Genomic DNA, 57,671 nt, shown 5'->3' with positions numbered 1-57,671 from the left:
CCCTGACAACATCGCAATCGTTAACACACTCATCGTTTGTTTGCGGTAATCTTCTGAGACCTGGTAGACGTTATCGGCGTATTTGCGACTCATCCCCAGTAACTGTAGGGTTTTCAACCCGCGCAGCGAATCAATGAAATGATTGCTCATCGCTTGAAAGCCGGCATATTGTTCGTCGGACTTCTTCTGAGCAGCTAAACCCAGAATCACCATGAACAGAATAATCACAGGAAACATCAGCAATAATGTAATGCCAGCCGTTAGATTTTCAAAGAAGACATAAATCAATAGCACCCATGGCACAATGCTGAGATTCAGGATCTTGTTCAGAATCAATTGTAAGTAGTTTTGGACCTCAGGCATCCCATCCAGCGCCATCGTAACCAAATTCCCCGTCCCCTGCTGAGCCACCAAGCTGGGGCCGAGCAAGAACGTATGTTGTAACAGTTGTTGCTGCAAATCCTGGCTGTTGCGTGAAGCGAAGCGATCAGCAACACGGCTTTTGAGCCAATTAAATCCTTGCCGTGCCAAGAAACACAGAGCAAAACCAATAATGGCACCAGTCAGATGTGACAGTGGTTGACGCTGCCAGGATAATACAATGGCCTGAGCCAGGAAATATCCCTGCCCTAAAATAACAAATGCTTGCCCAAGCGTGAGCCCGGCAAGCACTGTTAAGGTCTGACGTATTCCTGACAAAGCAAAAAGCTGCTTATCAAGCATATTAACCTTCCTTTGATGGAACCCGTTTATGAAAGACCGTGTAACTCCAGATGAAGTACGCTAACGCTATTGGCAACAGAATGGCCGTGACAATAGTCATAATCGTCAACGTCAGCGGACTTGAACTGGCATTTTGAATCAAAATTGAATTCGCGGCATTTGTGGCAATCATCACCCGTGGGAATAGCCCATTGAAAATGAGGACGACAACCAGTGCTAAATCCACGCCACTGCCGATTAATGACAGCAATTCGTTATCTTTCGCGATGCTGTAATGCGTCAAGACGGCGAAAATCACTAACAAGACCACGATGAGTCCGGTTGACAGTGGACGGGCGGTGAAGAAGTCGGTTGAGATGAACAACAATCCGGCAAACACCACAAGACCAGCGTACAAGACCCAAATCAATTTGGCGTTCAGCGCCCGGGCCCGAGTCCGGACTGAACCCGTTGTCTTCAAGCGAATGAAGTTGAGTCCATGAATCAGCATTAACAGGGTCACCGCAACCCCACCGACAATCGTCAATAAGTTGACCTGGTTACCAAGCGTCGCAAAGACATTGCCGGCCTTATCGATTGGCAAGGGCTGAATGATGGCGGTAAAAATCATTCCAAGAATGAAAGGCGCCATCAGACTCCCAATGAAAAGGGTCCAACGCCAAACTGAACGGCCCCAGGCTGTTTCCGCATGACCAGCGAATTCAAACGAGACACCTCGCAAGATTAAACCCACTAGGACTAAGAAGAACAAAATATAGAATCCAGAGAACAGGCTGGCATACCACATTGGGAACGAAGCAAACATTGCCCCACCGGCTGTGACTAGCCAGACTTCATTACCGTCCCAGTGCGGGCCAATCGTCGCAATCAGTTGATCGCGTTCGTCTTCATTCTTAGCCAGCAACCGAGTGGCCATGCCAACCCCGAAATCAAAACCTTCTAAGAAGAAGAAACCGATGAACAAGACCGCAATCAGGATAAACCAAAGTAATTGTAAACCGCTCATGCTTGGAACGCCTCCTTTGAGAATGGATCGGTGGACGTCCCATAGTTTTCGTCTAAGTCAGCATCTGGCCCATGACGTAATGTCCGCTTGACGTAGTAAATCATCACGCCACCCAGAACACTAAAGAGCAAGAAGTACACGATGTTAGTAAAGAGCAATTGGCCCGCGGTTGTGGTTGGGGAAATCGAATCGGCAATCGTAAACAAGCCGTAGACCGTCCAAGGATAACGCCCTAATTCAGTCACAAACCAACCGGCCGAATTAATAATGAATGGCAGGAAAGTTGTGACACCCATGACGTAAAGCAGCCACCGTTGTTTGAGTAAGGTATCCTTCTTCTTCCGTGAGAACCACAGACCCAAGACAGCAACTAATGCTAGGAACATCCCACCGCCAGCCATGACCCGGAAGCTCCAGAACAAGGTCTTCACTGGCACATAGTAATTCATATCTTTGCCAAATTGCTTATCGTATTTAGCATGGAGTTCTTTATTTGCGGTGTCCATCCCTTTCACGGCCCCATTGAGCTTGTGATAGGACAATAGACTCAGCAGGTAAGGAATTTCGATATTACCAGTGACTTTGTGGTCTTTGGTATCAATTAATTCCACTAAAGCCCACGGTGCAGGATCTTCAGTATCTTTATAAATCCCTTCAGTTGCCGCAAACTTCATTGGTTGATCCTTAATAATGAACTGGGTTTGTAAGTCCCCCATGCCCATTGCGGCAACCACTGAAATTAAGCCAACAATTAAGCCAATCCGCACAGACTTGTGATAGAACTCAACATTGTCCTTCTTCAACAAGCGCCATGCTGCCATTCCGGCAACGGCAAACCCTGCTGTGGTGAAGGCTCCAAAAATCACGTGCGGAAATTCAACCCACAACTGCGGATTCATAATGACCGCACCAAAATCGACTAACTTCACGCGCCCAGTGACTTCGTTAATTGCAAAGCCGGTTGGGTGTTGCATGAACGCATTGGCCGACAAAATCCAGATAGCAGACAAAGTCGTCCCTAACCAAACGAACCAAATCATCGCCGCATGTAATGCCGGCTTGAAGCGATCCCAGGTAAACATCCATAAGCCGATAAAGGTCGACTCCATGAAGAACGCTAATAAGGCTTCAATCGCCAATGGCGCCCCGAAAATGTCACCCATAAATCGAGAATAATCTGACCAGTTCATCCCGAATTGGAATTCTTGGATGAGTCCAGTCACAACCCCAACAGCAAAACTCAAGAGGAAAATTTTACCCCAGAACTTTGCCATCTTTTGATATTGCTCATTTTTCTTGACCACATACATGGTCTCCATAATAGCTGTTACCAACGCCATCCCAATTGAGAATGGCACGAAGAAAAAGTGAAACACTGTGGTCATCGCGAATTGAAACCGTGCAAGCGATAACACATCTAGTGCCATGAGCATATCGACACCTCCTTATACATTTCAAGTACTAGTATACTGGTATTTGGAGGGTTTACCAGATAAAACGCTTAATTTAATGCTGTCTGCCGCGATTTTTTCTTCTTTCGTTCGTGTTTATTTTCACATAATCATGGCTTGGCATCATAAAAGCGTTGTCGGCCTAATCAGTGATAATTTGGTGAATCAATGGCAACCGTTCCGGCCGCTCGGCGCCAATCCTGTACGCCGCCTGCACTGCCTCAACCACAGCGTCAACGTTTTCGGTATTCGCATGGATTGTAGCTAAGGTATCGCCAACTGAGACAGGCGTGCCGATTTTCTTGTGCAAGACTAAGCCAACCGCTAAGTCGAGTTGATCGTCCTTCTTAGCTCGGCCGCCACCTAATTGCATCACGGCCACACCCAAAGCATTCGTGTCCATGGCTGTCACATAGCCCGCCGCAGTGGCTTTAACAGCGATCTGATACTGCGCTTGAGGCAATAATTTCGGATTATCGACAACGGTTGGGTCACCGCCTTGATCTTTAATGAGCTGCTTGAACTTCGCCAGGGCTCGGCCATCACGAATCACGTCTTCAGCCAAGCCAATGGCGACTTCTAGACTCGGGGTCACCCCACCCAGCACTAACATGTGGCCCGCTAACCGGACCGTTAGATCATGCACGTCTTTGGGACCGCGCCCTTTCAGAATCGCAATTGATTCAGCAATTTCGAGGCTGTTCCCGATGGTAATCCCCAGCGGTTGATTCATATCAGTCAGTAATGCCACGCTTTGGACATTAGCTTGCTTCCCAATATCAACTAAGGCATGGGCTAGCTTGGTCGCGTCGGCTTCGGTCTTCATAAAGGCCCCATTGCCGACCTTGACATCAAAGACCAGCGCATTGGTGCCCGAGGCAATCTTCTTACTCATAATTGAACTGGCAATCAAAGGAATCGCCTCAACCGTCGCCGTCACGTCCCGCAGCGCATAGATGCGACGATCAGCTGGCGCCATCTTCGTGTCAGCTGAAACAATTGCCTCGCCGTGCGCTTTTACCTGAGCAATAAATTCGGCTTCACTCAAATTCACGTTAAAGCCCGGGATACTTTCGAGCTTATCTAAAGTGCCACCAGTGTGACCCAAACCGCGACCACTAATCATGGGAATCGGCACGCCCAGGCTGGCCACAATTGGGGCCAATGGAATACTGATTTTATCGCCGACGCCGCCCGTACTGTGTTTATCGACTTTGATACCAGGAATGCCCGAGAGGTCCAGCACATCGCCTGAATGCAGCATCGCAAAGGCTAACTGGGCCTGTTCTTCATCCGTCATCCCGTTAAAATAAATCGCCATCAACAAGGCACTCATTTGGTAGTCGGGAATATTCTCAGCCACATACTCCGTGATAATCCACTGAATTTCTGCTTGAGACAGTACTTCGTGATTACGCTTCTTCGTAATCAAATCAACCATGCGCATGGCGATTCCTCCTTGTCTTGAATAGCTTTATTGTAACAGGATTTTTTTGCAAAGCCTGCATTTGTCGATGTTTTCTTGTGGTACACTCTTAAGAAATGTTGTCCGCTGCTCGTGCTTGCCATAGGAGGCCCACTGATGCTCACAGACACCCAGTTACATGCGCTTGGAAAAGTTGAACTCCATTGTCATCTTGATGGTTCACTCTCACTACCAGCGATTCGCCAGCTGGCGACGATGGCCGACATCGCCATTCCCGCGGCTGACGCTGATCTCATTTCCCTTGTGCGCGCGCCGGACACCGTCACAACTTTGGAAGAATATCTCAAGACTTTCGACTTTATTGCCCCACTCTTGCAAACTAAGGCCGCGTTGACCTTAGCGGCTCACGATGTTTTGGCCCAGGCCGCGGCGGAAAACGTCCGCTATATCGAAGTCCGTTTTGCCCCCGAGCTGTCAACGTTTGGCGAACTATCCTATGCTGAGACCATTGACGCCGTGCTGCTGGGTCTGCGCCAAGGGATGGATGAATTTGACATCCAGGCACAAGCGCTCATTTGTGGGATGCGCCAATCAAGCGATGCCATCAATGCAGCCGTTTTTGCGGCCACCGCTCCTTTCTTGTCTCGTGGTGTCGCTGGCGGCGACTTCGCCGGTAACGAAGCTGATTTCCCTACTCACGTCGTCACGCAGGCGATTGCCTCAGCTCAAGCCTTACATATCCCGCTTACTTTTCATGCGGGAGAAGACCATTGCCCCCAAAACATTGCCGAAGCGATTGGCTTAGGCATTCGTCGCATCGGTCACGGCACAGCTTGTTACGACCAGCCTGACTTGATTCAACAAATTGTTCAGACCGACACCACCGTGGAGTTGTGTCTAACCAGCAATCTGCAGACCAAAGCAGCAGCCAATCTCGCGGCCTTTCCATATTGGGCGTTACGCGAGGCCGGCGCCAAAATCACCATTAATACCGATAATCGGACGGTTTCCAACACCAGTCTTACCCGTGAATATGGCCTCTTCCAAGAGGTGTTTGGGGTCACCAAGTCTGATTTCTTAGAATTTAACTTAAACGCCGTTAATGCGGCCTTTATCGATAAACCTACTCAACAACAATTAACCACGCGCCTGATGAATGACTATCGCTAAAATAGGGGTTGTGACAAAACGTAGTTTTGTCACAACCCCTATTTAAATTTCCAAACAAACTAGACTACTCGCGTTCCAAAGGCGGCTTTTGTCACAGCTTCCTTTTGCTTGTTTAGAAATAATCGTACAGTTGGCTGGGTTTCTGGGTAAAGAGCTCACTGACGGTGGCGACTGTGAACGGATCACCATCAATTTGGCCTAGTGCATACGCACTGCGGAGCGACCGCACGCCAAAGGCAGCCTTGACCAGTTCACGAATGTCGAGCGTAACACTCGGTTCGCCACTGACCACTTTCTGAAACGTCACCTGGCCATCATCAATTTGGAGTTGCCACAGGCCGTCATTCTCGCTGATAAAATCATCGTTAATTTGCAGTAAAACCGGTGCCAAGTCGCTAACCTGGTAGGGATAACGCGCTAAGAAGTCGGCCACATCCACTATCCGTGCCATCATATACGGCTTAACCGTGGTGGTGAGTGCCGTAGATTCTGGTACGAGATCATAGAGTGGTCGCACATTGCCCGTCACATACGTAACGTCTGCAAACATATTTTGATGGCCATCGACAAAATGTCCTAGTGCTTGCAAGCTTGGCAGGTCATCGAAAAACAGCTCATGAATGACAAAGTGGGACTCCAAGCGCTCATAAATCATATAGCCAGTCACATGGTCACCCATTCGGGCCACAGCTAGTTCACGACTCGGGTAATGGGTCACAAGGTTCTCCCACCACCATTGTTCCCGCCGAACTGCGCCGTGCGTAACCGCTGAGTTGCGCAAGTACACGGGACTAATTGCCGTAATACTTTCAAGTAATGGTTCGCGGGTGACTAAGACGTCATGCGGGGCATCAAACTGTGGTAACGCCGCAGCTGGCAGTGTATGGGTCGCTTGCCCAAATGCATGCTCAAAGCCAAAGCGCCGGTAGAACTGACTAGAGAATGGCGCCAGATAGGCTAAGGTCATGCCAGCCATGCGCATATCACTGAAGGCTTGATGCATGAGTGCGGTGATCTCGCCTTGGCCACTGGCTTCTGGGTAACTAGCCACATAGCCAACACCGGCCATTTGATAGGCGGTACCTGCCAAATCAACGGTGAACTTTGTGGCTAGAAATCCACTATGTAATGGCTGCCCACTGCCCCAACCGAGTGAATGTGCAAACAATGAGGCAAAGGTCGCATCCCGTGTTGGGGTCTGCGGTTTATTGAAGGCATATTGCACTAAGTCATAGAACGGACGCTCGTCTTTACTGGTGAATTGATACGGTGCTACCATGATTCATCCTCCTCGCTTCACAACAATGTCTGATTTCATCACCGGGCGTCACAATTTTCACACCCTTAATGGTTTCCTAAACAAAAGACAACATACAAGTCACATTTTCTTCCGAGACATCCCAATTCCGGCCGCTATAGTGAATCTATCAACTAACGAAAGGATTGATTCATATGTTACGACCCTCTAATGAAGTGCTCACCGCGCGGCTTGTCGCAGTGACTGCCAATGCTATCATGGCAGAAACTGAAAGTGGCGCCTATCTCAAAATTATGCCTAGTCAAAAACAGCGAACCGATCCACTATTTTGGGAATCGATTCGCGCAATTGTAAAAGCTAAACTTTGGGTTCCTGTCTCAAAGATGAAACACCAACTCCTTGAAACAGATTGGTTAGAAACCGTTCCCGTCGGTTAAGCCTGCCAGGTCACCAATTGGTTGCCGGCTAAGATGAGCGACAATACAGCGTCCTTAGACAGTGCATGTTGCACCGCATCAAAGTGCCCTGTTGAAGCAGCAGCACCGATGACTTCAAGCCCATACTTCAAAAGATTTAAGTCTTTCTTGGCGTGATAGCCCTCATCAAAAACGGGTTCATGATTATAGGTAAATTTAATTTCATCATCTTCGACCGCACCATCCACATGGTTCACCATGATGCGATCTTGCGTGTTCGTCAACAAGGCTTGGTCATCAATTAAATTCAGTTTGTGATCAGACTCATCGCGATAATAGCTTGCTTGACGTTGATTCAGATAGGTTTTAGCTGGACGGTCTAAAACACCGAGGTAGTCCACTGCGGCTAGAATTTCAGCCAGGTCTAATTTCACTTTTTTATCGAGAATTGCTTGCGTGTTGTCTTCGAGCCAGTCGGCGAGCCGACTAATACCAAATTGATCCATATTTGTCTTCCTCCGTTACTGATATGCCTTATATTGTAGCATTTTTTCACGGCTGGCGCTGAAGTATTCAGCACATCTAGGCCAAATGGTCATCGACTAATCCCGCGCCTTGAAGATAACTATAAATTGTAACAGGCCCGACAAACTTGAAGCCGCGCTTCTTCATATCCTTTGAAACCAGTTGCGAGAGTTCAGTTTGTGCCGGCACCTCATCAGGCGACTTGGGCGCATTCACAATTGGTTCACCCGCAACAAAATCCCATAAATACTGGTCAAAGCTGCCAAATTCGGCTTGCACGCGCTGAATTGCCTGCGCATTGGTGACAGTGGCTTCCAACTTGCGGCGATTGCGAATGATATCAGGATTGGTCATCAACGCATCAATCTCTTCACTGGTCATTTTGGCCACGCGATTAATCTGGAAATGATGAAATGCTTTGTTAAAGGCGGCACGCTTCTTGAGCACAATTTGCCAGCTCAATCCTGCCTGGTACGTTTCTAGGCTCAACAATTCAAACAAGTTGTCATCCCCATGCTGGGGAATGCCCCATTCTTGGTCATGGTACGCGCGCAATTCAGGCGTCGCGTTCGCCCAATAAAAATCTTCATCCGCCATTATTTCTCAACCGGACGTGGTGGCATGACGCCAACCCCCTGCAGATAATTAAATGCCGTCGAAGGCCCAACAAATTTAAAGCCCCGCTTCTTCATATCATCTGCGACTTCAGTGGCTAACTTGGCTTTCCCGTCCATGTCTTCTGGCGTGAGTGCTGGTTGACCGTCTGTGAAGTGCCGCAAATACTTGTCAAAGCTCCCGAACGCCTTTTGCACCTTTTGGATGGCAATAGCATTCGCCAAAGTTGCTTCCAACTTGTGCTGATTACGGATAATGTCAGGATCTTGCATCAGAGCATCAATGTCATTCAAAGTCATTTTGGCGACAGTGGCGACATCGTAATTGTGAAAGGCATGGTTGAAGGCTTGGCGTTTCTCGAGCGCAGTCCGCCAGTTCAACCCAGCTGCGTAGGTTTGTAAGCTCAGCATCTCAAATAACTTGTTGTCATCGTGCTGAGGCACACCCCACTCCTTATCGTGAAATTCTTGTAAATCAGGCGGTAATTCGGCCCAGAATTCTTGATTCTTAGGGTGGTGTGCCCGCATTGTTTGCTCGAGTTTCTCTTCTTCAGTTGCCATAATATTCCTCCTCACCAATTCTTTACGACCAGCTTACCGCAATTAGTCCAAAAAGGCCGGTTTCAAGTATCAGAACGTGAACAATACGCTCGCAGTATTTGTCCACGCGTTTTGGTCAGCTGCCCCGAGCACTGTTTTTTTACAACTTAATCCCACACAAAAAGCCAACCCAGAATAATCTGAGTTGGCTTTTTTAGAAGTCAGCACTAATCGATAACGATTAGTCCTTAGCGGTTGAACCGCCATTCTTCTTGATGATTTCTTCTTGGATAGACTTAGGCACAGCTTCATAGTGATCAAATGTCATTGTGAAGGTACCACGGCCTTGGGTAGCACTCCGTAATGTGGTTGCGTAACCAAACATTTCAGAAAGTGGGACCATCGCGTTAACGATTTGGGCATTCCCACGTGCTTCCATCCCTTCAACACGACCACGACGTGCAGTCACTTGACCCATGATATCACCAAGATATTCTTCAGGGGCAACGACTTCAACGTGCATGATTGGTTCAAGGATAACAGCGCCAGCTTGCTTAGCCGCATTCTTCAATGCGATTGATGCAGCAACCTTAAACGCAGCTTCAGATGAATCGACTTCATGGTAAGAACCATCATAGAGCTTAGCCTTAACGTCAATCAATGGGTAACCGGCAAGCACACCGTTAGCCATGGATTCCTTAAGACCTTGTTCTACTGAAGGGATATATTCACGAGGAACAACCCCACCGACAATGGCGTTTTCGAATTCAAAGCCCTTACCTTCTTCGTTAGGGGTGAATTCAATCCAAACGTCACCATATTGACCTTTACCACCAGATTGGCGAACAAACTTACCTTGAGCGGAAGCTTGCTTGGTAAATGATTCACGGTACGCAACTTGAGGTTCGCCGACTTTAGCCGCAACCTTAAATTCACGCTTCATCCGGTCAACCATGATATCCAAGTGCAATTCACCCATCCCAGAAATCAGGGTTTCACCAGTTTCAGGGTTGGTTTCAGCACGGAAGGTAGGATCTTCTTCAGCGAGCTTTTGAAGGGCAACATCCAACTTGTCCCGGTCTTCCTTTGAATCAGGTTCAATGGAGACTTGGATAACTGGATCTGGCACTTCAAGAGATTCGAGAATTAATGGGTGGTCAACGGCGGTCAAAGAGTCACCAGTTGTGGTGTTCTTCAAACCAATCGCAGCAGCGATATCACCGGAGAACACTTCAGGGATTTCTTCACGGTGATTACTGTGCATTTGCAGCAGTCGACCAACACGTTCACGGTTATCCTTAGATGCGTTAAGCACATAAGAACCCGCTTCAAGTGTCCCAGAATAAACCCGGATAAAGGTTAACCGACCAACGAATGGGTCAGTAGCAACCTTAAATGCCAAAGCAGCGAAAGGCTTGTCGTCACCGGCAGTCAATTCAACAGCTTCGCCACTTGCAGGATCGGTCGCGTTATAAGGGCGAACGTCCAGTGGTGATGGCAAGTAGTCAACAACAGCATCCAAGAGCATTTGCACACCCTTGTTCTTGAAGGCAGAACCTGCTAAGACAGGGTAGAATTCCAAGTTGATGGTTGCCTTACGAATAGCAGCCTTCAATTCGTCCTTAGAAATTTCTTCACCGTCGAGGTACTTGTCCATGATGCCATCATCAACGTCAGCAACAGCTTCAATCAGTTCGTTATGAGCCTTTTCAGCTGCTTCTTTGTAATCGTCAGGAATATCAACGATATCCCACTTAGTCCCTAAATCGTCTTCGTCGTAAAGGTCGGCTTTCATTTCAATCAAGTCGATCACACCGTCGAATTCGTCTTCGGCACCAATTGGCAATTGGATTGGGTGAGCATTAGCAAGAAGACGTTCGTGCAAGGTATCAACAGAGTAAGCGAAGTTAGCGCCCATCTTATCCATCTTGTTAACGAAAACTAACCGAGGCACACCATAAGTGGTCGCTTGACGCCAAACATTTTCAGTTTGAGGTTCAACACCAGATTGGGCATCCAACACGGTTACGGCACCATCTAAGACACGCAGGGAACGTTCAACTTCGATTGTGAAGTCCACGTGTCCTGGGGTATCGATGATGTTAACCCGGTTGTCCTTCCAGAAAGCGGTAGTAGCCGCACTGGTAATGGTAATCCCACGTTCTTGCTCTTGCTCCATCCAGTCCATTTGTGAAGCCCCTTCATGGGTTTCACCAATCTTATGAATCTTACCGGTATAGTACAAGATACGTTCGGTCGTCGTCGTCTTACCAGCATCAATATGTGCCATGATCCCGATATTACGGGTCCGATCTAACGGAAATTCACGCTTATTGGCCATGTGAAATAATAACTCCTCTCAAGTTAATCAATAAGTTAATTTGTCTATTTAGAAAAAGAAAGGCTACTATATGCCAACAACTGGATATAATAGCCAATCCCATCTTACCAACGATAGTGAGCGAATGCCCGGTTAGCGTCAGCCATTTTGTGTGTATCTTCACGCTTCTTCACAGCTGCACCAGTGTTATTGGCAGCATCCATGATTTCACGTGCTAAACGATCATCCATTGTATGTTCGCCGCGTGCACGGGAATATTGAACGATCCAACGTAAGCCTAAGGTAGTCCGACGGTCTGGACGAACTTCGATTGGCACTTGATAGTTAGAACCACCGATACGGCGAGCCTTAACTTCAAGTACGGGCATAACGTTCTTCATGGCTTGTTCGAACACTTCTAAAGGTTCGTTGCCAGTTTGGTCTTTGATGATGTCAAATGCATCGTATAAAATTGTTGAAGCCTTACCGCGCTTACCATCAATCATCAAGTGGTTGATTAAACGAGTAACCAGTTTTGAGTTGTACACTGGATCTGGTAAGACATCGCGTTTTGAAACATTGCCTTTACGTGGCATGCAGATTGCCTCCTTATTACCGCACAAAGCGGATCTAAAAATTTTTTAAATTACTTCTTAGGGCGCTTTGCACCGTACTTAGAACGACTTTGCATACGGTCGGAAACACCGGCTGTATCGAGCGCACCACGGATAATGTGGTAACGAACCCCAGGCAAGTCCTTAACACGGCCCCCACGGATTAAAACAACACTATGTTCTTGCAAGTTGTGACCGATACCTGGAATGTAAGCTGTCACTTCAATAAGGTTAGACAAACGAACACGGGCATACTTCCGCAAAGCTGAGTTAGGCTTCTTAGGTGTCATTGTACCGACACGAGTTGCCACCCCACGCTTTTGAGGAGCTGGTGTGTTTGTTAACGACTTCTTCTTGCTGTTATAACCAAAGTTCAGCGCTGGTGAGTCTGACTTGGTTGTCTTAGATTTACGACCTTGACGTACCAATTGATTGATGGTAGGCATTAAGGTTCCTCCTTCCCGATTACGGTTAGTATTTTCAAGTCCACACATCCAGGCGGTTCATTTTTTGAGATAAAAAATTGGCCGGCCAGGCGGCAGAGTAGGCTTAGCCCAGTCAGCACGTCCGGGTGACCCGAAGAACTGGAAAAAAGCACCTTTGATAGTGTACTTGATTTTCGCCTCTAATGTCAAGCGACTCTAGGATTTTCTTTTTGCGAAATCTTTCAATGAGGTGATTAAAATGCCACTATTGGGCCTCTTTAGCTACTACTGGGGCGTCAGGCCCCACCAAGGTAGTCAATACTGGGTGCAATTTACGCTGTGGTTGAGTTCCTTGTTCTTCTTCACCACTTGGCAAGGTAGTTTACTCCAAGTCGGATTAATTGTTTGGGCCAGCCAAGACTGGCGTGAGCGTCGGATTGCCGCGGTCCCTTTAGAATTTTGGAGTGTCTTAGTGGCTTGGCCCCACTGGCAACCAGCCGTGATTGGCCTCGTGTTGGGATTGTCGCTGGGCTGGATTAGTGGCGGGTTTGGCAGTGGCGATGCCATTATTGTCGCCGCATTGGCGGGTTATTTCCCCCTAACGGCAGTATTGTGGGTTCTCTTGTTGGCCTGTTTGAGTACGCTTGCCCATCACTATCACCACAACGAAGCCACCTATCCCTTTGCCTTTCATCTGGCCGTAGGGGTGCAAGTTTGGCTCTGGTTATCGCCATTGAACTTGATTTAGTTTTGTTTGACACCGTTCAACAAACGCAGTATTTTAGGCGCACAACAATAATCTGTCGCCACAACCATCCAGGAGGTAGGCCTATGCGTCGCGACAAACCAACCGCTCAAAAACTTGTCATCCTCATTGCCCTAGTCATCAGTATCGTTTGTATCCTGATTGGCCAACCCAAAGCCGCCTTACCATTCCTACTGATTGGCGGGTATTTGGTGATCACGGCCCTTTAGAGTCGTCATGCCGATGTGGTATAGTATGGGCACTAAGTAAAGGAAGATTGCCCATGAAACCTGAATTTTCAAGCGTCTTTGATATTATGGGCCGACTCGCCATCACCCCTAATCAAGAACATATCGATATGGCCTTTCGACTCGGACAGGCGCTGCAAAAATGGTTGGGTACACCCCAGTCTGTTTCTTGGCAGCTTGATGGCCCTATGGCTGAAGCTAGTTTTAACCAAACGATGACCCTCGCGGTGACCGCTGGTTTAATTGGCGTCAGTACATTAGTCGGGGAGCCAAACATTCTTGAATTTGCCTTCAAGCATCAAATTCATGTGGATTATGTCCCTAATGCTGGCGTTCAACCGACAACAGCAGCACTCGTCATTGATCGCCAACAGACCCTCGTCTTTGCTACCCAGGCAACCGCTGACACATTTGCAATTACGCAAATCAATCGCATCCCCGTGCAGCTCGTTCCTGGTCAAGTCAGCCTGTTATTAGTCGTCAAGCAGCCACCATCACTTGATCAATCTGCCTATCAGCAAGTGTCGCCGCTCATTGATTTGGGCGCAGGCAAAGGCATGATTGTGACCCCCAAATTGCCAACACCAGCACTCATCAAGCAATTAAGCGCGCTGCCCGATGTGCTTAAGCTCACGGTATTTCGCTAGGCGCAATTCCAAAAGACACGACAATGTCCAGCGTTGTCGTGCCTTTTTATTTACTCTGGATTGTCTTCAGTGACGAAAGCATCGCCAAAAATCCGTTGCTTCATAGCTTGGCCGGTTGGCGTGCCGGCGAGGCCACCAATCCCGGTTTCTCTCAGGGAACGTGGCATCTCTTCGCCAATCGACTTCATGGCACCAATCACGTCATCCGCCGGAATTTTATTCGAGCAACCTGCCAATGCCATGTCCGCCGCAATCAGCGCATCAGTGGCGCCAATAGCATTGCGCTTGACACAGGGCAGTTCTACCAACCCCGCCACAGGGTCACAGACCAAGCCCAACAAGTTACTCATGGCGATGGCAAAAGCCTCTGCACTCTGTTCTGGCGTCCCGCCAGCCACTTCAACTGCGGCGGCAGCGCCCATCGCGGCGGCACTGCCGACTTCAGCTTGGCAGCCACCAACGGCCCCGGCAATCATCGCATTGTTAGCAACAATCATGCCAAAAGCACTGGCCGTAAACAAAAAGCGCACCATTTGGTCTTCAGTCAGGTGCAGCCGTTTTTCCAAGATGAACAAGACCCCTGGCAACGTGCCCGTGGAACCGGCAGTCGGGGTGGCACAAACCACGCCCATGGCTGCGTTCACTTCATTGGTCGCAATCGCATTCTGAATTGCTTCAACCATGGCATCGCCAGACAAGGTATGCCCAGCAGCGCGATACTTTCGCAACTTCACGGCTTCACCACCGGTTAACCCAGTTGTGGAGTGCACGCCTTCGCCTTCTGCGCCCCGCTTGACCGCTGCGCGCATCACTTCAAGGTTCTTAGCCATCATGGCCCAGATGACCTCGCGACTCATTTGAGAGCTTTCAATTTCTTGTTGGATGATTAATTCAGAAATCGGTTGGTGCTGCGTTTCGGCAGTGGCCACCAATTCGGCAATACTTTTGTACATCACATTTCTCCTAGATATAAATCAACTGTGCCGTTGCCGCCCGAAGTTGTTCCAATTGGCGGCGTTGAAGTCGCCGATCCAAATCGAATTCAAACAGCGGCAGCGCTTCTGAATTCGTGTACGTTTCTTGATGATTGATGGTTGTCATGGCTTCAAGCTGGGTCACAATGCTTGCGGCCGTTTGATTAGGCTTAGGAATCGCCAACACAATCGGCAATGGCCCTTGGGGTTTGACCAGGTAACCGTTGAATTTCAACGCGCGAATCTCAATCGTCCCACCACCAATTGAGACACCCGTCACTTCAATCGTCTTCTTGGCATTGCTAACGCGAACCACCGCGGTGTTCGGGTGGTTCACCGGACTTGGACCTTGATTCTCAACAAAGTGAATCGTCATCCCTTGCTTTTGGGCGATTTCTACCGCATCTGGTACCCGCGGGTCATCTGGTGCAAAACCCAAGACCCCACTGACAATCGCATAGTCAGTTCCGTGACCTAAATGAGTTTCTGCAAACGACTCATAATAATCAACGCGAATTTCTGTCGGTTGGTCCGCAAAGAGATCGTGGGCGGCTTGCCCAATGGCGACCGCGCCAGCTGTGTGAGAACTTGATGGGCCAATCATAATCGGGCCAATGATTTCAAAAACACTTTTGTAATTATTCGCCAAGTCGGTCGCCTCTTTTCTGAAAATTTCTACCGCCCTATTATATATGAAATTCATCACAAAGTGCCTAAGAGTTTTCTCATAGAACGGGACACAAAAAAGGTTGGGCCAAAACGATGTTTTGGCCCAACCTTTTTTCAATACTCGAACAATATGGATTAATCACGTTCCAAAAGACAGAGAATTCCTGTTAACAAGAAGTGTGAAAACTCGCGCTCAACCCGCCTTTTGTCACAGTTTCTCTTTTAGTTACTTAAACAAATTCAATAATTCTTCTGGCGTTTGAGCGGCATTCAAGCGCTTGACGAAATCCTCATGTGTTAACAATTTGGCCGTATTAGACAAGTACTTCAGGTGATCGCCACTATCTTTCTCAGGAATTAAGAATGAAATCATTGTGTCGACTGGTGCACCATCAAAGGTCTGCCATTCAATTGGTGTCGCCAACTTCACAATCAGCATCGAAGACTTATCAATCGTGGCATCTTGAGCGTGTGGGATGGCAATACCTTTCTCCATCCCCGTTGACCCTTCAGCCTCGCGGGCCACGTACTTATCAAAGACCGCATCGGCGTCACCAGCTAAATGCCGCTTTACCGCAAGGTCAGCTAAATACTTCAAGGCTTCATCGCGATTGGCGACCTGGACGCCAGTTACAATGTTATCAACGGTTAAAATGTCACCAGGATCGTAAGTTTTTTCTTGTTCCTCTAATTGGCTTTCGTCATTCTTTGGGAATGCCGGCGTTGAATCATAGATATCTTGTTCATCGGCGGCGCCTTCTGTCGCCAACATTGTTTCGACAACACCAGCTTGGACGCCATGTTTAGATGCTGACCGACCGGCAATCATGGCCAGCAGCACACCTGAAACAACCGCCCCAATCAGAATCCAAAGAACCCAGAGTAATGGGTGATTAACCAGTGGTAAGATGATGAACCCACCATGCGGTGCTGGGACCTGAATCCGAGTAACATAGGTCAAAACAGCGGCAATGGCTGAACCAATCATGAAAGCAGGAATGTTCCATAATGGATTCTTCGCTGCAAATGGGATGGCCCCTTCGGTAATATGGGTGGAACCCAGAATAATGTTGACATAACCTGCGCTGCGTTCGTCACGACTGTAAGCTTTCTTGTTTAAGAAGACAGCAACAGCCGTTGCCAATGGCGGTGCAATGCAGGCTGCGGAGACCCCAGCCATAAAGAAGAAATTGCCTTGAGCCAGCAATGCCGTCCCGGTCAGATAAGCCGCTTTGTTGATTGGACCGCCAAAATCAGCCGCACACATTGCGCCCACAACAATCCCCAAGATAATTGGGTTCGTATTTTCAAGGCCTTTCAAGAAGTCCATCAAACCCGTGTTCAGAATTTTCATTGGTGTATTCAGAAGCCACATCGCTGTCCCGACAGTGAAAACCCCCAGTACTGGGTACAGGAAGATGGCTTTCAAGCCCCGAAATTCGCGATCGGGTAACCAAACAAATAATTTCTGCATGCCCAAGACAACCAACCCTGATAAGTAACCAGCTAAAATGGCGCCTAAGAAGCCAGACCCATTCCCACCGTTATAGGCAATCATCCCAGCAACAAACCCTAAGACCAATCCAGAGCGTTTGGCAATCGCTTCAGCAATGTAGGCGGATAAAACTGGCACCATCAACCCCATTGACGCGCCACCAATTGAATTCAACATGGCCGCAAAGGCATTATATTGTTCATTCTTTGGATCGGCTGAATAAATCCCCCAGAGGAAGGAAATTGCTACGAGTACCCCACCGGCAACCACGAAAGGTAGCATGTGAGAAACACCGTTCATCAACGAGGTATAAATTTTGTTCCCCAGACCGGCACCACTCGTTTCGGCTTCGCTATCAGCTGTCGCACCACTGCCACTGGGGCGCAGTTTTGGGGTCGCCGGATCAAGGGCTTCTTTAATCAAATGATCTGGTTCCCGAATCCCGGCAGCGACAGGTACATTGACCACAGGCAAGCCAGCAAAACGGTCAGCATCGACATCAATATCAGACGCAATGACAACCGCCTGCGCACCAGCAATCTCTTCAGGTGTCAACGGATCATCGACACCCGTTTGGCCGTGCGTTTCGACTTTAATCGTTAATCCCATTTTCTTAGCCGCTTGTTCCAGTGCTTCCTGAGCCATATAGGTGTGGGCAATCCCAGTCGCACAGCCAGTGGCCGCAATAATATCATATTTTGCCATTAGACTTTTTCCTCCAATGTGGTTAGTTTGATTTGCTTCAGTAATGAATCGAAAGCTTCAAAGTCGGTTAAACCAGCTCGCGTCGCCGTGTCACTTCCTGCGGCAATGGCTCGGCGCAGATTGTCAGATTCAGATAAGTGCTGGGCCCAGCCCGCAAGGAAGGTCCCAAGCATCGTGTCACCAGCACCCGCCGTGTTCAGCACCGCAATCTTGGGCGCTGTACCATATAGGGTGCCATCGGCGTTCGCCAAAATAGCGCCCTGGCCACCAAGTGATAAGAGAACATTTTGTGCCCCTAACTTGACCAGGCGTTGGGCTAATTCACCCAGTTCACTGACCGATAAATCAGTGTCGATGCCAAACCATGCCTTGACCTCTTCGTCGTTCGGTTTAATCAGCAGCGGATGGAAAGCCAGCGCGTCTTTCACCCGTGAGCCAGCTGTATCAATCACGAGCTTGAAGCCTTTTGTTTGGCTCAACTGGCCCACCTGATTCAAGAAATCATCCGGAATGCCGGGGCTAAAACTGCCTGAGATACAAAGCGTATCCGCTGGCTTTAAGCTGCTCAGATGTTGCATGAGCGCATCGACTGTCGACTGAGGAACAATCGGCCCAGGATTCACTAATTTGAATTCCTCATTGGTCGCCTGGACATGGGTAAATGTATTAATCCGGGTGACCCCAGGCACGTGATAGAAGTGATTGGGAATCCCAATCTCATCTAAGACCGAAACAATATAATCAAGGGTGAAGCCGCCGCCAACACCAAGCGCGGTATTAGGGACATTTTGCTTCTGCAGGATAAACGACACGTTCACGCCTTTCCCGTTTGCTTGCGCATCAAAGCGATTGGTACGATTCACCGCACCTGCCTCTAAGGTAGGCGTATCAATAAACAAATCAATGGCTGGGTTCAAGGTTAAAGTATAAATCATCCGCCCGCCTCCTTTTTAAACCGTTTTCATTTCTTACACTTTCTAGTATAGTGGTCTAGAATGTAAAGTGTTGACAGAAAATGCGCCATTTTTCGGTTTCACTGAAAAAATTTTTCAGGAGGTTATTATGGAGCTCAGTCCATCTGAAGCATATTTCTGGGATTTCGTTCTCAATCACCAACACCAAATTATGAATTTATCCATTACACAGCTGAGCGCGACGGCCAATGTCTCAACCGCAACCATCGTCCGCACTGTGAAGAAAAAGGGCTTTTCGGGCTACACCGATTTTCGGCACAGTCTATTTCGCGATGAAGGTGGCGCAGCCCAATTTGGCAGTCTCAAAAACGTTGATCAACAAATTCAACAGGTCATCCTTCAGAACGAAGAGGAAGTCACTAACACCATCAAACTCATGGATATCAACGTCATTGAAGACTCGATTCAACTCCTGAAGCATGCCAAAACGATTTACATTTTTGCACGCGGCTTGTCAGAAATGATTGCCTCAGAAATGACCTTGAAATTCCAACTCCTCGGTAAAAATGCGCAAACCCAAAATGATCCTAATATCATCAAAACCATCGCCAATCGTGTTACCGCTGATGATGTCGTGATTTTTATCACGCTCAATGGCGGCACACCAGAGCTCGTGCATGCTGCCCAAGTACTCGCCAAAAAGGATGTCTCAAAAATCACGTTGACCACTAATCGCCAAGGCGCCATCATCCCTTTCTCCGATGAGATTTTCTTAGGTTACAAGAGTGACCTCTCTTACTTTCAAGAATTCGAAGTCCGGTCGCGCCTGCCATTACAAGTCATGGCGCGAGTATTACTCGACAGCTACGTCGTCCGGACGCAAAATTAAGCCACAAAAAAAGCCAGAACAAAACGTAACGTTTTGTCCTGGCTTTTTTGATTTGGCTAAAGATTATTGGTCTTCAGTTGGTTGGTCATCATTTTGCATTTGGGCTTCGATATCAGAAATCGAATATACGTTTTGCGAAACGGTGCCGACACTCTTAGGTTCCATGTGACGGTATGTTGCCATACCAGTACCAGCAGGAATGATCTTCCCGATGATAACATTTTCCTTGAGCCCAAGTAATGGATCGTTCTTACCACGAATAGAAGCATCGGTAAGCACACGAGTTGTTTCTTGGAAGGATGCGGCAGACAAGAAACTATTCGTTTCAAGAGAAGCCTTTGTAATCCCAAGCAAGACTGGACGGCCAGTTGCAGGAATACCACCCTTAATCAAGGTATCCTTGTTCCGATCAGAGAATTCGCTGATATCCAGCAAGGTCCCTGGCAGAATTTCGGTGTCACCTGGATCCATCACCCGAATCTTCCGTAACATCTGACGAACCATTACTTCAACATGCTTATCGCCAATTTCAACCCCTTGCATCCGATAGACCTTTTGGACTTCGTGAAGCAAGTAGTTTTCAGTGGTGATCACATCACGGATTTGGATTAATTGCTTAGGATCAATTGACCCACCAGTTAATCGTTCACCCTGTTGAATGTGGTCGCCTTCTGCGACAGCAACAGATGAAGCATAAGGGACAGAGTACTTACGGGTATCATTTGAACCTTGAACCGTAATTTCACGGGTATGTTCAGCCGCATTCTCTTCGATGGCGGTGATTTCACCGGTCACTTCAGTAATGACAGCTTGCCCCTTAGGATTACGGGCTTCAAAGATTTCCTGAACACGAGGCAACCCTTGAGTAATATCTTCACCACCAGCAACACCACCGGTATGGAAGTTACGCATGGTTAATTGCGTACCTGGTTCACCGATAGATTGGGCAGCAACGGTACCAACAGCTTCACCGACTTCAACTTGTTGACCAGTAGCCAAGTTACGGCCGTAGCACATTTGGCAAACACCGTGCTTGGTGTCACAAGTGAAGACGGAACGGATGGTCACTTCTTCAACCCCAGCATCAACAACAGCTTGGGCTAAGTCTTCATCCATCATCGAATTCTTCGCAACAATGACTTCACCTGTTGCTGGATCCACCACGCTCTTCATTGCGTAACGGCCAACCAAACGATCGTACAATGGTTCGATCATTTCGTTACCTTCACGAATTGCCCGGACAACAAGACCACGGTCAGTGCCACAGTCTTCTTCACGAACAATTACATCTTGCGCAACGTCAACCAGACGGCGAGTCAAGTAACCTGAGTCAGCAGTCTTTAAGGCCGTATCGGTCATCCCTTTACGGGCCCCGTGGGTTGACATGAACATTTCCATAACAGATAAGCCTTCACGGAAGTTTGAGATAACTGGAACTTCCATCATCCCACCGTTAGGCGCAGCCATCAAACCACGCATCCCGGCAAGCTGAGTAAAGTTAGAAATGTTACCCCGGGCACCGGAGTCACTCATCATAGAAATAGGATTGGTTGGGTCGAAACTATCAACCAAGGCCTGTTGGATTTGATCTTTAGCTTCGTTCCAGATGGAGATAACGCGATCATGCCGTTCTTCATCGGTAATGAGCCCACGACGGAATTGCTTGGAGACAGTCGCAACCTTCTTGTGCGCGTCATTCACGATATCAGCCTTTTCAGGGAGATCCGTAATATCTGACACACCCACGGTTAAACCAGAATTAGTCGCCTGAGTGTAACCCAAGGTCTTCATATCATCCAATAAATCACTGGTCCGTTGAACCTTATAGGTCTTGAAGACTTCAGCGATAATATCACTCAAGAAGCCTTTCTTGAATGGTGGGATCAACGGTGCATCAGTTAAGAAGGCGTTGATATCAGTCCCAGCATCAATAAAGTACTTGTCAGGTGTCCCATTTACAATATTCGTTGTAGATGGTTCGTTCAAGAATGGTAATTCTTCAGGCATGATTTCGTTGAAAATCACTTTACCCACACTGGTGACCATCACTTTATGCTTTTGGTCTTCAGTAAATGGCTTCTTTGGCATGGAAGCAGCAGCCAAACCAATCCGGGAGTGCAAGTGCACGTAACCATTTTGGAGGGCCATCAAGACTTCGTTGGTGTTGGCAAAAATCATGCCTTCGCCTTCGCGGCCTTTTTGTTCCATAGTCAAGTAGTAGTTCCCTAAAACGATATCCTGAGAAGGGGTAACGATAGGCTTACCATCTTTAGGTGCCAGGATGTGATGAGCAGCAAGCATCAGCAAACGTGCTTCAGCCTGAGCTTCATCAGATAATGGCACGTGGATTGCCATTTGGTCCCCATCAAAGTCAGCGTTGTAGGCTTCACACACGATTGGGTGTAAACGAATGGCCTTACCGTCAACCAAGATTGGTTCAAAGGCTTGAATCCCTAAACGGTGAAGTGTAGGTGCCCGGTTGAGCAGCACTGGCCGTTCCTTGATGACTTCTTCAAGAACATCCCAAATATCGTCATCTTGGCGGTCAATCTTACGGCGAGCATTCTTGATGTTGCTTGCCATTTCGCGCTTCACCAATTCCCGCATCACAAAAGGCTTGAATAATTCAAGGGCCATTTCACGAGGTAACCCACATTGATAGAACTTCAATGTAGGGCCAACGTCGATAACCGAACGACCTGAGTAGTCAACACGCTTACCCAGCAAGTTCTGACGGAAACGACCTTGCTTACCCTTCAACATATGTGAAAGGGACTTCAATGGTCGGTTACCAGGACCAGTCACAGGCCGGCCACGACGCCCATTATCGATCAAGGCGTCAACGGCTTCTTGTAACATCCGCTTTTCGTTTTGAACAATAATACTTGGGGCATTCAAATCTAATAACCGCTTCAACCGGTTATTTCGGTTGATCACCCGCCGGTACAAGTCGTTCAAGTCGCTGGTCGCAAACCGGCCACCTTCGAGTTGAACCATTGGCCGCAAATCAGGTGGGATGACGGGGATGGTGTCCATAATCATCCAAGCTGGGTTGTTACCAGATTGACGGAAGGCATCAAGGATATCGAGTCGACGAATGGCACGGGTCCGCTTTTGGCCTTGGGCAGACTTTAAGTCTTCCTTCAAGCCAGCAACTTCGCCTTCAAGGTCAACATCAGCAAGTAATTCCTTGATTGCTTCAGCACCCATCTTCGCGTTAAAGGCGTCACCATATTGGTCGCGCTTTTCACGATATTCACGTTCAGTGAGTAATTGTTTCTTTTCAAGTGCAGTATCGCCGCCATCAATCACAACATAAGATGCGAAGTAGATGACTTCTTCAAGTGCACGAGGGGACATGTCCAAGACAAGACCCATACGGCTAGGAATACCCTTGAAGTACCAGATATGTGATACAGGTGCAGCCAATTCAATATGGCCCATCCGTTCGCGACGTACCTTAGCGCGAGTTACTTCAACCCCGCATCGGTCACAAACGATACCCTTATAACGAATCCGCTTGTACTTACCACAGGCACATTCCCAGTCTTTGGTTGGTCCGAAAATCCGTTCATCAAACAGACCGTCTCGCTCTGGTTTTAAAGTCCGATAGTTGATGGTTTCTGGCTTTTTAACTTCACCATAAGACCAACTACGGATTTTGTCAGGCGAGGCTAAGCCAATTTGCATACTTTCAAACTTATTGACATCAATCAAAAGGCTGACCTCCTATTAGTTTTCGTCATTGTTTTCAGCAGTGGCAGCTGCTTCTTGGGCCTTCTTCTCTTCTTGTTCGGCCGCAAACTTCGCTAATGCATCAACGGAAACGATATCGTCGTCTTCATCATCCATGTCCCGGAGTTCAATTTCTTGTTTCTCTTGATCAAGCACCTTCATATCCAGACCCAAGGATTGCAGTTCCTTCACGAGCACACGGAAGGATTCTGGCACACCTGGCTTAGGAATTGGTTCGCCCTTAACGATGGCTTCATAGGTCTTAACCCGACCAACCACGTCATCAGACTTGTAAGTCAAGATTTCTTGTAAGGTGTAGGCAGCACCGTAAGCTTCCAGGGCCCAAACTTCCATTTCCCCGAAACGCTGGCCACCAAACTGAGCTTTACCACCAAGAGGTTGTTGGGTAACAAGTGAGTAAGGTCCGATTGAACGGGCATGCAACTTGTCATCAACCATGTGGGCGAGCTTCATGTAGTACATGACACCGACAGAAACACGGTTTTCAAATGGTTCACCAGTACGACCATCATAAAGGACAGACTTACCGTCAGAAGCCATGCCAGCTTCCTTAACAGTTGCCCAGAGGTCTTTTTCGTTGGCACCATCAAAGACAGGTGTTGCAACGTGGATGCCAAGATTACGTGCGGCCATCCCCAAGTGCAATTCGAGCACTTGACCGATGTTCATACGACTTGGCACACCCATTGGTGACAAGCAAATATCAACCGGTGTTCCATCAGGTAAGAATGGCATGTCTTCTTCAGGCACAACGACGGAAACCGTCCCCTTGTTACCATGACGACCAGCCATCTTATCGCCGACTTGAATCTTCCGCTTCTGAGTAATGTATACCCGGACCATCATGTTCACGCCAGGTGATAATTCATCGCCGGCTTCACGAGTGAAGATCCGGACGTCTTGAATAATCCCGCCGCCACCATGAGGTACCCGCAAGGAGGTATCGCGGACTTCGCGCGCCTTTTCACCGAAAATAGCGTGCAACAAGCGTTCTTCAGCTGATAATTCAGTCACACCCTTAGGCGTTACCTTACCAACCAAAATGTCGCCATCCTTAACTTCGGCACCGACACGAACAATCCCGAATTCATCAAGATCCTTCAATGCGTCTTCACCGACGTTAGGCAATTCACGTGTCACTTCTTCAGGTCCAAGCTTGGTATCACGTGCTTCTGATTCGTATTCTTCAATATGAATTGAAGTGTACTTATCTTCGCGGACCAACTTTTCAGACATGACAATCGCATCTTCATAGTTGTACATGTTCCAGGTCATGAACGCGATGACAGGGTTTTGGCCTAAAGCTAATTCCCCATTTTCCATCGCTGGCCCGTCAGCAATGATTTCATTGGCATCAACCTTGTCGCCAAGGCGAACAATTGGGCGTTGGTTGTAGTTCTTACCCGCATTACTACGGCGGAACTTCATCAAGCTATACTTGTCCAAGGCACCGTCTTCACGACGCACACGGATTTGCTTAGCATCAACGTATTCAACGGTCCCAGGGTGAGCAGCTAAAATCGCCGTCCCTGAGTCATGAGCAGCCTTATATTCCATCCCGGTCCCAACAAGTGGGGCCTTAGGATCAACTAAAGGCACAGCCTGACGTTGCATGTTCGCACCCATCAGGGCCCGGTTGGAGTCATCGTTTTCCAAGAAAGGAATGCAGGCAGTCGCAACAGCGACAACTTGCTTAGGTGAAACGTCCATGTAGTCAACTTTATCTGGGGTCGTTTCGATGTTGTCATCTTTCTTACGAGCCAGAACAGTCTCTTCAACGAAAGAACCATCATCATTTAATGGTGAGTTCGCCTGAGCGACAACATAGTTATCTTCTTCATCGGCTGTTAAGTAGTCGATCTTGTCGGTAACTTTGTTGGTATCCCAGTCAACCCGGCGATATGGGGTTTCGATGAAGCCATAAGGGTTCACAACAGCGTAAGAAGCCAAGCTGTTAATCAACCCAATGTTAGGGCCTTCTGGGGTTTCAATTGGACACATCCGGCCATAATGAGTATAGTGCACGTCCCGGACTTCATAACCGGCACGGTCACGCGTCAAACCACCAGGTCCTAAGGCAGATAAACGCCGCTTATGGGTTAATTCCCCAAGTGGGTTGGTCTGATCCATGAACTGTGACAATTGAGATGAACCAAAGAATTCTTTAATTGAAGCCACAACTGGACGAATATTGATCAATTGTTGTGGGGTCACGGTGCTGGTGTCTTGGATCGACATCCGTTCGCGAACCACCCGTTCCATCCGGGATAAACCGATACGGAATTGGTTTTGCAACAATTCACCCACGGAACGAATCCGCCGGTTACCCAAGTGATCAATATCATCAGTGTTTCCAAGACCTTCTTGTAAGTTCAAGAAGTAGTTCATGGAAGCCACGATATCAGCTGGGGTTAAATGCTTCACTTTCTTATCAATGTGACCATTACCAATTAAGTTGATTTCCTTGTCAGGGGTGACTTGGGAATAAACCTTAATCACTTGTAAGGTCATTGGGTCAGTTAAGACACCTTGGTCGCTTGGTTGATAAGTGACCGTCTTAAAGTCTTCACGATCAAGGTAGGCACCTAAGGTATCCATCACTTGGCGATCGATCTTATCACCCTTTTGGGCAATGACTTCACCGGTATCAGGGTCAGCCAAAGTTTCAGCTAAGACTTGGTTCAATAACCGAGTCTTTAAGCTGAGCTTCTTGTTGACCTTGTAACGACCAACATTAGCTAAGTCGTAACGCTTTGGATCGAAGAAACGCGCATACAAAAGTGACCGAGATGAGTCAGCCGTCTTAGGTTCGCCTGGGCGTAGCCGCTCGTAAATATCCTTCAAGGCTTCATCCGTACGAGAATCGTCCGTGTTCTTGTGGACGTCCTTTTCAAGGGTGAGCATTAAGGAATCGTTATCGCCTAACATGTTGATAATGTCTTGGTCGGAACCGAAGCCCAAGGCCCGAACTAATTCCGTCATTGGAATCTTACGGGTCCGGTCGATCCGGACATAGGCAATATCCTTGGCATCAGTTTCATATTCTAACCAGGCACCCCGGTTAGGAATCGCAGTGGCACCATAGGTCACACGAGAATTCTTATCGGTTGCACTGTTAAAGTAGACACCTGGGGAACGAACTAATTGTGAAACAATAACCCGTTCTGCCCCGTTAATAATGAAGGTCCCTTGTTCGGTCATCAATGGGAAGTCACCAAAGAACACGTCTTGAGACTTAATTTCGCCAGTTTCGTGGTTGGTTAAGCGCAAAGTAACGTGGAGTGGTGCAGAGTAGTTCGCATCGTGCTGGCGAGCTTCCTCGACGGTGTATTTAGGTTCAAGTAATTGATAATCAACAAACTCAAGTGACAGGTTCCCCTGGAAATCATCGATTGGCATAATGTCATCAAACATTTCGCGCAATCCTTCGTCCAAGAACCATTGATAAGAATTGGATTGAATTTCAATTAAGTTAGGTAAATCCAAAACTTCTTTGATTCGGGCGTAAGAACGACGTGTACGATGTTTACCATAATTCACTAAGTGTCCTGGCAAGTTGTTCACCCCTCATTAGATTTTTCGGTCCCGTTTGCTTTGTAAATTTAACGTAAAGAATATTAAGTTGCGATTACAAAGTCGCCGCGGGGGACTTTTTGAGCAAAAAAAAACCAAAAGTTGCTTGTGGAAAATTCACCTGCGACTTTTGTTTTTTTCATGGACCTTGACGGACAATAGATCGTCAAGGCAGTTGTCCAAACCGAAATGCAATTGATACTATGGTACTTTTTTCTGAAGCGAATGTCAACCCTACTTCATAGTGACGAATTCTTCGGCACTAGTTGGGTGAATGGCAACGGTGTGATCAAAGTCTGACTTTGTTGCCCCCATCTTTACTGCCACGGCAAATCCTTGAAGCATCTCAGCAATGTCGATACCAAAACCGTGCAAACCGACAATCTTCTCGTCTGGTCCATAGCAGACCATTTTAATCTGTGACTTCACTGGCTGATCACTCAACCCGTAAAACATTGGTGTGAACTTGGCATAATACACCTTCACGGCATCGCCATATAATTCAATTGCGTCCTGTTCGCTCAAACCGACGGTGCCAATCGTTGGTAATGAGAAAACGACCGTTGGGATATTGGTGTAATCTAAGTATTCATCTGGCATATTGTTAAACAGCCGATTCGACAAGCGCCGGCCAGCGGCAATTGCGACTGGGGTCAACAAGTGATTACCTGTTACATCCCCGACTGCATAGATACCAGGTTCCGTCGTGTTCTGGAATTGATCGACTTTGATGAAGCCTTGGTCATCCAAGGCTACCTTAGTGTTCTCCAAGCCAAACCCGGTGACATTTGGTTGGCGGCCAGTCGCATAGACAGCGGCGTCAACTGTGATGGCTTCACCTTCCAGTGTTGTCACCGTCAAGCCAGCGTCTGTTTGCACAATCGCTTGTTCCTGGGCGTAAGGATGGAAAATGACGCCTTCCTCGGTGTAGCGCGTGGTGACTGCTTGGGCCAGCATCTGGTCGAACTTTGGTAAGAGACTGCCATACTTCAAGAGCACGTGGACTTCAGAACCAAATTGATTCATCATCCCAGCTAATTCCGTCGCAATATAGCCACTCCCAATAATGGCAACGCGTTGTGGCTGTTCTGGCATTTCAAAAAAGCTCGTCGAGTCGCGTGCTAACTCAATACCGGGAATATCAGGCACTTTAGGCTTAGCGCCTGTCGCAATCAGAATATGGGGTGCGGTGAATTCTCGATCACCCACCGCAACAACATGCGCTGACTTCAAGGTCGCGTAGCCGTAAACTCGAGTCACGTGATTGCTATCCAGGCCCCGATTATAATAACCGTGCATTTCTTCGATATAGCCATCACGCTTTTCAGCTAAGTGCTGCCAATCCAGGCCCTGATAATCAAACTTGAGCCCGTAATCAGCAGAATAATCAAACTCGTGGAGCATCTGTGCGGCTTGCCACATGATTTTCTTAGGCACACACCCGCGATTCACACAGGTGCCGCCAATCGCGTCAGCTTCAATGACTAACACTTTCGCGCCATGCATCCCAGCCCGATTGGCAGAAGCAATTCCACCAGAGCCGCCACCAATCACGATGTAGTCGTATGTTTCCATGTGTCTCCTCCTATTAAATAAAGACAGTTGATAACAAGTTAGCTAAGCGCGCCTGATTGCCCGCAAAATCACCGTTAACTTCAGGATCAACGCCGGCAGCCATGGGATCATCGGCCACGATTTGGGCCACAGTCTCAGGCGAAAACTCCAAATGGAACTGAATCCCTAAGGTTTGGTGATACCGAAAGCCTTGGTTATGGGCGACCTCATTGGTGAACAACAATTCGCTCCCGGGCAGATCCGCCATGGCATCGCCGTGCCAGTTAAAGGGACTGAACTCGCTTTGAGTGGCGACATCTGTCACCGGGCCAAAGCCAAGTTCAGGGGTCTCTAGCGGATAAACAGCTGCCCCAAAGGCACGCACAATTTGTTGGGCTCCCAAACAAATCCCAAAAACCGGCCGGCCGAGCTTGTCTAAGCTACGAATCAAAATTCGCTCAGCAGCCAGAAAGTCTAAGTCATCATCCACGTTCATTGGTCCGCCCAACAGTAACAGGCCATCCATTTCAGCTGGATTCAATGTGGCAATCTGGTCATCTAAATCGAGCCGATGCACGATGAAATCAATGTCGTGATCCGCGCCCCACTGCGCGATACTGCCTAAGTCTTCAAGTGGTGCATGCTGCATAACGTGAATTTGCATTTTACTCTCCTAGTTGATTAAGTTATTTGCGTAAAGTCTAGCACATCCAGTGTCTTTTGCGATAGATAATGCTAGAATGATGTCATACTGTTTCGAAATGAGGAATGAATTTATGGATAGTGGCCAGGTCGCCTCGAATATATTGGTGATGGTTGTCACCTTTTTCTTCGCGGCGTTCTTCGTGGCAAGTGAGTTTGCGCTTGTCCAAAGTCGCCCCAGTGCCCTTGAAGAGTTATTAAACAATGGGACTGGTAACAAAACTAAAATTACACGTGCCCTGAAAATGGTGCACAATTTAAATGAATACCTCTCAACCACACAGGTTGGGGTGTCCATTGCCGGGATTGTTCTTGGGTGGATTGGTGAAGCAACCGTAGAATTCTTACTGGTTGACTTGCTCAAATTAACCCATCTGTCATTACCAAGTGGCGGCTTGCATCTCATTGGCGCCATTTTTGGGGTGATTATCCTGACTTACTTAGAAGTGGTGTTGACCGAAATCGTGCCCAAGAATGTGGCCATCGACTTCCCAGTCAAAACGCTGTTACTGATTGTCACACCATTGCACTACTTCCACGTGGTTTTCTACCCCTTTGTCTGGTTACTCAATAGTAGTGCTACTGGGATTATCCGCTTGATTGGGATTAAGCCTGCCGATGAAGGCAATGAAGTGTTCACACAAGCTGAAATTCTCAGCCTGAGTAAGAACGCCGTCACAACCGGGGAACTGGATCAAAACGATCTCGTCTATATGCAACGGGCCTTTGATCTCAATGACAAGACCGCCCACGATATTATGGTCGATCGAACCTCCTTAGTGGTGGTTGATATTACCGCCACCGTCAAAGAAGTCTTACGGGACTACTTGCAAGAAGGATACAGTCGTTTCCCAGTTGTTGCTGATGGCGATAAAGATAAAATTCTCGGTTACGTCTACATCTACGACTTAGTCAAACAAGCGCAGGTCAACGATCAAGTGCGCGTCTCCAAGTTATTGCGGGCTATGATTACGGTCCCAGAAGTGACGCCAATCCATTCAATCCTGACCCAGATGATTCAAAAGCAAACGCCAATTGTGGTGGTCGTCGATGAATACGGTGGGACCAGTGGAATTGTTACCGATAAAGATATCTATGAAGAACTCTTTGGGACCGTCAAAGATGAAATCGATGACGTCTCAGATGAATACATTGTCACCACAGATGACCCCAAGACGTTCCGAGTTAGTGGGAAGACCACCTTGTATGACTTTGAACGCTTCTTCCACACCAAGGTCGCTGGGTTCGACGACTCTGATATCATCACAGTCGCCGGCTACATTATGGAAGATTATCCTGATATTAAACTTCATGACACCGTCAAAATCGACCGCTTCAACTTCACGGTTGCCGATTATCAACGCGGTTACGTCAATTGGTTTGATGTTACTGAAGATCCTGAACCGGAACCAACCGAAGAAGAACCTGAAGAATAATATAACGGCGCTAAAAGGTGATAACAAAATCCAATTTGTTATCACCTTTTTTATACAGGAAGCGTCTAGCCGTGAGTGTCTTACGTTGACTTGTTTCTATGGAAAAGACTATCGTAGATGTACATTTTTAGATTAACGAAAGTTGAGGAACAACAATGAAGATTTCATTTATTGGCGTGGGCGACATGGGTTCAGAAATGGTGCCCCATTTAGCCGCCGGCGGTCACGAGGTCACCATTTGGGACACGAATCCGGACCGCCTGACCGCTTTTCACGATGATCACATCAAGGCGGCGACATCACTTGAAGACGCCGTAACCGCATCGCCGGTCATCATTACCTCAGTCATGTCGGCCGATGTGATGGATCTCCACCTGGGGCATGACGGTAATCCGGGAATCGTTCATTACCTAAAACCTGACTCGATTCTGATTGTCACGTCTACACTTGATCCCAACAAGATTTTCACCATCAATAAGGCGATGCCGGAAAATACCACCCTTCTAGATATTTCCATGATTGGTGGGGTGCGCTATGCCCGGGAAGCCAATTTGGCTTTGCTCGCTGGCGGTGAATCCAAGAGCTTTGATCGGGTGCTGCCCGTCTTAAACCTCCTGGGTCTAGTAAAGTATGTCGGCCCGGTCGGCAGTGGTGCCCAAGCAAAATTGGTCACTAATGTCGGCATTATGGCCGCTGAATCAGGGATTCGCGAAACCCTTGATTTGGCCGATGCTTACCATATGGATTACAGTCTAATTCTAGAATTATTGCAGCTCGGACCGCTGAAACCTGTTATTCTGCGCGCCCTCGACGTGACCAATCCGCGGCCACTCAAGGACTCAGTGGCCGATGTAGAAGAATTGCTCAATGCCACTAAAGAGCTAATTGAACTGCCCATTACAGCTGCTGGGGCTAAGCGACTCCGAGAGGCCGTTGATGAAGCCGATGGCGAAACCGCCTTTATTGATATCACTGACAAGAAGACGGCTCTGCCACAATACAAAGACCAGTAGCGTTGACATTCATTTCTTTCGCCGACTACAATGACTGTAGCTTATAGACGGGAGATTATTAATATGAAAATAGGAATTCTCGGCGCTGGCGCCATGGGCAGTGCCATCATCAAGGGCCTGTTACGCGATTTTGCGCCCACTGATTTATATGTCAAGGGTGGCCGCCTGGCCCCGATGCAAGCACTCCAGCAGCAATTAGGCTTCAACCTCATGACCAGCAACGAAGAACTCACCGCAGCCCCCATTGACTTACTGTTCGTTGTAACCCCGGCCAAAGTCACCTTGGCAGCGTTAAAAGACTTACAGGCTTTGCCAAGTCATGTGGCAATTGTGTCGGCGGTTTCGGGAATTTCTTTAGCTGAACTGGCTGAATTATTCCCCCAAGCCCCAATTGCTCGGATTATTCCAAACACCCCCGTTTCAGTCAACGCCGGCACAACCGGTGTCGCCTATGGCGAGAAAGCAGCCACGGATAAAACGGCCATCGCCAAAACCTTGGCAACCTTAGGTGATGTGATCGAAGTCCCCGAGGCCAACCTCGGAATTCTTGGCACTGTTGGTGGATGCGGCCCGGCATTTGTGGACATCTTCATGGAAGCGATGGCTGATGCAGCCGTTCAAAACGGTTTGCCCCGTCAGTTAGCGTATCAAGTGGTCAGCAGCATGGTGAAAGGTAGCGCGCAACTAGCCTTTGAAACTCCTGGCAATCCCGCTAACCTTAAAGATGCCGTCACCAGCCCTGGTGGCACGACCATCCAAGGGGTCGTGGCCCTAGAGAAGAATGGCTTTCGTTATGCAGTCATTGATGCTGTCAATGCGGCCAACCACAACTAATGGCACACAAATAAAAAGGTTGGGACAAAACAATTGTTTTGTCCCAACCTTTTTTGCGTTTAAGCTTCAGCTTTGTCGTCAGACTGCTTTGCTTCTTGGCGCTTAACTTCTTCGTCAGTTAACATGTCCTTCACGGTCATCTTAACGTCAGTTACCTTTAAGCCCGTCATATCTTGCACATTGTTGCAAATTGACGTTACGACTTCGTTGAAAATCTTAGGTGCTTTGACGCCATATTTCATGGTCGCGTCAAGTTCGATTTTCACTGTTTGGTTGTCTTCAATATCAACAGATACGCCTTGCTTAGGATCTTCATCCTTGCGGAACATGTTCGTCATGTCTGAGAACATGCCACCTTCTAAGCTGACGATACCATTAACATCAGCACTAGTCTTCCCGACAATCTTTTGAACAACACTGTCGTCGAATACTAATTCCTGTGAAACGGGTTGAGTCGTTGTCGTTGCTTTTGCTTTTGCATCCATGGATAAAGTTCCCCCTTATTTGTCTAGAAGTTTATGAATTTGCCTTCTGCCATTCGCGGCGAGTCATCATGTCACTGACGTGTAAGTTCAATTCGAGGACCTGCAACCCGGTCATCTGTTTGACCTTGGTTTCAACGTGATGACACAAAGCTTTAAAGACAGCCCGAGCATCCGCGTCATAACTCAAAATTGCTGACATGTCATAAGTCACTTGATTCTCATCGACTTCCACGCTAATCCCTTTGGACAAGCGTTCATTACCAAAGGTCTCGGAAATACTGTCAACCATATTCCCATCCATTCCGAGAATACCATCGACTTCTTGAGCGCATTGGTTGGCGATTTTTTGTAGCACGTAATCATCAAAGGTGAGCCGACTTTGAGCCAGCACAACCGATTGATTCTGATCTAATGTCGCGTCCATCCACTCACCTCCCTCGATTAATCTGACGTTTACCATCACGGAGCCATCTCATCACACCGGCAGAATTTGGTTCCCACCAGCGCTGGCCAAAGTACCCCAAGACCATGGCCAAAATCATCACCAACATGCCCCAAAGGCCCCATTGGAGAATCGCGGCGGCTAGAATCGCGCCGATGATGATGCCTTGTATGCTTTTCATGCGCATTGCCTCCTCTAAACCGCACCGGGCACGGCCCGGTCGTTTGTATGTAGATGGACGACAACTCGCTTGACTGGCACGCCGAGCAAGTTGGTCAAAACAGTTTGAGCGGTGTCTTCGATGCGTTTACCTTCCTCAGCCAAATCAAGGCTCTTGAGGCTATAGGCATCGACGACTACCTTAGTGGCGGTGTTCTTACGATATAAGCTGATATTGGCAGCCACGTCCTTAACAGGATGTTCATTGGCAATTGTCTTCACGAGCTTGTGTTCCAAAGCCTGCTTTGACAACACGACTGACCCTTGGTTGGCCTCTAAAGTGAGGTCTTGGCGCTTGCTGCGGCGGAAAATTGCCACCCCCAGCATGACCACAAACACGGCTAAGACGATGGCAGTGCCAACGAGTAATGTAATCCGCAGCCACGGCCAAATGGGTAAGACCCACACTTTAATCGGTGTGGTTGGCCAAATGACCGCTGCCACCGCCAATGATTGAAGAATCCCAATAACTGCTATCAAGCCTAATGCGAATTTGGTTATCGGTCTCATTGGTTTCTCCTTGTCTGGCAGCTTAAGCGCGCCGCTTCTTGCTTGAACCCATAATCAGGGAAACAACGAAGACAACAATGATAGCACCTAAGATGGCCGGAATAATTGCCATGCCACCAACGACTGGTCCCCAATCGCTAAACAAGCTTGAACCGACCCATGACCCGACTAAACCGGCAATAATATTACCGACCCAGCCAAGTGGCATGTCGCGGCCAACGATCATTTGCCCGATTGCCCCAATAACGGCGCCGACAATTAAAACCCAGATAAAATGTAACATCGCTTACAACTCCCTTATTGTTTATTAGGCATTATCTTTCTGCCTTATAATCAGCATAAATGGTTGGTAATGCGTAAATCAATAAAAACGCTCTTGTAAATCAAAAAATTAATGGTGCCCTGAGCCCCCGCACAAAAAAACTGTTGCCACAAAGCTGCGGCAACAGTTTTTGGATTATTTAAGTAACAACTGAATGATGTAAATCAACCAGTCTCAAGACTAGACACTGGATTACAAACTGTAATCAGTTGGGTGTGCCCCAGCTGCCCACAAGTAGAGTTAAAGCTACCATGAACGAAGCCTTAACATTTCGGGCCACAGCTGTAGAATTCCGGTACTTCTCCTGGTAGTGTAACCAATGCCAGACAAACCAGTTATTAACAGATTTTTTTGTTTGAAATGCGCGATATCGAAGCAAAATGACGAAAGCTGCAACGAATGCCAAAATTATTGATTCAATGAGCATGGAAATTCCCCCATTCCAATAACCCACAAGAGATATACCAACTAAGCAATTAGCGGAAATTTACGTTGCGCAAATAATAGCATTAACTGTATGCCTCGTCTATATATTTTTGGATTACAGCAAACTTATTTCAACAACAGATGTATCAAGACAGTTGCCCCTAAAATTTGGACGGCCAAGACGCCCAGGCCATACAGGGCTAACTGCTTGCCTTCAGATAAGAAAGCTTTCAAGTTAAGCCGCAGCCCAATCGCGGCCAGCGCAATGATCTCAAGCCATGAACTCACTTCATGAGCGCCACCGGATAACCAGTGTGGGAAAGTCCACAGACTATTGAAGATACAGAAAATGAAGAAACCGATGACATACCAAGGGACCAACACCCGCTTTTTTGAAGTCGTGCCCGTCGTTTGAGTCACTCGTTGATGCTGAGCGCCAAAGAGAAGGACCACAGGTACAAGGAGAATGATTCGCATAATTTTAAACAAGGTGGCATAGGTCACGACACTAGGACTGATCATGCTAGCACTGGCAATCACTTGCCCAACTGATTGCAGCGTCCCGCCAATCAATGCGCCTTGCAGCAGTTCACTTGGGCCGACCAAGAATGTCGCAATTAGTGGATACGTCAGCATCAACACAGTCCCCATAAGGTTAACAATGGTGATGATGGTCCCCACCTGGCTTTCAGACGCCTCAATCACAGGTGCAATCGACGCGATTGCGCTCGAGCCACAGACGGCGTTCCCACCCGCCATCAGCTGGCGTTCTTGTTGCTTGAAACGCAGCCACTTTCCAAACCACAGCGCCCAAATAATTGTTAGGCTCATCTGCAGGCCGATAAAAATTGCGCCAGCCCAACCGATTTGGCGAATCGTTTGAAAGGTCAGGGTCATCCCCAGCAGCATTACGCTGACTTCAAGAAATTTACTCTCAGCAAACTTAGTTCCCGTGGCCAACCTTGGTTGATGAAGCCAGAGATTGCCTACCACGATCCCAAGCAAAATGGCGATTGTCGCAGCGCCCAGGCTCGGTAAAACTTTAGCCAACAACTGGCTGATAATGGCGATCAGTAAGCTCACACCAATCCCAGGTAATAGGTTCAGATATTTTCTCATCAGTGATTCCTCCAGTGAGATTAGTGTATCGAAAATGCTATAATCAGTAAAATATCAATTTCAAATCAATTCAATCAATTTTGTCTATTGGAGGTCACCATGTTTAAATGGCTCGAAACTTTTCAAGCAGTTTATGAAACCCGAAGTTTCTCGCAAGCGGCGCGCCTGCGGTTTATTAGTCAGCCATCCGTCACCGCCCAGATTCAGCAACTTGAAACCACCCTCGGTGTCACCTTGTTTGCCCGCGGTGATCGCAAGCACGTTGTCCCAACGCCAGCCGCCGACTATCTGTATCAAAATGCCAGCAAAATTCTACAAAGATTGAATCAAGTGCAACACGATATTGGCCGATTCGCCAATCAACAGACCCAATTAACAATTGGTGCTTCACAGACAACGGCTAATACCTTACTGCCTCAAATTCTGCCGCCATTGGCTGCAGCCTTGCCAACCATCACCTGGCAGATTCAAGTGGATAACTCCGAAGCTGTGCTCGCTGGCGTGAGTCGCCAGGCATTCGATCTGGGATTCATTGAGAAGCCACTCATCAGCGATGATGTCCATCGGCGCACAATTGGCCACGACGACCTCATTCATGTCGGCATTCAAAATGGTCCCTGGCTTGTCCGCGAAGCTGGGTCAGGCGTGGGTTTCTACACTCGCCGTTATTGGCAAGATCAAGGCCTGCATCCTAAATCCGTCATTGAAATCAACCATAATGACACTCTGATTCAACTGCTAGAATCAGGATTTGGGCAATCTCTAATCCCAAATACCCTATTGCCCGCTGGTTTGCCTGTCATCCAGCCCAGCCATATTTCTCGGGCCCTGTATTTAATCTACCCGCATCAGCCCCACCCACAAGTCGCCCAAGTCATCCAACAGATTATGGCCCAGAGTCAGAAGTAAGCATTGCGTCTGACTTTTCATTTTGCAGCAAAACAAGTAGGCTTAACGCAATGGAGGTGGCAAAAATGAGTTCAGTGTTACAAATGCAACAAGTCAGCAAGCAATTTGGGCAGAAACAAGTGTTAAAATCTATTGATTTGTCACTAGAACCGGGGCATATCGTCGGTTTGGTCGGGGAAAACGGCGCGGGTAAGTCGACATTAATGAAGACCATACTGGGGTTATTACCAGTCAATCACGGAACGGTCACTGTCTTTGATCAACAGATTACCCTCAGTCGGCACGCTAGTCTGGATCGAGTGGGTGCTTTGATTGAATACCCGTCAATCTACCCATTTCTCAGCGGGCGCAAGCATCTGCATCTGTTTGCAGCAGATAACACCGACCAAGACCAAGTGAATGCCGTAATTGATGCTTTGGATATGGGCAGTTACATCGATCAGCAGGCTAAGAATTATTCCCTGGGGATGAAACAAAAACTGGGCATTGCTTTAGCCGTGTTGAACCAGCCAGATCTTGTCATTCTCGATGAACCCATGAACGGCCTTGATCCTAAAGCGACTCGGCAGGTCCGCGATCTCATCTTCAGCATGAAGCAAAATGGCACAACCATTCTGATTTCCAGTCACATTTTGAGCGAACTGGAAAAAGTCATCGATGACATTATCATTTTGGACCAAGGGCATATCGTTCGAAATGAACCGATGCAAAGTCTGAGTGACGAATCAGTCGATTACTTGGTCTTGAAGACGAGTGATGACGCCACTGCCAAGCAACTGTTGGCGGCAAACCAATTCGTGGTGCCAGCTGAACTGGCTGATGACGCACGCGTGATTTTTGCTAAAACGAGCAACGACACACTCGCTCAAGCCATCACCCAGTTGACCGCTGCAAACATCGCCATTTATGACGTTGTGCATGAACACAATGACCTGGAAGCCACATTACTCAACGTGTTGACTGCCGATCAGACGGAGGTGGCTCATGATTAAATTAATCCAACAAGAAATCTATAAACTTGGCCAGAAACGGAGCACCACCATTGGGGTCAGCGCATTGGCCGGATTCATGGTGATTTTGGCCATCCTGTCCAAAGTTTACCCGAACCTCTTCAATGCTCAGGCCCAATTTGAAAGCCTGTTTGCCTCCCAAATTTTCATCGTCTTCATGCTAATTGCAGCAACTAGCAATATCATGATGATGGAATTTCAAAGCGGGATGATTCGGCCCTTGCTATACCGGCGCTATTCACGGACGCAGGTCTTAATCAGTAAATGGCTGGTCATTCTGGGGTATTCAATCTTACTGTTTGTCGGGGCAATCATCTGGAGTCTGCTGATTAAAGTGGTGTTGTTCAACAATACTTTTGCGCTGACTGGCAAAATGATGACTAACCTGTTGCAGGGTGTCAGCGCGCAATGGTTGACCTTGTGGTTGTTGTTGAGTTTGGTTTTCTTGATTACGAACGCCTTTCGCAGTTCAGCTGCCGCCGTTTCAATCGGGATTATCGGTTACTTCGTCACTTACATCACCGCAGCACTGATGTTTGGCGCGATTGCCCGCTGGTCATGGCTGCGTTTCAATCCGCTCAATATGCTGAACTTGTCAGCCCAGGTGTCTGATGGCACCATGGAAAAATTGACCCAGCTCAGTACTTCAGGGTTGGTGATTGGTAATCTCATCTACATCGCCATTTTCTTATATCTCGGTTTAGTGCTCTTCAAACGCCGGGCCGTTTAACGCAAAAATCTCCGAATCGTAGTCGATTCGGAGATTTTTTTGATTAATTTTAATTAGCGGTGGCCGCGGTTGGTGCTTTGAGCAAGATTCCGCCCCCAATGATGAACAAGATGGCAAGGCTGGCAATTCCCAACTGTGAATTACCAAATATTTGGGTGACCACTCCAAAGAGCAGTGGTCCAAAGATGGCGGAGAATCGGCCAAAGATATTGTAGAAACCAAAGTACTCATTCGCCGATTCTGGTGGCACTAACCGGGCAAAGTACGACCGCGATAGCGCTTGAATCCCACCTTGTGAGGTCCCCACTAAGAAGCCAAGAATGAAGAAGCCGGTCACAGAATGTAGGGTAACGCCATACAAGGCAATCACGATATAGACAGCCACTGCCACCAGAATTGAGCGCTTGGCTCCAATTTTTTTGGCCAGCCAGCTGTAGCCCAGCGTAAACGGCACCGCCACTAATTGGACCATCAACAACACCAGCATCAACTGCGTGGTTGTTAATCCCAGATCCACGCCGAAGCTCGTCGCCATTTTGAAGATTGTATCAACCCCATCAATATAGAAGAAGTAGGCGATCAGAAACCACAGAATCGGCTTGTGTTCCCAAATTGTGCCCACAGTCTTTTTGACGCGGCGCCAACTTTCAGCCACCGGATGCGCCACAGGTGGTAAAGCGTGCACTTGATGCACGTTGCGATAAAACGGCAGCGAGAAGACCAGCCACCAAACAGCAGTCAAAATAAAGCCCACATGGACAATGCCCAATGTATCCAGCATTCCAAAGCCACCGGTCAGCTGGAGAATCATGACGATAATGAACGGAATAACCATCCCGATATAGCCAATCCCAAAGCCAAACGTTGAGACGCGATCCATCCGGTCTGGCTCGGTAACATCCACTAAGAAGCCATCATAGAAGATATTGGCGCCCGCATACCCGACCGCGCCGAGCGTATAGATAGCCAGCAAGAGAAACCATTGATTAGTCGGGACAAAGACCATCGCTAAGGTAAAAATCATCCCCGCTAAACTAAAGACAGAGAACAGTCGCTTCTTGTTCGGCCGATAATCGGCAATCGCACCCAGTAGCGGCGCAGCCAAGCTAATCAGCAAGGTGCTGAAACTATTGGCATAACTCCAGTAAGCCGTGGCGTTGGCGTTGCTCACACCGGCTGTATGCGCCACACTTTTAAAGAAAATCGGTAAGATGGCCGTGACAATGACAATTGAGAAACCGCCCTGCGCCCAGTCGTAGAAAATCCAACCCCATTCCGCTTTAGAAAACTTTTTCACGTTGACACCTCGCTTTATTGAATGCTTTATTATAGCACTTCACTTCAGCGCGACCGCCCGCGCAAGCACAAAAAAATCGCCCGCCAAGGCGGACGATTCGGGCTGATTAATGCTTCTTAAATGTGAACCATAGGCCAAAGGCGCCCAAGGCACTCGCGAGCATCCCAACGATAGCCAGACCAGATTGTTTGCGATCACTCGTTTGCGGCAGTCCTTGTGACTGACTCACAGTGGTTGTCTTAATTGAACGGGTAACAGGGGCCGCCAGCTTAGCAGTTGCTACCCGCGCTTGCGCTTGTCCACGCTTGGTTACCCGGACTGGTTTAATCTGAGTTTCTGGCTTCGATGCTGGCGCCACAACAGGTTGCGGATTACTGCTGGTACCTGAAACTGGCAGGCTTGGCGTACTTAGCTGACTTGGGGTGACGGCTGTCTGCCCATTATCCACCGGCGTTGTCGGTTGACTATTAGGATCTGGAGTCTCTGCGGTGCCACTCGTGGCATCGTTTCTCGACCCAGCTGCCGTTACATGCAATGTCACAGTCATCCTTTGACCATCGCTTGCTGTTAGCGTCACAGGATAATTACCAGGTTCTTGCAAGTTAGCATTACCAAGATCAAGGGTCACCATTAGAGCGTGGCCAGCTTTATCGGTTGCCTGACCCTTAAAGTCACTCACAGTTGGCTCCTTACTGCCTGCAGGCATCGTGAAGTCGCTGCCAGAAATGTGTTTTTGATTCGCCAGAACATGTAAGATCACTGTTTTACTTTGAGTACCAGCGGTCAGAATGACGTCGTAATTCCCAGCCTGAGATAAATTGGCGTGATTCAGATTCAATGCCACTGGTGCGAATTGACCCGTTTTATCAGTGGCACTGGCCTTAAACGACGCCACTGTTGGTTCACTATCGCCAATATACATGGTGCCATCTTCAGCTGTCAGGCTTTGCTGATTAGCCAGTACCCGTAAGGTCACTGTTTTGGTCAGATTGATTGGATGCATGTCCGACTGAGGTACGCTGATCACCACAGAATAGTTACCAGGCTTTGTCATATCCACACCCTGAAGACTGACTGTTCCACTGGTTTCTTGTTGGCCAGTAATGTCAGTGGCCTGTGGGTTAAAGTCACCAATACTTGGCAGTGGGTCGCCGACATAACGGGTTACATCAGAACCAGAAATCGTCGGGACGTGGCCACCAACGTATGGTTGGACAACTTGGGCTAACAGCTTTTGGTCCGAACTACCTTTAACATAAGCAAAGCCCAGCATGTAATACAGATAATCATTAGGAATGTATTTGGCATCAGGATAATCGGCCAATGGAAATGGATGGGTCTGCATATAGCCATAAGGCACTTGATTTAGCTGCGTAATCGTATAATTCAAACTAGTGCCGTCAGATGCTTGAACCGATGACCCGGCGTTAAGAAACTCTTCAAATGATTTAATGATGGTCGCAGTATCTGCAACCATTCCTTGCCGAATCTCAGTCAAAGTATCTTGTGGCCGCAAACCTGTCAAAGGATTGTGCGACCCATCTGGCAGAATTACAGGCGAAGCCAATGTTGCCTGATTACTCATGATATATTGCGGTGCCAATTTGATAAGTTGAAACAGCGCGCCATCTGTACCTTTCACAGGATCAATTTGGCCCGCAGAGGCACCATTGACGGGGTTAAGCGCATAAGCACTGGTCCCGGTGTACTGGCTAGGATTCAATTGCGTCCAGTCACTGATACAATTCCAGCTTAGATCCAGATATGTGACCTGTTTGAGGTTCTTAAGCGGCGTTAAATCCGCAATCCGATTACCAGTCAATTCGATACGTTGCAATTTTGTCAGATTGGCAATTGGTGATAAATCGGTGATGTCACCCCGATAAGTATAAGGATCGTGCAAATAGTCCATCCGTAAAATTAGGTTCTTCAGGTTAGTGGCTGCTTCTAATCCCTTTAATGAATAAGGCGTTATCCCATCAACAAAGGTATCATAGCCCGGCTTGTTGCTAGTATCGTAATAATTATCAATCGAAGTCAATTGTTGCATGTCTTGCTTAGTAATGTCCGACACGGTATCCCAAGTCTTGCCTGTGCCTTGCTTTTGTAACATCAATAAGACCAAAGTCTGCAATTTCTTGTTTGGCATCCAAGTATCAATAGTGTCATCAGCTTGCGGTGTTGGTGTCACAGCAGCAACTGGCGCCGCGGCCACCCGAGCTTGTGGCGCAGGAGTTTGAGCCTTTGTTGCTGGCTGATCGGTTTTGGCTGCCACAACTGGCTGAGTTGTCGCTGTGGGAGTATCGGCCGTATTCGCCGGTGATTCACTTGCTTTAGCTGTTGGTGAGACAGCTTCTTGGCTCATCGCCGGTTGGGCCGGTTGTTCCGCCGCTGATACTGGGTTCTCGAGGCTGACAGCTGCAAAACTAGCAATCAGTGTCAATGAAAACAGCCAGAATTTCCCACTCTTGTACATCTTGTAATGTGTTTTCCCATTAAACTGATTCAAAAGACTACCCCCTTATAAATTGCAAAACCCATCTCCAGTCAGACTGGTATGGCACAACAATCATCGAAAAGGTGAATTCTTTCTTTCGAATATATTGTAGGTCCCTCTATCGTCTTTGTTAAATAAAAGGTATCATCTTTTAAAAATACATCTTCTTATCAACCAAAATAAAAAAACCACCCCCATTAGGGGTGGTTTCGCCAACTATTAATGCTTCTTAAAGGTGAACCACAAACCAAGAGACCCTAGTGCACTCGCTAAGATACCTAGGACTGCGAGGTGAGCTTGCTTATTGTCGCCGGTTTGAGGTAGCCCTGACTGAGCCTTATCACTCGAGGTCACTGGGTGGGTTGCCCCAGGTGTTGGACGACCGACAGCGCCAGGCTTACTTGGGTTAGAAGGCAGATTTGGAACACTTGGCTTGGATGGCTGTTGACCATTATTTCCGTTATTCCCATTGTTACCGTTGTTACCAGAGTTATTATCATCACCACCCGTGCCTGGTAAGCCAGGATTGGATGGATTCTCAGGATTAGTAGGATCCGTTGGATTTTCTGGATTGCTAGGCTCGCTTGGGTTACTTGGATTACCAGGGGTGGAGGCAGCCAACACGTGCAAGATGACCTGAAGACTTTGACCATCGGCCGCATTCAAGATGACTGGATAGTTACCCGCAACTTTAAGGTTGGCGCCGTTAAGGTCCAGCGTGACGTCTTCGCTATGACCGTACTTATCTGTAGCTGCGCCTTTGAAACTACCAACAGTTGGGTCTGGATCGCCAACTGTCATAGTAAAGTCTTCGCCAGTGATACTGCGCTTGTCAACAACGTGTACCGTAACTATCAACGATTGGCCATCATCAGTTGTCAGCGTTACAGGGTAATCGCCAACTGTGGACGGATCAACCTTACTGTAATCGATATGCACTGTCTCAGATTCGCCATTGCTGTCAGTGGCTGATGCACCAAGAGCAGTTGCGTCAGGCAATGGATCGTTAATATACATTGTCGTGTCTTTCCCATTCAGCGTTGGCTGCTTACCAAATTTGTAAGGGATAAAGATAGTCGCGACTGGATTGGTGGTTTGGCCAGACGCATAGTACTCAGCCACCATGTAGTACTCATAATCTTGAGGGACAATCGTATACTGACTGTACTGAGGATATTTACCCGACAAATTTGGTCTTTCAACTTGTTTGTATGTTATCTGATAGAGTAAGCCAGTCCCGCCATCAGAAGCTGAAGGGCCGACGTTTTCCCAAATTTTGATTGTCGGTTTGTTCCCTGTCGTGGCCTCTAGAGTATTCATTCCCGGAACGTAAGCGGAGTTTTTAGAAACGAGCTTCCCGGTCAAGCCACCTGGCAACTTAATTGGTGATGCCAACTTGTACAAATATGGCAATTTCGTGGCCGGATCAAGATAGATGGGTGGCAACACCACTCGTTGGTTCAAGACGCCATTGCTCGTCACTATTGGGTCAATTTGCCCAGTGAAGTCACCTGTCGAAGGACCAGTTGGATAGGTGTGGTCCCCCGTATACTGAGCGGGGTTTAATGGTGAAAAGTCAGTAATCGAGTTCCAAGAAATGTTTAAATATGTGACTTTCTTGAGGTTTGCCAATGGTGTGACATCTGAAATCCGATTTCCTTCTAATTCGATATACTCCAAATTTGTCAGATTCTTAATCGGCGTGATATCCGTGATATCACCTTGCATAGCAGCATGCCCACCGTTCAAGTTCTGTCGTAAGACCAAGTCTTTCAGATTTGTCGCATATTGCAAACCTTCAAGGGAGTACGAGGTGACACCATCAATATAAGTTTCATACTTAACAAATTCTGGGGAGCCAAGACCGATTCCAACCTTCCAATAATTATCGAGATAAGTCAACTTCTTCATATCGTCTTTGGTAATATCATTGACACTATTGTATTTCTTCGACGTATCTTGCTGATTCAGCATCACCAAGACTAGGTTCTGCAGCTTCACATTTGGCATCCAGTCATTGATACTCTCATCTGCTTTTGGTGCTGCGGCTTGAGTGGTGACAACTGGTTGTTGGGTTAGGTTCTGGCTGCTGCGCGCCTTCGGCGCAGTCTGAGCCGCTGCAGGTGCCGCCTTTGTCTCACTTTGAACTTGATTGGTACTGTCAGCTTTTGCAGACACTGTCTCAGGGGCACTGACTGGCGTTGCCTTTGCAGCTTCAGTTGTAGTCTCTTCTGAAACAGCGCTTTCATCTGTCGGCTGAGTCACCTGATCATTTGCTGCAGCCAGCGTGATTGGAGCTGTTTTTTCTTGAGCTGTTGTTGCACTCTTGTCTACTGTGGCCGTGGTGGCTGAAGGGTCAGTTGCCGCTGAAACTTGTTGTGTGCCAGTATATGCACCGGTAATCCCCGCAAGCAAGCTCAACGAAAACAGCCAGAACTTCCCGCTCTTGTACATCTTATAATGTGTTTTGGCATTTTGTTGATTCATGATTATCCCTCCAATTTACTTAATAAACACAAAATATAAGAGCTAAAACTCATAAATAAAAACTTTTATTTATGTCTACGCTGCCATTATAAATCTAAGTCCATAGGATGCAACTAAAAGCATTCGTACCACGCTATCAAGCATTCTTTAGATGAGTGTTTCCTCAGATTAAACACAAAAACAAGCCACTCGAAAGAGTAGCTTGTTTTTCACATGGTTTAAAAATTCCCTTCAAAAAATGAACATCTAGCGTACAACCCGATAGACAGCCACTTCATACGGTTGCAGAATCAATTTGGCAACGTCACTGGTTAGGAATTCTGTTTTGTAGATGTAATTGCCAAGGACCAGTTGCTTCACGTACGCGGCAATATCATCCGCAAAGTCAAAGTTCGCGGTGTCAGCGGACAAGTTCGCCACAATCACATAAATCTCATCGCCAAGCGTCCGAGTATAAGCAAATACCTGATCACCCGGGGTATCCAGCAAGGTATACGCGCCTTCAATCAAGGCTGGCGTGGTCGCGCGCAAATGAATCAACGTCCGATAGAAGTTGAACGCCGAAGCATCATCATCGACTTGGGTTGCCGCATTAATCAACGGGTAATTCGCGTTGGCCTGAATCCACGGCGTGCCAGTGGTAAACCCAGCATTGGCCTCTGGAGTCCACTGCATCGGCGTCCGAGCATTGTCGCGCGAAGTTGCTTGAATCATCGCCAAAGCATCACTGGCACTAATGCCGCCCGCAATGGCGTCCTTGTACTGATGGTCTGTCTCTAAGTCACGATAGTCATCAATTCGTGGGAAGTTGGCATTCGTCATCCCCAGCTCTTGGCCTTGATAAATAAAAGGTGTGCCGCGCATCAAGAAGTACCAAGCGGCTAAACATTTGGCCGACTCCAGCCAATAGTCGTGGTCATCCCCATACGTCGAGACCGCGCGCGGCAAGTCATGGTTCTCAATAAATAACGCGTTCCAACCATCATCAGCCAAGGCATTCTGCCATTGACTGAGATCGGTTTTCAATTGGGGCACGGATAGTGGCACCTTATGGCCATCCTCAAACAACTGGGTGTGGTTAAATTGAAAAATCATATTGAAGTAGCCATTTGTCTCGCTAACCCATTGCTTGGCATCGCCCACAGGTGCGCCCATGGCTTCACCGACAGACATGACATTGTTTTGCTTGAATAAGTCGCCAAGTTCTTTTAAGAACAGATTAATCCCATCGACGTTGCGCATCGCCAAATCCATGTCATCGACATCCGCAAAAGTCTGTAACTTTTTCAAATGGATAATCGCGTCAAGCCGGAAGCCATCCACACCACGATTAATCCACCATTGAATCATTTGATAAATGGCCAGGCGGACTTGGGGATTCTCCCAGTTCAAATCCGGCTGTTGCTTGGCAAAAATATGCAGATAATACTCATCAGTCGCTTCATTGTACTCCCAGGCTGATCCGCCAAATATAGAAGTCCAATTATTCGGCACGCCGGCTTTGGCGTCTCGCCAAATATAGAAGTCGTGATAAGGGTTCGTCTTACTCTGCCGCGCTGCTTCAAACCAGGGGTGCTGGTCACTCGTGTGATTAGGCACCAAATCCATGACTAGTTTCAGGTCATTGTCATGAAATGCCTTTACCAAAGCATCAAACTGAGGCAAATCCCCATACTGCGGATCAATGGCTTCATAATCACTAATGTCATAGCCATTATCAACATTGGGGCTGGCATAAATGGGTGAAAGCCACACAAAGCCGACACCCAAACGTTTTAAATACGGAATATGATTAATGATTCCCTGTAAATCGCCGATACCGTCTCCATTGGTATCTTGAAAACTTTTGGGATAAATCTGATATCCCACACGCTCTTGCCACCACTGCATCGCGCTACCTCCATCTTCCAATGTGCCCGTTTTTGAACAGTTTCCAGTTGCGGTTTCTTCTGCCTATTGTAGAATCAAGTTATACATATTATACCGCGGCGGAGGCAACAAACTATGGCAAACACTTTTTATTCGTATAACGTTCTCAGTCATCAGCTTGGCTGGCAAGCGTATTTGCGCTACGGCATCATTCTCGTGGGGGCTTTATTTGTTGGCTTCTATGTTCTCTATTATTTCCGCCACCGAAACGTGACCAAGTACCGTGACCTACTCGTGATTATTGTCTTAGTCGTGCTGCTTACCATCGGCATTCAGATTCGCGATATTCAGAACAACCAGAGTATTAGCCGCAACACGCAGGCCATCACGACCTTGATGAAAAGCATCAGCACGGCTAAATCAATCCCGGTAACTGATATTTACGCTAACAGTACCACAGCTTATTCAGGGATGTTGGTCCAACTCGGCAAACATTCCAGCGAAGTCTATGAAGTCACTTTGAATAGTGACAATCATAGTTACCAGCTAACGAAAGCCAATCTCATCGACGCCCATATCAGTTATATTACCGAATAGGAAGTGACACTCATGGCCCTCATTCAAGATGCTTATTTCATCACTGCAATTAAACTAATCATGGGTTTTCTGGCAATGATTATTCAAATCAAGCTCTCCGGCAAAAGTAATCTGGCACCCTCCACAATCGTTGATCAATTACAGAATTATGTCCTTGGTGGCATCATCGGGGGCGTCATTTACAACATGGATATTGGTGTGCTGCAATTCATGAATGTCCTTCTCATTTGGACTTTAATCGTCTTCATCACGAAGTATTTGACCAATCATAATCGACTTGTGAAGCGTTTCATTGACGGCACGCCGGTTAATATTATCGAACGGGGGCAAATCCAGGTCGATAACGCGACGCAGGCGGGCATGTCCGCCTCGGACTTGGCCTTTAAACTGAGAACCGCCGGCATTGTGGATATCCGCCAAGTTCGCCGTGCCATCCTTGAACAAAATGGTCAACTAACCATCGTTGAAGTTGGTGAACGCAACCTGAGTTTTCCACTCATTGTCGATGGCCAAGTTGACGAGCAAGCACTTGATGCCATTGATCAGACACCAGAATGGCTCGATGCCGAGTTGGCAGCACAAGGCTATACGGTCGCGAACGTGTACATGGCCAATTACCTCGGCGGCCAAATTGTCATCGCGCCGTATCCACAAATAGACGGACCGCATTAAAAAAGGTCCTAAGCTTATTGCTTAGAACCCTCCCCGTCTTGAGGTACCATTTCCATTTTAATTCGCCTAATCAGCGAGTTGCTGTGTCCTGTCACTTGCTGGATGTGATAAATTGAGTCTCCGCGCTTCAGTAGAGACCTAATCTCCAGGTAAGTTTGCCGGCGTTCAGGATTTTTCACATCGGGCCCGTATAAAATTGGCCGGCCCTGGTAAACGCCACGATTCTTGGCTGTTTCAATGCCAACGGCCTGACGATGGCGCAAACTTTTTGCATATGTCGCCACTGCTTTCTCTTTTAGAGGCACCAGCAGTTTTTGAACTAGAAAGTCGGCCGTCCAGGTATTAGCTTGGTGAATAGAGACAATATCTAGCAACACCAGCCGAATCCCCTTAAGACTCAATTCAATCAATAACTGGACAACAACCTCAGGGTCTCGGCTAAGGCGATCAAAACTGGTCACAATGAGTTGATCGCCTGGTTGAATACGTTTGAGTAACCCGAGTAATACAGGGCGTTTCTTCATCTCTTGTGAGCCTAACTCGGTCAGCAGGTGATCTGGCTCGGCTCCTTGAAGCTGGTCAATCTGATTTAGAAAACGTTTATTCGTTGTACTTGCCCATGCATAGCCAAAGCGCATACGATATCTCCTCTCAGTCAAAAATACCAAATCTCTCTTAGCAAAATCCGCTAAAATTACTTACGGTCAGTCATCTTCACTGCCAGGGCGGGCAAAGTTGATGGCAACCGGGCACGACCCCAGGCGCGAAAAGCGAGTATTTATGGTTGAAATTTATCAAACTATAAAAAAATGAACTAAACCGAAGCACCGTCTAGTAAACCCTTATCGTTAATAAATATTATATCAGATTTTCATAAGATTTAGTCTATTTTTGACGGGTAATTTCATTCAATAAAAAAGGAGTTTATGCCAAGTTTCACCTTGTCATAAACTCCTTTTTCGATTTTTCATGCAAATGGGAACCAAAAGAGACTATTGTTTACGTTTGCTGAACAGTTGGACTCATCGCCCTTCGCGACGTTTATTGGCACCAAGCAGTCCTAAGAATCCAATCCAGATTGTCCCTAGAAGCGACAGCCAAGCATTTGCATCGTCCCCGGTTTGTGGTAAGTCGTCATCGGAACCAGATGTGGCAGCCGCATGCACCACCGGAGAACCTGAGCCGGATTCATTTGATCCAGTACCGTGGGCATCTGGCATACCGGGATTTGCTGGTTGAGTTGGATGTTCCGGTATCGTAGGTTTTCCGGGCTGAGTCGGCTTTTCAGGCTCAGTTGGCTTTTCAGGCGTTGTTGGTTGGCCTGGCTCAGTTGGTTCTCCAGGTTGTGTCGGCGTGGCCGTAATGTCATAACTCCCAACACTAGCATCATACGTGACGGTGTAATTGCCTTCTTGGGACTTAATATGATTCAAACCTGCTTCAGTCAAAGTAACATCGTAATGTCCAACGCTAGTTGGATTGTCTTGAACAAAGGCTAAGTCCCCAGCTACTAATTGGTACTGATCACCGTTACTTAACGTAACGCTGTACTTGTCCAAGTTGATGCTGCCTGCGTTGCCATCATAGGCTTTACTATCTGTGCCAGAAAGCCCTACTACGGTCGACGCAGCTGTAATGCCATAGCTCCCAACACTAGCATCATACGTGACGGTGTAGTTGCCCTCTTGGGCCTTAATATGATTCAATCCTGCTTCAGTTAAAGTAACATCGTAATGTCCAACGCTAGTTGGATTGTCTTGAACAAAGGCTAAGTCTCCAGCAACTAATTGATACTGATCACCGTTACTTAACGTAACGCTGTACTTGTCCAAGTTGATGTTGCCTGCTTTGCCATCATAGGCTTTACTATCTGAGCCAGAAAGCCCTACTACTATTGCCGCAGCCGTAATGTCGTAACTCCCAACACTAGCATCATACGTGACGGAATAGTTGCCTTCTTGGGCCTTAATATGATTCAAACCCGCTTCAGTCAAAGTAACATCGTAATGTCCAACGCTAGTTGGATTGTCTTGAACAAAGGCTAAGTCTCCAGCAACTAATTGGTACTGATCACCGTTACTTAACGTAACGCTGTACTTGTCCAAGTTGATGTTGCCTGCTTTGCCATCATAGGCTTTACTATCTGAGCCAGAAAGCCCTACTACTATTGCCGCAGCCGTAATGTCGTAACTCCCAACACTAGCATCATACGTGACGGAATAGTTGCCTTCTTGGGCCTTAATATGATTCAAACCCGCTTCAGTCAAAGTAACATCGTAATGTCCAACGCTAGTTGGATTGTCTTGAACAAAGGCTAAGTCTCCAGCAACTAATTGGTACTGATCACCGTTACTTAACGTAACGCTGTACTTGTCCAAGTTGATGTTGCCTGCTTTGCCATCATAGGCTTTACTATCTGAGCCAGAAAGCCCTACTACTATTGCCGCAGCCGTAATGTCGTAACTCCCAACACTAGCATCATACGTGACGGAATAGTTGCCTTCTTGGGCCTTAATATGATTCAAACCTGCTTCAGTCAAAGTAACATCGTAATGTCCAACGCTAGTTGGATTGTCTTGAACAAAGGCTAAGTCCCCAGCTACTAATTGGTACTGATCACCGTTACTTAACGTAACGCTGTACTTGTCCAAGTTGATGCTGCCTGCGTTGCCATCATAGGCTTTACTATCTGAGCCAGAAAGCCCTACTACGGTCGACGCAGCCGTAATTTCGTATTTTGCACTACTTGTCGGCGTGGAAAAGACATAATTCGCCGTTAGTTTCTGAATATTGGCCAACCCACCGGCACTCAGCTGGACGTCATATTCACCAACATTAATCGGATTCGCGCTAGCAAATACCACATCGCCATCCTGCAATTGATAGCTCAACCCTGTGTCGCCAAGACTGACAACATACTTCGTAGGCGTTAATTGCCCCGCCGTGCCGTCAAAAATTTTGCCGTCATTCCCAGACAAAGACAATGCTGAAGTAGCTGGAGTGATTGTATAAACAGACGAAATTGGAACGGTATTCGTCAAGTCATACAAATTAGCCAATTGCTCTGATTTGTCAGCGGTCAATTGAATGCGATACGTCCCAACATCTGAAGCATTGCCTACCACACCTACTGCGTTAGTAATTGTATAGTCCGTATCCGTCAACGCAACAGTCACAACTTTTTTATCGGCAGTTGTCAGTGTCAATTGAAAATTGTTCGGAATAATTTTACCGTCGTAGATTTTCGTCCCACCGTTCAAAGTTACCGTGACAGTTGGCTTGACGACGTGCACAGTCGCCTGAGCATTGGCAACACCGCCGTGACCGTCAGAAACTGTGTACGTATAGACGACATCCCCCGCTGCCAAACCGGTGACTCGACCTGTAGTACGATCGACGCTGGCAATACCCGCGACATCAAGATCCAGACTATCTGTTCCCCAGCCCGGATTCAAAATATAATCTGGAGTAGCCGAAGTAATAAAATCTGCCGATTGACCAACTGGAACCGTAATATCGGCAGTTGCCTGTCCATTAATCAAAGCATTCAGTGTGTACTTAACCACCCCAATAGATAAGCTGCCTGCTGCCAGCTTTGTCGGATCAATGTTTGTGATTATTCCCGTCGTTGGATCAACTGCAGAACCGTCTAAAGGTGCCTCAGGGCTGCGATTTTGCAGTGTAAAGTGCTCGTTTTCCTCAAGTGGGCCAGCGACTACCTGATAAGTGCCGATATCGAGTTCCGCAAAACTGTAATACCCCCCACTCAACGTTGTTGTGGTCGCAACAGTCTTGAAGGTCCCATCGGCTTGCAATTGTTGGAGTTCAAGTGTTCGCCCGGACAACAAGGTATCCTGTGAACTGGCCGTGTACTTCCCGTCACCATCAGCATCTAGGAAGTACTGGCCAGAAACTACCCCATCCGCGAGCCGAAGCCCAACGCGATCAGAGGACTGCCAGACTGCATTACCGGCTTCAAAATAATAGTATGGCGTGAAGTCATTAATTGCACCAGTCTCATCAGTTTGGTTATCCACCGCTTGATATTTATACGGCAGAACAATTTCTACCCGGTTTCCCGAAGGAATTCCGGTGATGTTCACGATTCGAAGCATAGTCGCGTTAAAAATATCCGTCGAGGATGCGTCCGAAAGATTCAAGTAAGTTGCGCCTTGATAATTGTCAGCATTGCTAGCATCGGTACTAATTTGAATCTGATGATTTTGGCTTTGACTCGCGGTGATATCATTCCCGGCCTTGTCATAAATCTTAAGCTCTAGAGCACCATTAAGTGCCATGTTCCATGCGAAAGCTTTAGATTGCAGGTTTTCACCAAAATCCATTCCCTTTTTAGGAATCGGGATGTACACCTGCAGTTTGTTGGCGCTGTCGGTTCTATCGTTTGAAATTTTAATATGATAATCAATCTGCCCAGCTTTAGTCACCCCAAAAGCGCTATCGGGATTAGCCGTATCGTATGCAGGTTCGCGAACATCTGAACCCGCTTTGGTGAAGTAGGTATCGACATTAACGTTTTCCTTAGGAATAATTGTTAGCTTATTCGCCGGGGCAGCAATCGAAATAGTCGAGGACACGCCGGTATTGTCAGGATCGCCTGTATATGTCATGCCTCCGGTGAATGCCGTATTTTTGCTGGCAACAAAAACATAATCACTCCAAGGCTCCGAAATAACCGCAGAAGACGAGGTTGGCCCAGAAATGTTAAGTGTCATATCATAGTTGTTACCACTAAATGACTGGCCAACCGGTAAGTCCACATGAATTTTGACATACGTATTCCCATCCGAGGCCACGTATGGGGTCCCGATACTGGTACCACCGGCAATTTGCTGATTAGTATATGTCGAGCTTGTTAGGGAAAAACTCAAGCCTGATAATGGCACTCCGGGAATCCCTTTAACGTAAAAGTCCATGCTTGTGACCCCAAGATTATTAGCCGCGTTCACAGAGCCAGCGCCAGTCACTGTGACAGAATAATTTAAATCAGTCCCCGCCGTGATGTACGTATCGCCTTTACCTGTGACCTTCAAAGAAGTCAAACGCTGATCAGGTGAAACTGGTTTAGATGTGTACGTCCATATCAGCTGTGAAACAGATCCTGCAGCTGCCGTTCCGTCGGGATTCAACGCCTTCACGGTTTCATTGATCGTTGCCGTCTTCGGATCAGCCCCGGCTGCAAATTTAGCCCAGATGCCGACACCATTATTCGTGTTAGCAGAACTTGTTTGATAAACGTTGTAATTGGCAGGTAGGCTTGGCAGAAATGCCGAAACCGAACTGATGTATTCGCCCGGTTGAGCTCCGATAGTTGTCAAATCTACCAGTGGTTGATCAAGACTGTCCAAGGTGACAACCCGGCCAGTCGTTGTGGTAACAGTCACAGGGCCGTAAGTGACCCCGGTGACCACTGGCAAATTCACCTGCCGCGTCTGCAAACCTGTCCCGATTGCAATCTCCAGTTGTTGATTGGTGAGTCCCCAACTTTTTGGATTACTCAATTCACCATTCCCGATATACTGGAAATAATCTGTTGTCAAGCCATCAAGGTTGTTTGGCGTTGACGAGGTATTTTTAGTGAATGTTGCAATATTATCGCGATCGTTAACAACAACAAATTTTGTGTTGTAGTCAGGAATCTTAGAACTGACCGTGACAGTCTTACCGTCATACGTTGTGCCGGTGAAAATAATCGCCGGTGTATTTGCTGGCAGTTGATAAGTGCCAGGCGCCGTCTCATAGGCAGAATAGCTTAAATATTTCAGAAGCTGAATGGCCATAAAGCCGCTAGCACGATTATCCGCAGACAGCTCAAACTGATTGGGTGCTACTTGGGTAAATCGATAGCTTGATGTGTCGGAGTAATTGTTGTCGGCCAATAATTTTGCGGAATCAAAGGTCAGTGTGATTCCTTCCGGCACGGTGATTTTGAAATCATTGTGGGTAAAAAATACCCCATTGGGCCGATTTGTCAGGTCAAACGAGCCCTTCATCGTTAAGTCTTGTCCCGCAGCCACCGGATCGGGTGAATTAGCATCAATTTGCAGTGTTTTGCCTAGGCCGCCTGAGTAGAATGACAAGTTCTGTTCATTACTAATGCTACTTTTTATCAGCCACTGGACGGGGTTTGCTGTTTGAGTACCATTGGTGGCTGAAGCTGTCACAGGAAGACTAGACGTTTGCCCATAAAACTCGTCTAAGTTAGTTGAGACTTGGAGAGGAATCTGAACCTTAGAAACCCCCGGTTTTATTTGAAAAACAATTTGCCCATACCAACTATTTTTACTGTTTGGCACTACTGTGGTGCCATCCTGGACGGACTGTAACAGTGGTCCCAAGGCTTTAGGATCGGCTTGAACTTGAGCTGTTCCAGCCTTGGGTGTATTTGTTGGAATGGCCTGGACCATCAATCCCCGTGGGATATTGACCGTGACTGTCTTTGCATCTGTAATATCAGAGCCAAAATCGGCGTTCACATAAATCAGGTGCCAGGCCGTTGGACCATTGTCCTGACCGTCTGGGAATGTATTGTCCACAAAAGAAACTGTTGGCTGTACTGCTGCATCCTGAGCTGCTGGGGTAACAACGGATTGGGTGGCTAAGGCAGCCTTAGGTTGAGCCAGGATTTGATTCGGCGCCGCTTTCTGTGTTTTGACTTGGTTCGTAGAAACAGTAGTCGGCTCAGATTTTAACTGGACCGTATGGCCGTTGGCGTCACTGTCACCAGTTTGCGTTAGCGTATCAGCACCACTTTCAGCATTCACCGTTTGAATATGCTGAGCGGTCATCAAGCTACCGCCCAAAATGAAGATGCTCGACAACCCAATCACAATCCAATTTTTGTGCCGTTTGTGCAGCGTATACCGCTGTTTCTCATCGCCGAATAGATTTTTCTGCATTCTTCTTCTCCTCTTCACTCTCGATCCTTGATAACGCAGCCAGTCTGCTCGCTCCTGCTATCGTGTCATCAGTATTTGTCCGAGTACATCAATCAACTGCATTTGATTAAACTTCACCGGAACTAGTGCTCCCCAACAGAAAACCACAATTTGATTATGATTGGCGTCCAACTGATCATCTGTCGGGCTGATAAACAGTCCCGGACTATTTTGTGGCAGTTCTGCCACCTCAGCCAATTCAATACGAAACTCCCGCGGCAAAATCTGTTCAATGGCAGCAAGCGCATTGGCGGATAATCGCGGAGAAAGATAAGTCTGGATTGGCGCTTGAATGAAAATTTGTGCAATCAGGGTAATTGCAGCCAATGTTGTCTGGTGCTCGATAAACTTTTCATCCTGAAATTGGGCCTGCAACCGGCTAAAAAGATTAAAGGCAACTTTTTGTGCCCCCGGATTGTCGACAACGACAGGTCGAACACTGAGTGGCAAAATTCGAAATAAGAGCACCTGTACACTAAGATTAAGCAACGCTTGTGCTTGAATCTCTGAAATCACAACAATTGCTTCATCTTGGATCAGTCGAATTAAATCGCCAACATCTACCGTATAGACCTGCCCATAGATGGGTCTGAGGCGGCGCATGCGGTGTGCCGGATTTAGTCTTCCTGCGTTAAAAACCTCAGCCCCAAGGTGAATCCACAACCAGAGCTGATTGATCATCGCGATAAACTCGCTATATCGATACGCGGGAAAAATGTGACTCGCTTCGTGTAGCTCTTCAGTGGACAACAATAAGTTAAGTCCGATTGTTGATTTCAACCTGGTTTGCTCTGGCGAAGCAAACAGAAGAAAAACGCTAATCCAGGCTCGATAGTGTTCAATAAGCTCAGCTGGCAGTTCATCGTCTTTAAAAAGTAGTCGGGTTAATAACTCTGCTCCGGCCGGCGACTCCGGCACATAGTCACTCAATTGTTCGCCACCCAACTGCACCACAAAGTCGAAGAAGTGCGCAATCGCAATCGGAGAACCGACTATTTGTTTTCCGACGTGGATTTCAATGCCGAGTTGCTTTTCAATTTCGTAAAGATCGTTAAGCCGCCGACGCAGACTCGACTCACTCCAATCCGCATGAATAAGAAAATCGCGGGTATCTTGTTTCTGGGCGAGGCGAACGTCCATTAAATACCGATATAGTCGTGACTCACGGAAAAGATGCTGTCCAAAAGCAACTGGTGACAACAATTGTGGCCAGTGCTTGATTTTGCTAGTACCCGTCTGGCGCGTGATTTCAGCTTTTAACTTTCGGTAGGCCCGATAGACATACCCATACTGCATATCAAGGTTTTGCGCCGCGACCTGAATCGGCAAATCGGGATTCTGACAGAGCAACGCATATAGCTGAAGTTCAGTCAGTTCAAACTGGCTCAGAAAAATTGCATTTACTTCCATACTTCCCATCCTTACATTTCCAACGCTGATATCTTCCCAGAAGCGCCCAAACATTACGCCATTCGTCCGTTTACTAATCGGTTCTTTAGCGTCACCCTAAAACACTCAATTCGAACAACGCAGCGCAAAACAGTACAATATCAGCGTTTTAAAAGTTGTTCATATCTTAATATTATTATTTAGAAAAAACAAGCTTTTTATATTCAATAAAGCGAAAATAGATTGTCTCGTCCAGGTGTGCCAATGGATTCCGTCTAACTTCAAGATCAATTCGAGACAATGTATCCGGTTTCTACCAAAAATATCGCCATGTTAAAATAGCGTTTTACAGTTCATAACCCTTTCTTTTCAATCTTTATTGATAATGCTTTTTTATTATTTTTGACTTTCAAAAATAGGGCGTTCCGCCTGTTTATCGCCACGCATGCAAAAATAGCAAAAAAATAGCCGCAGATCGTCAGACAATCTGCGGCCGTGCAAACTATGTTCTATTTTGAAGGCTAAAATTTCAAAAAATCATCAACGGCTTTAGCGACCGCGGCATTTTCATGGAGCGCACTGTGCTGAGCGTCTTTACCTTTAAACATTTGTTCCCGATAACTCGCTTTGCTTGGGGCTACGAGATACTTTAGAGACCGGGAGGAGTTATTAGCCACACGGCCATCAGAATTCGTCCCGTCTTCTAAGTTACCGAAGATATTCAACACGCGAACGCCTTTGGGAAATTTGTCTCGCAACCGGGCCAGTTCAGCATATGAATCGTCCACAGGAGTGGGATAACCTTGCGCATTGAGTTTAATCCGGTTCGGCTGATCGTCCCGCCCTAGGATGCCATCGTAATGACCTGCGATAGCGACATATGTGCGCAAATTCGGCACGTCCTTGTCTTTGCCATAGCGAGTCGCATAGAACATGGTCGCCATATTGCCCATTGAATGTGCCACGATGTTAACATCAGTCACCCCATATTGTTTCTTCAAACCTTGCATGACATTGTGCACCCACATGCCATCGACCGTGTAATCAGGATTACGATTATTCGTAAAAATCACTTGAACTAAGGGATGGTTGA

General features: G+C 47.4%; 46 protein-coding genes and 2 pseudogenes (2 of these 48 running past the window's edge). 14 read left to right on the top strand and 34 right to left on the bottom strand.

Annotation, left to right across the window (positions count from 1 at the left end):
* From cydD to FC34_RS04950, 4 genes are all read right to left on the bottom strand, one after another.
* On the bottom strand, positions 1-723 hold the beginning of the coding sequence (gene cydD, locus FC34_RS04965; protein WP_057894300.1) for a thiol reductant ABC exporter subunit CydD. 996 nt of this gene lie to the left of the window's left edge; the window shows 723 of its 1,719 coding nt (coding positions 1-723); it begins with the start codon at positions 721-723; its stop codon lies off the left edge, out of view.
* Between the two features lies 1 nt (position 724).
* The gene (gene cydB / locus FC34_RS04960; RefSeq protein ID WP_057894299.1) at positions 725-1,729 is read right to left on the bottom strand and encodes a cytochrome d ubiquinol oxidase subunit II; all 1,005 of its coding nucleotides are present in this window, start codon (positions 1,727-1,729) and stop codon (positions 725-727) included.
* On the bottom strand, positions 1,726-3,162 hold the full coding sequence (locus FC34_RS04955; RefSeq protein WP_057894298.1) for a cytochrome ubiquinol oxidase subunit I: 1,437 nt from the start codon (positions 3,160-3,162) through the stop codon (positions 1,726-1,728). The genes cydB and FC34_RS04955 overlap by 4 nt, the downstream gene beginning before the upstream one ends.
* A gap of 160 nt (positions 3,163-3,322) precedes the next feature.
* Positions 3,323-4,627 (bottom strand): pyrimidine-nucleoside phosphorylase, encoded by a 1,305-nt coding sequence (locus FC34_RS04950; protein WP_057894297.1) that lies wholly within the window; start codon positions 4,625-4,627, stop codon positions 3,323-3,325.
* Between the two features lie 135 nt (positions 4,628-4,762).
* Between FC34_RS04950 and add the strand changes: the two genes are divergently transcribed.
* A complete protein-coding gene (gene add, locus FC34_RS04945; protein ID WP_057894296.1) occupies positions 4,763-5,776 on the top strand; it encodes an adenosine deaminase in 1,014 nt (337 codons plus the stop codon).
* Positions 5,777-5,888: 112 nt separating this feature from the next.
* On the opposite strand, the gene FC34_RS04940 is transcribed toward add, so the two are convergent.
* Positions 5,889-7,055, bottom strand: a complete 1,167-nt coding sequence (locus FC34_RS04940) for a GNAT family N-acetyltransferase (RefSeq protein WP_057894295.1) — start codon at positions 7,053-7,055, stop codon at positions 5,889-5,891.
* 173 nt (positions 7,056-7,228) lie between these two features.
* On the opposite strand from FC34_RS04940, the gene FC34_RS04935 reads away from it, so the two are divergent.
* On the top strand, positions 7,229-7,471 hold the full coding sequence (locus tag FC34_RS04935) for a hypothetical protein (RefSeq protein WP_057894294.1): 243 nt from the start codon (positions 7,229-7,231) through the stop codon (positions 7,469-7,471).
* Here FC34_RS04935 and FC34_RS04930 read toward each other — a convergent pair.
* The 6 genes from FC34_RS04930 to rpsL form a co-directional block, all read right to left on the bottom strand.
* Positions 7,468-7,956 (bottom strand): hypothetical protein, encoded by a 489-nt coding sequence (locus FC34_RS04930; protein ID WP_057894293.1) that lies wholly within the window; start codon positions 7,954-7,956, stop codon positions 7,468-7,470. The two genes, FC34_RS04935 and FC34_RS04930, sit on opposite strands and share 4 nt — an antisense overlap.
* Before the next feature lie 76 nt (positions 7,957-8,032).
* Positions 8,033-8,572, bottom strand: a complete 540-nt coding sequence (locus FC34_RS04925) for a DNA-3-methyladenine glycosylase I (RefSeq protein ID WP_057894292.1) — start codon at positions 8,570-8,572, stop codon at positions 8,033-8,035.
* Positions 8,572-9,150 carry a DNA-3-methyladenine glycosylase I gene (locus tag FC34_RS04920; protein ID WP_235803401.1) on the bottom strand — a complete coding sequence of 193 codons (579 nt, stop codon included), beginning with the start codon at positions 9,148-9,150 and terminating at the stop codon, positions 8,572-8,574. The genes FC34_RS04925 and FC34_RS04920 overlap by 1 nt, the downstream gene beginning before the upstream one ends.
* A 220-nt stretch (positions 9,151-9,370) precedes the next feature.
* Positions 9,371-11,470 carry an elongation factor G gene (gene fusA, locus FC34_RS04915; RefSeq protein WP_057894291.1) on the bottom strand — a complete coding sequence of 700 codons (2,100 nt, stop codon included), beginning with the start codon at positions 11,468-11,470 and terminating at the stop codon, positions 9,371-9,373.
* Positions 11,471-11,574: 104 nt separating this feature from the next.
* Positions 11,575-12,045, bottom strand: coding sequence for a 30S ribosomal protein S7 (gene rpsG, locus FC34_RS04910; RefSeq protein WP_057894290.1), 471 nt, complete (start codon positions 12,043-12,045; stop codon positions 11,575-11,577).
* 50 nt (positions 12,046-12,095) lie between these two features.
* Complete coding sequence (gene rpsL, locus FC34_RS04905) at positions 12,096-12,509, bottom strand: 30S ribosomal protein S12 (RefSeq protein ID WP_057894289.1); 414 nt, start codon at positions 12,507-12,509, stop codon at positions 12,096-12,098.
* A 238-nt stretch (positions 12,510-12,747) separates the two neighbouring features.
* Here rpsL and FC34_RS04900 point away from each other — a divergent pair, with 238 nt between their 5' ends.
* From FC34_RS04900 to FC34_RS04895, 3 genes are all read left to right on the top strand, one after another.
* A complete protein-coding gene (locus FC34_RS04900; RefSeq protein WP_057894288.1) occupies positions 12,748-13,236 on the top strand; it encodes a hypothetical protein in 489 nt (162 codons plus the stop codon).
* 83 nt (positions 13,237-13,319) lie between these two features.
* Complete coding sequence (locus FC34_RS09655) at positions 13,320-13,463, top strand: hypothetical protein (protein ID WP_157052240.1); 144 nt, start codon at positions 13,320-13,322, stop codon at positions 13,461-13,463.
* Positions 13,464-13,516: 53 nt separating this feature from the next.
* Complete coding sequence (locus tag FC34_RS04895) at positions 13,517-14,128, top strand: hypothetical protein (RefSeq protein WP_057894287.1); 612 nt, start codon at positions 13,517-13,519, stop codon at positions 14,126-14,128.
* Positions 14,129-14,178: 50 nt separating this feature from the next.
* On the opposite strand, the gene sdaAA is transcribed toward FC34_RS04895, so the two are convergent.
* The 5 genes and pseudogenes from sdaAA to pfkB form a co-directional block, all read right to left on the bottom strand.
* A complete protein-coding gene (gene sdaAA, locus FC34_RS04890; protein WP_057894286.1) occupies positions 14,179-15,081 on the bottom strand; it encodes an L-serine ammonia-lyase, iron-sulfur-dependent, subunit alpha in 903 nt (300 codons plus the stop codon).
* Between the two features lie 10 nt (positions 15,082-15,091).
* Complete coding sequence (sdaAB, locus tag FC34_RS04885; protein WP_157052239.1) at positions 15,092-15,751, bottom strand: L-serine ammonia-lyase, iron-sulfur-dependent subunit beta; 660 nt, start codon at positions 15,749-15,751, stop codon at positions 15,092-15,094.
* Between the two features lie 246 nt (positions 15,752-15,997).
* Positions 15,998-16,441 (bottom strand): annotated as a pseudogene (locus FC34_RS09905) (PTS sugar transporter subunit IIA); the annotation flags it as partial.
* Positions 16,442-16,515: 74 nt separating this feature from the next.
* A pseudogene (locus tag FC34_RS04880) lies at positions 16,516-17,971 on the bottom strand (PTS fructose transporter subunit IIC); the annotation flags it as partial.
* Positions 17,971-18,906 carry a 1-phosphofructokinase gene (gene pfkB, locus FC34_RS04875; protein WP_057894284.1) on the bottom strand — a complete coding sequence of 312 codons (936 nt, stop codon included), beginning with the start codon at positions 18,904-18,906 and terminating at the stop codon, positions 17,971-17,973. The pseudogene FC34_RS04880 and the gene pfkB, both read right to left, overlap by 1 nt.
* Before the next feature lie 124 nt (positions 18,907-19,030).
* Here pfkB and FC34_RS04870 point away from each other — a divergent pair, with 124 nt between their 5' ends.
* Positions 19,031-19,774 (top strand): MurR/RpiR family transcriptional regulator, encoded by a 744-nt coding sequence (locus tag FC34_RS04870; RefSeq protein ID WP_157052254.1) that lies wholly within the window; start codon positions 19,031-19,033, stop codon positions 19,772-19,774.
* 63 nt (positions 19,775-19,837) lie between these two features.
* Here the strand turns inward: FC34_RS04870 and rpoC are convergent, their stop codons facing one another.
* From rpoC to FC34_RS04850, 4 genes are all read right to left on the bottom strand, one after another.
* Complete coding sequence (rpoC, locus tag FC34_RS04865) at positions 19,838-23,491, bottom strand: DNA-directed RNA polymerase subunit beta' (protein WP_057894282.1); 3,654 nt, start codon at positions 23,489-23,491, stop codon at positions 19,838-19,840.
* Between the two features lie 15 nt (positions 23,492-23,506).
* A complete protein-coding gene (rpoB, locus tag FC34_RS04860) occupies positions 23,507-27,085 on the bottom strand; it encodes a DNA-directed RNA polymerase subunit beta (protein ID WP_057894281.1) in 3,579 nt (1,192 codons plus the stop codon).
* Positions 27,086-27,337: 252 nt separating this feature from the next.
* On the bottom strand, positions 27,338-28,678 hold the full coding sequence (gene gor / locus FC34_RS04855; protein ID WP_057894280.1) for a glutathione-disulfide reductase: 1,341 nt from the start codon (positions 28,676-28,678) through the stop codon (positions 27,338-27,340).
* A 13-nt stretch (positions 28,679-28,691) separates the two neighbouring features.
* A complete protein-coding gene (locus FC34_RS04850; RefSeq protein ID WP_057894279.1) occupies positions 28,692-29,321 on the bottom strand; it encodes a type 1 glutamine amidotransferase in 630 nt (209 codons plus the stop codon).
* Positions 29,322-29,433: 112 nt separating this feature from the next.
* On the opposite strand from FC34_RS04850, the gene FC34_RS04845 reads away from it, so the two are divergent.
* From FC34_RS04845 to proC, 3 genes are all read left to right on the top strand, one after another.
* The gene (locus FC34_RS04845; RefSeq protein ID WP_057894278.1) at positions 29,434-30,795 is read left to right on the top strand and encodes a hemolysin family protein; all 1,362 of its coding nucleotides are present in this window, start codon (positions 29,434-29,436) and stop codon (positions 30,793-30,795) included.
* Positions 30,796-30,950: 155 nt separating this feature from the next.
* Complete coding sequence (locus FC34_RS04840) at positions 30,951-31,808, top strand: NAD(P)-dependent oxidoreductase (protein ID WP_057894277.1); 858 nt, start codon at positions 30,951-30,953, stop codon at positions 31,806-31,808.
* A 63-nt stretch (positions 31,809-31,871) separates the two neighbouring features.
* Positions 31,872-32,642, top strand: a complete 771-nt coding sequence (proC, locus tag FC34_RS04835) for a pyrroline-5-carboxylate reductase (protein WP_057894276.1) — start codon at positions 31,872-31,874, stop codon at positions 32,640-32,642.
* Positions 32,643-32,701: 59 nt separating this feature from the next.
* Here the strand turns inward: proC and FC34_RS04830 are convergent, their stop codons facing one another.
* The 6 genes from FC34_RS04830 to FC34_RS04800 all read right to left on the bottom strand — a co-directional run bounded on the left by FC34_RS04830 (position 32,702) and on the right by FC34_RS04800 (position 36,165).
* Positions 32,702-33,127, bottom strand: a complete 426-nt coding sequence (locus FC34_RS04830) for an Asp23/Gls24 family envelope stress response protein (protein WP_057894275.1) — start codon at positions 33,125-33,127, stop codon at positions 32,702-32,704.
* Between the two features lie 31 nt (positions 33,128-33,158).
* Positions 33,159-33,551, bottom strand: coding sequence for an Asp23/Gls24 family envelope stress response protein (locus FC34_RS04825; RefSeq protein WP_057894274.1), 393 nt, complete (start codon positions 33,549-33,551; stop codon positions 33,159-33,161).
* A 4-nt stretch (positions 33,552-33,555) separates the two neighbouring features.
* A complete protein-coding gene (locus FC34_RS04820; protein WP_057894273.1) occupies positions 33,556-33,750 on the bottom strand; it encodes a DUF2273 domain-containing protein in 195 nt (64 codons plus the stop codon).
* A gap of 14 nt (positions 33,751-33,764) precedes the next feature.
* Positions 33,765-34,298, bottom strand: a complete 534-nt coding sequence (gene amaP, locus FC34_RS04815) for an alkaline shock response membrane anchor protein AmaP (protein WP_057894272.1) — start codon at positions 34,296-34,298, stop codon at positions 33,765-33,767.
* Between the two features lie 22 nt (positions 34,299-34,320).
* Positions 34,321-34,581 (bottom strand): GlsB/YeaQ/YmgE family stress response membrane protein, encoded by a 261-nt coding sequence (locus FC34_RS04810; protein WP_057894271.1) that lies wholly within the window; start codon positions 34,579-34,581, stop codon positions 34,321-34,323.
* Between the two features lie 591 nt (positions 34,582-35,172).
* A complete protein-coding gene (locus tag FC34_RS04800) occupies positions 35,173-36,165 on the bottom strand; it encodes a YeiH family protein (RefSeq protein ID WP_057894269.1) in 993 nt (330 codons plus the stop codon).
* Between the two features lie 99 nt (positions 36,166-36,264).
* On the opposite strand from FC34_RS04800, the gene FC34_RS04795 reads away from it, so the two are divergent.
* From FC34_RS04795 to FC34_RS04785, 3 genes are all read left to right on the top strand, one after another.
* Positions 36,265-37,074: a LysR family transcriptional regulator gene (locus FC34_RS04795; protein WP_057894268.1), complete on the top strand. Its 810-nt coding sequence runs from the start codon at positions 36,265-36,267 to the stop codon at positions 37,072-37,074.
* A gap of 65 nt (positions 37,075-37,139) precedes the next feature.
* Positions 37,140-38,066 carry an ABC transporter ATP-binding protein gene (locus FC34_RS04790; RefSeq protein ID WP_057894267.1) on the top strand — a complete coding sequence of 309 codons (927 nt, stop codon included), beginning with the start codon at positions 37,140-37,142 and terminating at the stop codon, positions 38,064-38,066.
* On the top strand, positions 38,059-38,814 hold the full coding sequence (locus FC34_RS04785) for an ABC transporter permease (protein WP_057894266.1): 756 nt from the start codon (positions 38,059-38,061) through the stop codon (positions 38,812-38,814). Before FC34_RS04790 ends, FC34_RS04785 begins: the two co-directional genes overlap by 8 nt.
* A 49-nt stretch (positions 38,815-38,863) precedes the next feature.
* Here the strand turns inward: FC34_RS04785 and FC34_RS04780 are convergent, their stop codons facing one another.
* The 4 genes from FC34_RS04780 to FC34_RS04765 form a co-directional block, all read right to left on the bottom strand.
* Positions 38,864-40,111 (bottom strand): MFS transporter, encoded by a 1,248-nt coding sequence (locus FC34_RS04780; protein ID WP_057894265.1) that lies wholly within the window; start codon positions 40,109-40,111, stop codon positions 38,864-38,866.
* A gap of 106 nt (positions 40,112-40,217) precedes the next feature.
* The gene (locus FC34_RS04775) at positions 40,218-42,620 is read right to left on the bottom strand and encodes a KxYKxGKxW signal peptide domain-containing protein (protein WP_057894264.1); all 2,403 of its coding nucleotides are present in this window, start codon (positions 42,618-42,620) and stop codon (positions 40,218-40,220) included.
* Positions 42,621-42,827: 207 nt separating this feature from the next.
* Positions 42,828-45,095 carry a leucine-rich repeat domain-containing protein gene (locus FC34_RS04770; RefSeq protein WP_057894263.1) on the bottom strand — a complete coding sequence of 756 codons (2,268 nt, stop codon included), beginning with the start codon at positions 45,093-45,095 and terminating at the stop codon, positions 42,828-42,830.
* 246 nt (positions 45,096-45,341) lie between these two features.
* On the bottom strand, positions 45,342-46,985 hold the full coding sequence (locus FC34_RS04765; RefSeq protein WP_057894262.1) for a glycoside hydrolase family 13 protein: 1,644 nt from the start codon (positions 46,983-46,985) through the stop codon (positions 45,342-45,344).
* Between the two features lie 114 nt (positions 46,986-47,099).
* Between FC34_RS04765 and FC34_RS04760 the strand changes: the two genes are divergently transcribed.
* Together FC34_RS04760 and FC34_RS04755 are read left to right on the top strand one after the other, a co-directional pair.
* A complete protein-coding gene (locus FC34_RS04760; protein ID WP_057894261.1) occupies positions 47,100-47,561 on the top strand; it encodes a DUF3290 family protein in 462 nt (153 codons plus the stop codon).
* Between the two features lie 12 nt (positions 47,562-47,573).
* Positions 47,574-48,233 (top strand): DUF421 domain-containing protein, encoded by a 660-nt coding sequence (locus FC34_RS04755; RefSeq protein WP_057894260.1) that lies wholly within the window; start codon positions 47,574-47,576, stop codon positions 48,231-48,233.
* A gap of 14 nt (positions 48,234-48,247) precedes the next feature.
* Here the strand turns inward: FC34_RS04755 and FC34_RS04750 are convergent, their stop codons facing one another.
* From FC34_RS04750 to FC34_RS04735, 4 genes are all read right to left on the bottom strand, one after another.
* The gene (locus FC34_RS04750) at positions 48,248-48,871 is read right to left on the bottom strand and encodes a recombinase family protein (protein ID WP_057894259.1); all 624 of its coding nucleotides are present in this window, start codon (positions 48,869-48,871) and stop codon (positions 48,248-48,250) included.
* A 384-nt stretch (positions 48,872-49,255) separates the two neighbouring features.
* Positions 49,256-55,150, bottom strand: a complete 5,895-nt coding sequence (locus FC34_RS04745; RefSeq protein ID WP_057894258.1) for an MBG domain-containing protein — start codon at positions 55,148-55,150, stop codon at positions 49,256-49,258.
* A 57-nt stretch (positions 55,151-55,207) separates the two neighbouring features.
* The gene (locus FC34_RS04740; RefSeq protein ID WP_057894257.1) at positions 55,208-56,599 is read right to left on the bottom strand and encodes a hypothetical protein; all 1,392 of its coding nucleotides are present in this window, start codon (positions 56,597-56,599) and stop codon (positions 55,208-55,210) included.
* 500 nt (positions 56,600-57,099) lie between these two features.
* On the bottom strand, positions 57,100-57,671 hold the 3' portion of the coding sequence (locus tag FC34_RS04735; RefSeq protein ID WP_057894256.1) for an alpha/beta hydrolase. 274 nt of this gene lie beyond the right edge of the window; 572 of the gene's 846 nt are visible here — the last part of the coding sequence; its start codon lies off the right edge, out of view; it ends in the stop codon at positions 57,100-57,102.

This window comes from Lacticaseibacillus brantae DSM 23927, assembly GCF_001436115.1.
In the GTDB taxonomy this organism is placed as follows: domain Bacteria; phylum Bacillota; class Bacilli; order Lactobacillales; family Lactobacillaceae; genus Lacticaseibacillus; species Lacticaseibacillus brantae.
The sequence above is the reverse complement of the archived record's forward strand: the minus strand, read 5'-3'. Positions and strand labels throughout refer to the sequence as shown.

What these genes read in the sequence shown, in the direction of transcription:
- cydB (WP_057894299.1), bottom strand. Translation starts at nt 1,729, where the DNA reads ATGAGCGGTTTACAATTACTTTGGTTTATCCTGATTGCGGTCTTGTTC.
- FC34_RS04955 (WP_057894298.1), bottom strand. Translation starts at nt 3,162, where the DNA reads ATGCTCATGGCACTAGATGTGTTATCGCTTGCACGGTTTCAATTCGCG.
- FC34_RS04950 (WP_057894297.1), bottom strand. Translation starts at nt 4,627, where the DNA reads ATGCGCATGGTTGATTTGATTACGAAGAAGCGTAATCACGAAGTACTG.
- add (WP_057894296.1), top strand. Translation starts at nt 4,763, where the DNA reads ATGCTCACAGACACCCAGTTACATGCGCTTGGAAAAGTTGAACTCCAT.
- FC34_RS04940 (WP_057894295.1), bottom strand. Translation starts at nt 7,055, where the DNA reads ATGGTAGCACCGTATCAATTCACCAGTAAAGACGAGCGTCCGTTCTAT.
- FC34_RS04935 (WP_057894294.1), top strand. Translation starts at nt 7,229, where the DNA reads ATGTTACGACCCTCTAATGAAGTGCTCACCGCGCGGCTTGTCGCAGTG.
- FC34_RS04930 (WP_057894293.1), bottom strand. Translation starts at nt 7,956, where the DNA reads ATGGATCAATTTGGTATTAGTCGGCTCGCCGACTGGCTCGAAGACAAC.
- FC34_RS04925 (WP_057894292.1), bottom strand. Translation starts at nt 8,572, where the DNA reads ATGGCGGATGAAGATTTTTATTGGGCGAACGCGACGCCTGAATTGCGC.
- FC34_RS04920 (WP_235803401.1), bottom strand. Translation starts at nt 9,150, where the DNA reads ATGGCAACTGAAGAAGAGAAACTCGAGCAAACAATGCGGGCACACCAC.
- fusA (WP_057894291.1), bottom strand. Translation starts at nt 11,470, where the DNA reads ATGGCCAATAAGCGTGAATTTCCGTTAGATCGGACCCGTAATATCGGG.
- rpsG (WP_057894290.1), bottom strand. Translation starts at nt 12,045, where the DNA reads ATGCCACGTAAAGGCAATGTTTCAAAACGCGATGTCTTACCAGATCCA.
- rpsL (WP_057894289.1), bottom strand. Translation starts at nt 12,509, where the DNA reads ATGCCTACCATCAATCAATTGGTACGTCAAGGTCGTAAATCTAAGACA.
- FC34_RS04900 (WP_057894288.1), top strand. Translation starts at nt 12,748, where the DNA reads ATGCCACTATTGGGCCTCTTTAGCTACTACTGGGGCGTCAGGCCCCAC.
- FC34_RS09655 (WP_157052240.1), top strand. Translation starts at nt 13,320, where the DNA reads ATGCGTCGCGACAAACCAACCGCTCAAAAACTTGTCATCCTCATTGCC.
- FC34_RS04895 (WP_057894287.1), top strand. Translation starts at nt 13,517, where the DNA reads ATGAAACCTGAATTTTCAAGCGTCTTTGATATTATGGGCCGACTCGCC.
- sdaAA (WP_057894286.1), bottom strand. Translation starts at nt 15,081, where the DNA reads ATGTACAAAAGTATTGCCGAATTGGTGGCCACTGCCGAAACGCAGCAC.
- pfkB (WP_057894284.1), bottom strand. Translation starts at nt 18,906, where the DNA reads ATGATTTATACTTTAACCTTGAACCCAGCCATTGATTTGTTTATTGAT.
- gor (WP_057894280.1), bottom strand. Translation starts at nt 28,678, where the DNA reads ATGGAAACATACGACTACATCGTGATTGGTGGCGGCTCTGGTGGAATT.
- FC34_RS04850 (WP_057894279.1), bottom strand. Translation starts at nt 29,321, where the DNA reads ATGCAAATTCACGTTATGCAGCATGCACCACTTGAAGACTTAGGCAGT.
- FC34_RS04845 (WP_057894278.1), top strand. Translation starts at nt 29,434, where the DNA reads ATGGATAGTGGCCAGGTCGCCTCGAATATATTGGTGATGGTTGTCACC.
- FC34_RS04840 (WP_057894277.1), top strand. Translation starts at nt 30,951, where the DNA reads ATGAAGATTTCATTTATTGGCGTGGGCGACATGGGTTCAGAAATGGTG.
- proC (WP_057894276.1), top strand. Translation starts at nt 31,872, where the DNA reads ATGAAAATAGGAATTCTCGGCGCTGGCGCCATGGGCAGTGCCATCATC.
- FC34_RS04830 (WP_057894275.1), bottom strand. Translation starts at nt 33,127, where the DNA reads ATGGATGCAAAAGCAAAAGCAACGACAACGACTCAACCCGTTTCACAG.
- FC34_RS04825 (WP_057894274.1), bottom strand. Translation starts at nt 33,551, where the DNA reads ATGGACGCGACATTAGATCAGAATCAATCGGTTGTGCTGGCTCAAAGT.
- FC34_RS04820 (WP_057894273.1), bottom strand. Translation starts at nt 33,750, where the DNA reads ATGAAAAGCATACAAGGCATCATCATCGGCGCGATTCTAGCCGCCGCG.
- amaP (WP_057894272.1), bottom strand. Translation starts at nt 34,298, where the DNA reads ATGAGACCGATAACCAAATTCGCATTAGGCTTGATAGCAGTTATTGGG.
- FC34_RS04810 (WP_057894271.1), bottom strand. Translation starts at nt 34,581, where the DNA reads ATGTTACATTTTATCTGGGTTTTAATTGTCGGCGCCGTTATTGGGGCA.
- FC34_RS04800 (WP_057894269.1), bottom strand. Translation starts at nt 36,165, where the DNA reads ATGAGAAAATATCTGAACCTATTACCTGGGATTGGTGTGAGCTTACTG.
- FC34_RS04795 (WP_057894268.1), top strand. Translation starts at nt 36,265, where the DNA reads ATGTTTAAATGGCTCGAAACTTTTCAAGCAGTTTATGAAACCCGAAGT.
- FC34_RS04790 (WP_057894267.1), top strand. Translation starts at nt 37,140, where the DNA reads ATGAGTTCAGTGTTACAAATGCAACAAGTCAGCAAGCAATTTGGGCAG.
- FC34_RS04785 (WP_057894266.1), top strand. Translation starts at nt 38,059, where the DNA reads ATGATTAAATTAATCCAACAAGAAATCTATAAACTTGGCCAGAAACGG.
- FC34_RS04770 (WP_057894263.1), bottom strand. Translation starts at nt 45,095, where the DNA reads ATGAATCAACAAAATGCCAAAACACATTATAAGATGTACAAGAGCGGG.
- FC34_RS04765 (WP_057894262.1), bottom strand. Translation starts at nt 46,985, where the DNA reads ATGCAGTGGTGGCAAGAGCGTGTGGGATATCAGATTTATCCCAAAAGT.
- FC34_RS04760 (WP_057894261.1), top strand. Translation starts at nt 47,100, where the DNA reads ATGGCAAACACTTTTTATTCGTATAACGTTCTCAGTCATCAGCTTGGC.
- FC34_RS04755 (WP_057894260.1), top strand. Translation starts at nt 47,574, where the DNA reads ATGGCCCTCATTCAAGATGCTTATTTCATCACTGCAATTAAACTAATC.
- FC34_RS04750 (WP_057894259.1), bottom strand. Translation starts at nt 48,871, where the DNA reads ATGCGCTTTGGCTATGCATGGGCAAGTACAACGAATAAACGTTTTCTA.
- FC34_RS04745 (WP_057894258.1), bottom strand. Translation starts at nt 55,150, where the DNA reads ATGCAGAAAAATCTATTCGGCGATGAGAAACAGCGGTATACGCTGCAC.
- FC34_RS04740 (WP_057894257.1), bottom strand. Translation starts at nt 56,599, where the DNA reads ATGGAAGTAAATGCAATTTTTCTGAGCCAGTTTGAACTGACTGAACTT.